At 63.2% G+C, this 55,603-nt stretch carries 54 protein-coding genes and 1 pseudogene (1 of these 55 running past the window's edge); 27 read left to right on the top strand and 28 right to left on the bottom strand.

Annotation, left to right across the window (positions count from 1 at the left end):
- The 4 genes from psrA to phnX form a co-directional block, all read left to right on the top strand.
- On the top strand, positions 1-942 hold the 3' portion of the coding sequence (psrA, locus tag L9B60_RS00520) for an iron-containing alcohol dehydrogenase PsrA (RefSeq protein WP_249675058.1). Its footprint begins 150 nt before the window's first position; 942 of the gene's 1,092 nt are visible here — the last part of the coding sequence; its start codon lies off the left edge, out of view; the stop codon is at positions 940-942.
- 104 nt (positions 943-1,046) lie between these two features.
- The gene (locus tag L9B60_RS00515; RefSeq protein ID WP_249675056.1) at positions 1,047-2,342 is read left to right on the top strand and encodes an MFS transporter; all 1,296 of its coding nucleotides are present in this window, start codon (positions 1,047-1,049) and stop codon (positions 2,340-2,342) included.
- Positions 2,343-2,383: 41 nt separating this feature from the next.
- Positions 2,384-3,259: a LysR substrate-binding domain-containing protein gene (locus L9B60_RS00510; RefSeq protein WP_249675054.1), complete on the top strand. Its 876-nt coding sequence runs from the start codon at positions 2,384-2,386 to the stop codon at positions 3,257-3,259.
- A 72-nt stretch (positions 3,260-3,331) separates the two neighbouring features.
- Positions 3,332-4,159: a phosphonoacetaldehyde hydrolase gene (phnX, locus tag L9B60_RS00505; RefSeq protein WP_249675053.1), complete on the top strand. Its 828-nt coding sequence runs from the start codon at positions 3,332-3,334 to the stop codon at positions 4,157-4,159.
- A gap of 12 nt (positions 4,160-4,171) precedes the next feature.
- On the opposite strand, the gene L9B60_RS00500 is transcribed toward phnX, so the two are convergent.
- On the bottom strand, positions 4,172-5,287 hold the full coding sequence (locus tag L9B60_RS00500) for an FAD-dependent monooxygenase (protein ID WP_249675052.1): 1,116 nt from the start codon (positions 5,285-5,287) through the stop codon (positions 4,172-4,174).
- Between the two features lie 296 nt (positions 5,288-5,583).
- Between L9B60_RS00500 and L9B60_RS00495 the strand changes: the two genes are divergently transcribed.
- The gene (locus L9B60_RS00495; protein ID WP_249675050.1) at positions 5,584-6,228 is read left to right on the top strand and encodes an HAD family hydrolase; all 645 of its coding nucleotides are present in this window, start codon (positions 5,584-5,586) and stop codon (positions 6,226-6,228) included.
- A 19-nt stretch (positions 6,229-6,247) separates the two neighbouring features.
- Here the strand turns inward: L9B60_RS00495 and L9B60_RS00490 are convergent.
- Positions 6,248-7,570: pseudogene (locus L9B60_RS00490) on the bottom strand (cation:proton antiporter); the annotation flags it as partial.
- A gap of 118 nt (positions 7,571-7,688) precedes the next feature.
- Here L9B60_RS00490 and L9B60_RS00485 point away from each other — a divergent pair.
- Entirely contained in the window at positions 7,689-8,006 is a 318-nt protein-coding gene (locus tag L9B60_RS00485) for an EthD family reductase (RefSeq protein WP_249675047.1), read from the top strand.
- Positions 8,007-8,022: 16 nt separating this feature from the next.
- Here the strand turns inward: L9B60_RS00485 and L9B60_RS00480 are convergent, their stop codons facing one another.
- The 3 genes from L9B60_RS00480 to L9B60_RS00470 all read right to left on the bottom strand — a co-directional run bounded on the left by L9B60_RS00480 (position 8,023) and on the right by L9B60_RS00470 (position 10,179).
- On the bottom strand, positions 8,023-8,439 hold the full coding sequence (locus L9B60_RS00480; protein ID WP_249675044.1) for a low affinity iron permease family protein: 417 nt from the start codon (positions 8,437-8,439) through the stop codon (positions 8,023-8,025).
- A gap of 84 nt (positions 8,440-8,523) precedes the next feature.
- A complete protein-coding gene (locus tag L9B60_RS00475; RefSeq protein WP_249675042.1) occupies positions 8,524-9,063 on the bottom strand; it encodes a RipA family octameric membrane protein in 540 nt (179 codons plus the stop codon).
- A 9-nt stretch (positions 9,064-9,072) separates the two neighbouring features.
- Positions 9,073-10,179: a Gfo/Idh/MocA family protein gene (locus L9B60_RS00470; protein WP_249675041.1), complete on the bottom strand. Its 1,107-nt coding sequence runs from the start codon at positions 10,177-10,179 to the stop codon at positions 9,073-9,075.
- Positions 10,180-10,364: 185 nt separating this feature from the next.
- Between L9B60_RS00470 and L9B60_RS00465 the strand changes: the two genes are divergently transcribed.
- Both L9B60_RS00465 and L9B60_RS00460 read left to right on the top strand, forming a co-directional pair.
- The gene (locus L9B60_RS00465; RefSeq protein ID WP_249675039.1) at positions 10,365-11,060 is read left to right on the top strand and encodes a fumarylacetoacetate hydrolase family protein; all 696 of its coding nucleotides are present in this window, start codon (positions 10,365-10,367) and stop codon (positions 11,058-11,060) included.
- Between the two features lie 75 nt (positions 11,061-11,135).
- Complete coding sequence (locus tag L9B60_RS00460) at positions 11,136-12,053, top strand: AraC family transcriptional regulator (protein ID WP_249675037.1); 918 nt, start codon at positions 11,136-11,138, stop codon at positions 12,051-12,053.
- Positions 12,054-12,075: 22 nt separating this feature from the next.
- Here the strand turns inward: L9B60_RS00460 and L9B60_RS00455 are convergent, their stop codons facing one another.
- Positions 12,076-12,939 carry an MBL fold metallo-hydrolase gene (locus tag L9B60_RS00455; protein ID WP_249675036.1) on the bottom strand — a complete coding sequence of 288 codons (864 nt, stop codon included), beginning with the start codon at positions 12,937-12,939 and terminating at the stop codon, positions 12,076-12,078.
- A gap of 81 nt (positions 12,940-13,020) precedes the next feature.
- On the opposite strand from L9B60_RS00455, the gene L9B60_RS00450 reads away from it, so the two are divergent.
- From L9B60_RS00450 to L9B60_RS00445, 3 genes are read left to right on the top strand one after another with little or no spacing between them, the layout of a single operon-like run.
- A complete protein-coding gene (locus L9B60_RS00450; RefSeq protein WP_249675035.1) occupies positions 13,021-13,356 on the top strand; it encodes an ArsR/SmtB family transcription factor in 336 nt (111 codons plus the stop codon).
- Positions 13,357-13,379: 23 nt separating this feature from the next.
- On the top strand, positions 13,380-13,508 hold the full coding sequence (locus L9B60_RS30440) for a hypothetical protein (RefSeq protein WP_283780547.1): 129 nt from the start codon (positions 13,380-13,382) through the stop codon (positions 13,506-13,508).
- Between the two features lie 12 nt (positions 13,509-13,520).
- Positions 13,521-14,324, top strand: a complete 804-nt coding sequence (locus tag L9B60_RS00445) for a sulfite exporter TauE/SafE family protein (protein WP_249675034.1) — start codon at positions 13,521-13,523, stop codon at positions 14,322-14,324.
- A gap of 55 nt (positions 14,325-14,379) precedes the next feature.
- Here the strand turns inward: L9B60_RS00445 and tspO are convergent, their stop codons facing one another.
- On the bottom strand, positions 14,380-14,820 hold the full coding sequence (gene tspO / locus L9B60_RS00440) for a tryptophan-rich sensory protein TspO (RefSeq protein WP_249675033.1): 441 nt from the start codon (positions 14,818-14,820) through the stop codon (positions 14,380-14,382).
- A gap of 339 nt (positions 14,821-15,159) precedes the next feature.
- On the opposite strand from tspO, the gene L9B60_RS00435 reads away from it, so the two are divergent.
- The 3 genes from L9B60_RS00435 to L9B60_RS00425 all read left to right on the top strand — a co-directional run bounded on the left by L9B60_RS00435 (position 15,160) and on the right by L9B60_RS00425 (position 17,861).
- Positions 15,160-15,504 carry a helix-turn-helix domain-containing protein gene (locus tag L9B60_RS00435; protein WP_249675032.1) on the top strand — a complete coding sequence of 115 codons (345 nt, stop codon included), beginning with the start codon at positions 15,160-15,162 and terminating at the stop codon, positions 15,502-15,504.
- Between the two features lie 295 nt (positions 15,505-15,799).
- Complete coding sequence (locus L9B60_RS00430; RefSeq protein ID WP_249675031.1) at positions 15,800-16,408, top strand: LysE family translocator; 609 nt, start codon at positions 15,800-15,802, stop codon at positions 16,406-16,408.
- Positions 16,409-16,490: 82 nt separating this feature from the next.
- The gene (locus L9B60_RS00425) at positions 16,491-17,861 is read left to right on the top strand and encodes a GntT/GntP/DsdX family permease (RefSeq protein ID WP_249675029.1); all 1,371 of its coding nucleotides are present in this window, start codon (positions 16,491-16,493) and stop codon (positions 17,859-17,861) included.
- A gap of 165 nt (positions 17,862-18,026) precedes the next feature.
- Here L9B60_RS00425 and L9B60_RS00420 read toward each other — a convergent pair whose 3' ends face one another.
- From L9B60_RS00420 to L9B60_RS00410, 3 genes are all read right to left on the bottom strand, one after another.
- Positions 18,027-20,525 (bottom strand): excinuclease ABC subunit UvrA, encoded by a 2,499-nt coding sequence (locus tag L9B60_RS00420; protein ID WP_249675027.1) that lies wholly within the window; start codon positions 20,523-20,525, stop codon positions 18,027-18,029.
- A gap of 204 nt (positions 20,526-20,729) precedes the next feature.
- Positions 20,730-21,392, bottom strand: coding sequence for a TIGR02466 family protein (locus tag L9B60_RS00415; protein WP_249675024.1), 663 nt, complete (start codon positions 21,390-21,392; stop codon positions 20,730-20,732).
- 81 nt (positions 21,393-21,473) lie between these two features.
- A complete protein-coding gene (locus tag L9B60_RS00410) occupies positions 21,474-22,502 on the bottom strand; it encodes a DNA topoisomerase IB (protein ID WP_249675022.1) in 1,029 nt (342 codons plus the stop codon).
- Positions 22,503-23,004: 502 nt separating this feature from the next.
- Here L9B60_RS00410 and L9B60_RS00405 point away from each other — a divergent pair.
- Together L9B60_RS00405 and L9B60_RS00400 are read left to right on the top strand one after the other, a co-directional pair.
- A complete protein-coding gene (locus L9B60_RS00405; RefSeq protein WP_249675020.1) occupies positions 23,005-23,631 on the top strand; it encodes a response regulator transcription factor in 627 nt (208 codons plus the stop codon).
- Positions 23,632-23,643: 12 nt separating this feature from the next.
- On the top strand, positions 23,644-27,273 hold the full coding sequence (locus tag L9B60_RS00400) for a transporter substrate-binding domain-containing protein (RefSeq protein WP_249675018.1): 3,630 nt from the start codon (positions 23,644-23,646) through the stop codon (positions 27,271-27,273).
- 22 nt (positions 27,274-27,295) lie between these two features.
- Here L9B60_RS00400 and modC read toward each other — a convergent pair whose 3' ends face one another.
- Genes modC through modA form a run of 3 tightly spaced genes read right to left on the bottom strand, consistent with a single transcriptional unit; the run spans position 27,296 to position 29,822 of the window.
- Entirely contained in the window at positions 27,296-28,384 is a 1,089-nt protein-coding gene (modC, locus tag L9B60_RS00395; RefSeq protein WP_249675016.1) for a molybdenum ABC transporter ATP-binding protein, read from the bottom strand.
- Positions 28,385-28,386: 2 nt separating this feature from the next.
- Positions 28,387-29,067: a molybdate ABC transporter permease subunit gene (modB, locus tag L9B60_RS00390; protein ID WP_249675013.1), complete on the bottom strand. Its 681-nt coding sequence runs from the start codon at positions 29,065-29,067 to the stop codon at positions 28,387-28,389.
- Positions 29,067-29,822, bottom strand: coding sequence for a molybdate ABC transporter substrate-binding protein (gene modA, locus L9B60_RS00385; RefSeq protein ID WP_249675010.1), 756 nt, complete (start codon positions 29,820-29,822; stop codon positions 29,067-29,069). The genes modB and modA overlap by 1 nt, the downstream gene beginning before the upstream one ends.
- Positions 29,823-29,994: 172 nt before the next feature.
- Between modA and acuR the strand changes: the two genes are divergently transcribed.
- On the top strand, positions 29,995-30,636 hold the full coding sequence (gene acuR / locus L9B60_RS00380) for an acrylate utilization transcriptional regulator AcuR (RefSeq protein WP_249675008.1): 642 nt from the start codon (positions 29,995-29,997) through the stop codon (positions 30,634-30,636).
- 57 nt (positions 30,637-30,693) lie between these two features.
- Complete coding sequence (acuI, locus tag L9B60_RS00375) at positions 30,694-31,677, top strand: acrylyl-CoA reductase (NADPH) (protein ID WP_249675007.1); 984 nt, start codon at positions 30,694-30,696, stop codon at positions 31,675-31,677.
- Between the two features lie 17 nt (positions 31,678-31,694).
- On the opposite strand, the gene alkB is transcribed toward acuI, so the two are convergent.
- From alkB to L9B60_RS00360, 3 genes are read right to left on the bottom strand one after another with little or no spacing between them, the layout of a single operon-like run.
- Positions 31,695-32,351 carry a DNA oxidative demethylase AlkB gene (alkB, locus tag L9B60_RS00370; RefSeq protein ID WP_249675006.1) on the bottom strand — a complete coding sequence of 219 codons (657 nt, stop codon included), beginning with the start codon at positions 32,349-32,351 and terminating at the stop codon, positions 31,695-31,697.
- A gap of 15 nt (positions 32,352-32,366) precedes the next feature.
- Entirely contained in the window at positions 32,367-32,531 is a 165-nt protein-coding gene (locus tag L9B60_RS00365) for a hypothetical protein (RefSeq protein ID WP_249675005.1), read from the bottom strand.
- A gap of 30 nt (positions 32,532-32,561) precedes the next feature.
- Positions 32,562-32,864 (bottom strand): DUF1883 domain-containing protein, encoded by a 303-nt coding sequence (locus L9B60_RS00360; protein WP_249675004.1) that lies wholly within the window; start codon positions 32,862-32,864, stop codon positions 32,562-32,564.
- 155 nt (positions 32,865-33,019) lie between these two features.
- Here L9B60_RS00360 and L9B60_RS00355 point away from each other — a divergent pair, with 155 nt between their 5' ends.
- Complete coding sequence (locus tag L9B60_RS00355) at positions 33,020-33,370, top strand: hypothetical protein (RefSeq protein ID WP_249675003.1); 351 nt, start codon at positions 33,020-33,022, stop codon at positions 33,368-33,370.
- A 1-nt stretch (position 33,371) separates the two neighbouring features.
- Here the strand turns inward: L9B60_RS00355 and L9B60_RS00350 are convergent, their stop codons facing one another.
- On the bottom strand, positions 33,372-33,653 hold the full coding sequence (locus L9B60_RS00350) for a hypothetical protein (RefSeq protein WP_249675002.1): 282 nt from the start codon (positions 33,651-33,653) through the stop codon (positions 33,372-33,374).
- Positions 33,654-33,863: 210 nt separating this feature from the next.
- Between L9B60_RS00350 and galU the strand changes: the two genes are divergently transcribed.
- The 8 genes from galU to ahpF all read left to right on the top strand — a co-directional run bounded on the left by galU (position 33,864) and on the right by ahpF (position 43,678).
- Positions 33,864-34,703, top strand: a complete 840-nt coding sequence (gene galU / locus L9B60_RS00345) for a UTP--glucose-1-phosphate uridylyltransferase GalU (RefSeq protein WP_249675000.1) — start codon at positions 33,864-33,866, stop codon at positions 34,701-34,703.
- 144 nt (positions 34,704-34,847) lie between these two features.
- Positions 34,848-36,206 carry a glutathione-disulfide reductase gene (gene gorA, locus L9B60_RS00340; RefSeq protein WP_249674998.1) on the top strand — a complete coding sequence of 453 codons (1,359 nt, stop codon included), beginning with the start codon at positions 34,848-34,850 and terminating at the stop codon, positions 36,204-36,206.
- A gap of 307 nt (positions 36,207-36,513) precedes the next feature.
- The gene (locus tag L9B60_RS00335; protein ID WP_249674996.1) at positions 36,514-37,002 is read left to right on the top strand and encodes a fimbrial protein; all 489 of its coding nucleotides are present in this window, start codon (positions 36,514-36,516) and stop codon (positions 37,000-37,002) included.
- 54 nt (positions 37,003-37,056) lie between these two features.
- A complete protein-coding gene (locus tag L9B60_RS00330) occupies positions 37,057-37,794 on the top strand; it encodes a fimbrial biogenesis chaperone (RefSeq protein ID WP_249674994.1) in 738 nt (245 codons plus the stop codon).
- Positions 37,791-40,244 (top strand): fimbria/pilus outer membrane usher protein, encoded by a 2,454-nt coding sequence (locus L9B60_RS00325; RefSeq protein ID WP_249674992.1) that lies wholly within the window; start codon positions 37,791-37,793, stop codon positions 40,242-40,244. The genes L9B60_RS00330 and L9B60_RS00325 overlap by 4 nt, the downstream gene beginning before the upstream one ends.
- A 15-nt stretch (positions 40,245-40,259) precedes the next feature.
- Positions 40,260-41,258 (top strand): fimbrial protein, encoded by a 999-nt coding sequence (locus tag L9B60_RS00320; protein ID WP_249674990.1) that lies wholly within the window; start codon positions 40,260-40,262, stop codon positions 41,256-41,258.
- A 138-nt stretch (positions 41,259-41,396) separates the two neighbouring features.
- Complete coding sequence (gene ahpC, locus L9B60_RS00315) at positions 41,397-41,960, top strand: alkyl hydroperoxide reductase subunit C (RefSeq protein ID WP_249674989.1); 564 nt, start codon at positions 41,397-41,399, stop codon at positions 41,958-41,960.
- Positions 41,961-42,115: 155 nt separating this feature from the next.
- Positions 42,116-43,678 carry an alkyl hydroperoxide reductase subunit F gene (gene ahpF / locus L9B60_RS00310; RefSeq protein ID WP_249674988.1) on the top strand — a complete coding sequence of 521 codons (1,563 nt, stop codon included), beginning with the start codon at positions 42,116-42,118 and terminating at the stop codon, positions 43,676-43,678.
- A gap of 55 nt (positions 43,679-43,733) precedes the next feature.
- Here ahpF and gloA read toward each other — a convergent pair whose 3' ends face one another.
- The 11 genes from gloA to L9B60_RS00255 all read right to left on the bottom strand — a co-directional run bounded on the left by gloA (position 43,734) and on the right by L9B60_RS00255 (position 55,561).
- Positions 43,734-44,255 (bottom strand): lactoylglutathione lyase, encoded by a 522-nt coding sequence (gloA, locus tag L9B60_RS00305; RefSeq protein WP_249674987.1) that lies wholly within the window; start codon positions 44,253-44,255, stop codon positions 43,734-43,736.
- Positions 44,256-44,526: 271 nt separating this feature from the next.
- Positions 44,527-44,904, bottom strand: coding sequence for a histone-like nucleoid-structuring protein, MvaT/MvaU family (locus tag L9B60_RS00300; protein ID WP_249674986.1), 378 nt, complete (start codon positions 44,902-44,904; stop codon positions 44,527-44,529).
- 415 nt (positions 44,905-45,319) lie between these two features.
- The gene (locus tag L9B60_RS00295) at positions 45,320-46,258 is read right to left on the bottom strand and encodes a carbohydrate kinase family protein (protein ID WP_249674985.1); all 939 of its coding nucleotides are present in this window, start codon (positions 46,256-46,258) and stop codon (positions 45,320-45,322) included.
- Between the two features lie 13 nt (positions 46,259-46,271).
- On the bottom strand, positions 46,272-47,732 hold the full coding sequence (xylB, locus tag L9B60_RS00290) for a xylulokinase (RefSeq protein WP_249674984.1): 1,461 nt from the start codon (positions 47,730-47,732) through the stop codon (positions 46,272-46,274).
- Positions 47,733-47,737: 5 nt separating this feature from the next.
- Positions 47,738-49,219, bottom strand: a complete 1,482-nt coding sequence (locus L9B60_RS00285) for a mannitol dehydrogenase family protein (RefSeq protein ID WP_249674983.1) — start codon at positions 49,217-49,219, stop codon at positions 47,738-47,740.
- Between the two features lie 15 nt (positions 49,220-49,234).
- On the bottom strand, positions 49,235-50,338 hold the full coding sequence (locus L9B60_RS00280) for an ABC transporter ATP-binding protein (RefSeq protein WP_249674982.1): 1,104 nt from the start codon (positions 50,336-50,338) through the stop codon (positions 49,235-49,237).
- Between the two features lie 28 nt (positions 50,339-50,366).
- Positions 50,367-51,197, bottom strand: coding sequence for a carbohydrate ABC transporter permease (locus L9B60_RS00275; protein WP_249674981.1), 831 nt, complete (start codon positions 51,195-51,197; stop codon positions 50,367-50,369).
- A gap of 10 nt (positions 51,198-51,207) precedes the next feature.
- Positions 51,208-52,134 carry a carbohydrate ABC transporter permease gene (locus L9B60_RS00270; protein ID WP_249674979.1) on the bottom strand — a complete coding sequence of 309 codons (927 nt, stop codon included), beginning with the start codon at positions 52,132-52,134 and terminating at the stop codon, positions 51,208-51,210.
- A 68-nt stretch (positions 52,135-52,202) separates the two neighbouring features.
- Positions 52,203-53,525: an ABC transporter substrate-binding protein gene (locus tag L9B60_RS00265; protein ID WP_249674978.1), complete on the bottom strand. Its 1,323-nt coding sequence runs from the start codon at positions 53,523-53,525 to the stop codon at positions 52,203-52,205.
- Between the two features lie 150 nt (positions 53,526-53,675).
- Entirely contained in the window at positions 53,676-54,566 is an 891-nt protein-coding gene (locus L9B60_RS00260) for an AraC family transcriptional regulator (RefSeq protein WP_249674977.1), read from the bottom strand.
- 92 nt (positions 54,567-54,658) lie between these two features.
- On the bottom strand, positions 54,659-55,561 hold the full coding sequence (locus tag L9B60_RS00255; protein WP_249674976.1) for a MurR/RpiR family transcriptional regulator: 903 nt from the start codon (positions 55,559-55,561) through the stop codon (positions 54,659-54,661).
- Positions 55,562-55,603 lie beyond the last annotated feature (42 nt).

Genomic DNA, 55,603 nt, shown 5'->3' with positions numbered 1-55,603 from the left:
TTGGGCGAGCGCCTCACGTACGTGGTCGAAGACGTGCAACCCAACCCCGACGTCGCCCAGTTGCGCGGCACCTACCAGCGGTTCTGGGCCGAGGCCGGCGAGTGCGACGTGGTGCTGGCCCTGGGCGGTGGCAGTGCCATCGATACCGCCAAGGCACTGATCGTGGGCACCGAGTCGGGCCAGTTCGATGAGCTGCTGGGGCTCTTGGCCTTGGGCAAACCCTTTGTGCCGGTGCGCAGCAAAACCCTGATCGCGGCGCCCACCACCGCCGGTACCGGCAGCGAAGTGACCCCTTGGGCAACGATCTGGGACACCGAGCAGCAGAAAAAATACTCCTTGCAGCTGGACTGCACCTGGCCGAAAGCGGCCATCGTCGACCCGGACCTGATGCTCACCGTGCCTGCCGGGGTCACCGTCTCGACGGGGCTGGATGCGCTGTCCCACGCCCTGGAAGCGATCTGGAACGTGAACGCCAACCCACTCTCCGACACCTTCGCCACCTCTGCCATCGAGGACATTTTGGACTGCCTGCCCAAACTTCGCCTGGACCTGGGCAACCGGGCACTGCGCGGGCGCATGGCGCTGGCGGCGCTGAAGGCGGGCATGGCGTTCTCCAACACCAAGACCGCGCTGGCGCACTCCATTTCCTACGAAATGACCTTGCGCCACGGCCTGCCCCACGGCATTGCCTGCTCGTTCACCTTGCCGTTGGTATTGGGCCTGGCCTGGGGGCGCGACAGCGCGCGCGACCAGGCGCTGCAGAAGGTCTTCGGCCCCGACCAGCAGCAAGCCCAGGCACGCCTGCGCGACTTTCTGCACAGCCTGGGGGTGAAGACCGAATTTGCCGACTACGGCGTCGCCGACGCTGAGGCCCAAGCCATGATCGCCTACGCTCTACAGGGTGCCCGTGGCAAAAACTTCATCGGCGCGCACGCCGCCTGAAGCCCTGCGGGCGACCCTACGGTCGTTCTGTTTCCTGTTGCACCGATAAAGAGTGCCGGCTCCCTGGCTGCGGCCAGAGGGCGCGTACAAAAAGGAAAAACGCCATGAATCATACCAATAGCCTGTCAGGTGTTGCCGTACCGATGTCTGCGTTTCGCGTGGCCCAGTGGCGCATGCTGCTGGCCGCCATGTTCTGCTACCTGTTTTTCTACACCGGCCGGCAAACCTTCGGGTTTGCCATCCCCGGCATCCAGGCTGAATTCGGCTTGACCAAGGAAACCCTGGGCTGGGCCTCCAGCGCCATGTTGTGGTCATACGCTGTCGGCCAGGCCATCAACGGCAACCTGGCCGACAAGTTTGGCGGGCGGCGCATCATGACCCTGGGCGCGGTGCTGTCGTGCGCGGCCAACTGGACCACCAGTTTTGCCGGTGGCTTTGGCAGCCTGATCCTGCCCTGGGGTATCAACGGCTATTTTCAGGCGCTGGGTTGGGCGCCGGGCAGCCGGTTGATTTCCAACTGGTGGAGTGCCGGCGAGCGCGGCCGGGTCTACGGCTTCTATGTGTTTGCCGCCGGCTGCGCCTCGGTGCTGTCCTACGTGACCTCGGTGGTGGTGCTGGAAGTGTTGCACCTGGAATGGCGCTGGATCTTCCGCCTGCCGGTGCTGCTGATGCTGGCAGGCGGCATCACCTTCTACCTGGTGGCCCGCGAGCGGCCGCAGGACCTGGGCTTCGAACCCCTGGCCGACACTGGCGTGGCCAATGCCGAAGACAAGGCCCACGAAGTTGCCCATGAGCAAGAAGAGACCTCGGCGCAGCGCTACAAGGCCGTGTTGAAAAACGTGCGGTTGCTGATTGCCGCCGTGTCGCTGGGCTTTCAGAACGCCGCGCGCTACGGCCTGATCGTGTGGGTGCCGGTGCACTTTCTCGGCGCCAACTGGCAGAAAGGCGAGAGCTGGGTCGACCCCAAGTGGATCACCGTGGCGCTGCCCGTGGGCATGGCGATCGGTGCCCTGAGCAATGGCTGGGTGTCGGACAAGCTGTTTGGCTCCAAACGCTACCTGGCAATCATGCTGTACATGTTCCTGGGTGCGCTGACCAGCCTGTGGATGTGGAGCCTGCCGGCTCACAGCCCGGTGGGGCTGATCGCGCTGTTTCTGTGCGGGTTCTTCGTCTATGGCCCGGCGTCCAGCTTTTGGGCCTTGTGCCCGGACCTGGTCGGCGCCAAACGTGCCGGTACCGCCACCGGGGTGATGAACTTTTCCTCGTACCTGTTCGCAGGCCTGGCCGAGCCCTTGATCGGGCGCATGCTTGACAGCACCGGCAATACTTCGCTGATCTTTATCGTGGTGACCTGCAGTTGCCTGTGCAGTGCCTTTGTCGCGTTGTTCGTCAGGCGTTGAGCCTGGGTCCACACTGATAAAAAAGCGTTCGGGAAGCCCTTATGTATCAGTACCACAAATGGTTGCGCTCGTTTCACGCGGTGGCCAAGACGGGCAGCTTCACCTTGGCCGCGCAGTACTTGTGCGTGGGCCAGCCCACGGTCAGCGAGCAGGTCAGCGCGCTGGAAAAGAAGTTCTCCGTGGAGCTGTTTCACCGCAATGGCCGGGTGATCCAGTTGAGCGCCGCGGGGCATAAGCTGTACGAGATCACCCAGGGCATCTTTGGCCAGGAAGATGAAGCGGTGCAGCTGTTGCAGCGCTTCAGCCAACGCAAGGAAGGTATGTTGCGCATTGGCGCGGTGTCGCCGCCCATTGCCATGAGCCTGACCTACGCCTTGATGCAACAGTACCCGGAGGTCGACTTGGAGCCCTCGTTCACTTCCGAGGCGCAAACCCTGGAGCGGTTGTACAACTTCGACATCGATATCGCGATCCTGGCCTTGTCCTCGTTTGATCATCGCTTGAGTGCAGGGCTGTATCGCACCTATCCGATCCTGGCCGTGGTGCGCGACGACCATCCCTGGGCCAGCCGCAGCGCGATCAGTATCCATGACATCGGCGGCCAACCGCTGGTGCTGCGCGAGCCGGCGTCGCGCACCCGCCAACTGGTGGAGGAGGGCTGCCTCAAGCACGGCGTGGCGCTGAACTGCGTGATGCAACTCAACAGCCGCGAAGCGATCGTGCACGCGGTGGTGCAGGGCATCGGCATCGGTTTTGTGGCCGCGGTGGAATACGCCGACCAGCCGGGCACCACGTCGGTGCCCTTCATCGAGCAGCCGTTTCACATCCGCTACTTCCTGTGCTGCCTGGCGGTGCGACGCAACCGTCCGATCATTGCGCAATTGCTGGACGCCTGCGGCCCGCCGCCAGACGCCTGAACCGTAGTTTTTTGCCCGTGCCTTGGGTGCAAGGGCGGGCCTCACTCATCCCTATGAAACTGGAGTAACGCTATGAATTACCAAACCCCTGATCGCCTGCAAGCGGTGGTATTGGACTGGGCCGGCACCGTGGTCGACTTCGGCTCGTTCGCGCCCACGCAGATCTTTGTCGAGGCCTTTGCCGAGTTTGGCGTGGCGGTGTCGCTGGAGGAGGCGCGGGGCCCCATGGGCATGGGCAAGTGGGACCACATCCGCACCCTGTGCAACCAGCCGCAGATCGCCGAGCGCTATCGCGCAGCGTTCGCTCGCCTGCCCAGTGACGATGATGTGACGGCGCTCTACAACCGCTTCATGCCCTTGCAGATCGAGAAAATTGCCGAGCATTCGGCGCTGATCCCCGGTGCCTTGCAGGCCATTGCCCAGTTGCGCGAGCAGGGGCTTAAAATCGGCTCTTGCTCCGGCTACCCGGCCGTGGTGATGGCCAAGGTGGTGGAGTTGGCGCGCAGCAACGGCTACGTCGCCGATCATGTGGTGGCCACCGATCAAGTGCCCAACGGCCGACCCTACCCGGCGCAAGCCCTGGCCAATGTGATCGCCCTGGGCGTGGACGACGTGGCCGCCTGCGTGAAGGTGGACGACACCTGGCCAGGCATCCTGGAGGGGCGCAAGGCAGGCATGTGGACCGTGGCACTGACCTGTTCGGGCAACGCGCTGGGGCTGACTTACGCGCAGTTCAAGGCCCTGCCGGCCGAGGCGTTGAGCCTGGAGCGCGAGCGCATCAGCCAGATGTTCGAAGGCTCGCGCCCGCACTACCTGATCGACACCATCGCCGACTTGCCGGCGGTGATCGACGAGATCAACGCCCGGCTGGCACGGGGCGAGATGCCGCAAGGTAGCTAAGGGGGCAGGCGTTTAGATCGCCACCGCCCAGGCGTCATAGCCATACACCCAATCGCCATTGCCACCGTCCTTGAGCCACTGGTTGCCGCGCGAGCCGATCTGGATGCGGCTCGCGCGGTCCAGGCGTGCGGCCTGGTAGCGCGCCAAGGCGCCGTCCAGGTCGGCGCCATCGGCCAGCGCTCGTGCCAACACCACACCATCCTCGATCGCTTGCCCCGCGCCCTGGGCCATGAACGGCATCATCGGGTGGCAGGCGTCACCCAGCAGGGCCAGGCCATTGGCCGCCCAGTGGGGCAGGGGGTCGCGTTCGTACAGGGCGGTCTTGAGCACCTCGTCGCAAGCGCTCAGCAGGGCGCGGGCATCGGGGTGAAAATCGGCATACTGCTCGCGCAGTTCATCCACACTGCCCGGCGTGGTCCAGCTTTCCAGGTGCCAGCTGGCTTGGGCGGTGGTGGCGAAAATAAAGATGTCTTCGCCACGGTTCAGCGGGAAGGTCACGATCTGGCTCTGTGGGTTGGGCCCCCACCATTTGGTAAAAGCCTGGATGTTCGGCACTTGGGCTACGCTTGCGGCCGGCACCACGGCGCGATAGGCCACCACCCCGGTGAAGCGCGGTTGCTCGGCACCAAACATCGCCGTGCGCACGGCCGAGTGAATGCCGTCGGCCCCCACCAGCAAGTCGAATTGGGCACGGCTGCCATCGGTGAACTGCACGCAACGCCCCTGGGCATCGATCACTTCGGCGCGTTTGCCGAACTGGATGCGCTGCAGTGGGAACGCGGCGGCCAGGGCGCTGAGCAAATCGGCGCGGTGGATGGTCAATTGCGGCGCGCCGTATTGGCGCTCGGCAGCGTCGGCCATTTCCAGGCGCGAAGTTTCTTCGCCACTGTCCCACAACCGGCTGATGCGGTGGGTGGGCCGCGCGGCGCGTTCACGGATCGCCGGGCCCACGCCCAGGCCGTCCAGGGCCTTGACCGCGTTGGGGGTCAGGTTGATGTCGGCACCCACGCGCATGAACGCCTTGGCCTGTTCGAACACCTGCACGTCGTGGCCGGCGCGCAGCAGGGCGATGGCCGCACACAGGCCGCCAATGCCCGCGCCGATGATGCCGATCTTGAGTGGGGTCATGGTCACAAACTCGCTTGCTTGAGGAAGGTAGCAAGTACCGTGCACATCGAATGCCATTAATTCCGTTTAACAGGAATTAATTTATTCGTTATAAAAATCAATTGGTTAGTGTGTTTCGTGGGCGGATCAACAGAGGGAATGATACAGGGCGTTACCCCCGGTAACTTTTTGCCTCGCGCCGGTGCACGGCTGCGGGTAAATGCCCCGTTGCAGGTTTGCGGTATCATCCCCCTCATGTAGCGCCCGCCCGACGTCGGCTTGGGGCAGGCAAGCGTATTGGATTGAAGGAGTGAGTCTTGAATATCAAAGGTGTGATTTTCGACAGCGACGGCACCCTGGTGGACAGCGAACGATTGGCCGCCGGCCTGTTGCGTGACCTGCTGGCCCAGCGTGACATCCACCTGGAACACGAGGAAGTGCTGCGGCGCTTTCGCGGCGTGCAGTTCGCGATTTTCGTCGGTGAGTTGTGCGAGCAGCATGCGCACCTGGAGGCCGAGCCGTTCATGCGCGACTTTCGCAGCCAAAGCCTGGAGCTGTTTGCCCAGGGCCTTGAAGCGATGCCCGGGGCGCTGGAGTTCGTGCGCGAACTGAGCCTGCCCAAGTGCGTGGCCTCCAACGGGCCACTGGCCAAGATCGAGACCTGCCTGAAGTCCGCCGGCTTGTGGGACGTGTTCGAGGGCCGCGTGGTCAGCGCCTACGAGGTCAATGCCTGGAAGCCCTCGCCAGAGCTCATTCTGGAAGCGGCGCGGGTGTTGGGCGTGCCGCCGGCCAACTGCCTGCTGGTGGAAGACAGCATTCCCGGAGCCCAGGCGGGGCTGGCGGCCGGCACCCAGGTGGCCGGCTACGGCGATACCGATTTCAGCGTGTTCCAGGGGAACCCGAACTTCCACCGGGTGGCTGATTACGCGGCGTTGAAGGTGTTGATCCAGTCGCAAGGGTAGTACTGCGGCGTTGGTGCCGGCGCTCGTAGTGGTCCAGCAATGGCTGGGTACTGATGCCATGCAACAGGATGCTCAACGCGACCACGGTCAGCGTCAGGCTCACGCAGGTCTGCTGGATCGACGCCGGCAGGCCGTGGGCCAGGGCAAAGCACAGGTAGTACAGCGAACCGATGCCGCGGATGCCAAACCAGCCCAGCAGAGCGCGCTGGTGCCGGTCGACGTGCTTGCCACCCAGTATCAGCCACACGCACAGCGGCCTGATCACGCAAAACAACGCCAACCCCAGGCCGATCCCGCGCCAGTCCCAGTACAGCGATAGTGCGGCGCCCAGCAGGGTGATCAGCAGCACCTCCATGGAGCGCTCCACCAGGTTGCCGAAGGCCAGGATGTCGCCCATCATCACCCCGGCGGCCAGTTGCCCGTCTTCCAGGTCATCGACCTTGGACACGGTGGCCTCGTTTGGCTTGGCCATCAGGTGCCCGGTGACCGGTTGCGCCAAGTGCTCGGCCGGGATCTCGGAGTTAGAGGTGCGCGCCTCGGCCTGGCGCAGGCCAAGACCTGCGGCGAACACCGACAGAAAACCGAACGCGCCCAGGCCATCGGCCACCACGTAGGCGATGGCGATCAGCGCCAGGGCCAGGAAATCGTTCGGCGAGTTGGTGCTGTCGGCATTGCGGATACGCAGGTAGATCATCAGTTGGCCCAACAGGCGGCCCAGCCCGTAGCCGATTGCCAGGCCCGCTGGCACGCCCCACAGCAGGTTCTTCAGCGCCCACGGGCCGACCCACTCGGGGCTGAGGTTGCCTTGGTCGATCAACAGCAGACTGAAAATCACGAAGGGGAAGGCCACGCCATCGTTGAGCCCGGCCTCGCCCGACAACCCATACCGCACCCGGTCGAAATCCTGCGCGCTGTTGACCTGCACCATCGCGGCCAGCACCGGGTCGGTGGGCGCCAGGATCGCGCCCAGCAAGGCCGATAGCCCCCAAGGTAATTGCAGCGCGTAGTGCGCCACCAGGCACACGCCCAGGATCGACGCCACCATCACCGGGCCGGCCAGCATGTACGCCGCACGCCAGGCCGAGCGGCGCCAGGCCAGGCGCAGCTTGATACCGGTGCTGAACAGCGAGAACAACACGGCCATTTCGGTCAGGCGCAACAACCAACCGGTGGCATCGCGAAAGTCCAACTGCACCAGGCCCAGCCCCAGCGGCCCCAGCCCCAGGCCAAACGCCAGGCACACTGCCGAGGTGGTCACCGGCAGCCAGCGCAGGTAAGAAGAGGTCAGCGCCAGCAACAACAGCAACACGCCCAGTACCGTGACCCACAAAATGAAACTCATCGAACCTCTCAGGCCATTCGGCCGCTGAATGGATAGCTGTCACACCTGTGACTTTGCTTGCGCGCGATAGTTGGGTTGGGGCTACTATTGGTCGCACTTAACTGCCAAGAGGTGAAACATGATCAAGGTCAGCGTGCTGTACCCCTACCAGGAAGGCGCCCGGTTCGATCACGACTACTACCGCGACAAGCACATGACGCTACTAAAAGCGCGCATGGGCGATGCGTGCCTCAAATACTCGGTAGACAAGGGCCTGGGCGGCGCGACCCCAGGTTCCAAGCCGTTGTACCTGGCCATGTGTCACTTCTATTGCGAGTCGGTGGAGGCCTTTCAAAACAGCTTCGGGCCGCATGCGGCCGAGATTAACGGGGACATTGTCAATTACACCGATTTGACGCCGGTGATCCAGATCAGCGAGGTGCAGGTAGAGGTCTGAAGCGGCGGGGTGACGCCTAGCGCTGGCCGCCGTCGGCCTTGGGGTCATCCTCAAGGGTGGTCGTCGACTCCGTCACCGCGATCGATTCATTAGCCCCCATGCTCTTGTACTCCTTGCGGATGGTGCGCAACTGCTTGGCGTCCAGGTCGTCCAGGTCCAGCGCACCGTTTTGTGCCTCCTTGGTCGCGCGCAGCAATTCATCGATCTTGATGTGCAAGATGTCGTTGTCACGGTTCTGGGTGTTCTGGATCAAAAACACCATCAAAAAGGTAATGATGGTGGTCGAGGTGTTGATGATCAGTTGCCAGGTGTCGTTGTAATGAAAAAACGGCCCGGTGGCGGCCCAGATCACGATCAGCACCACGGCCACCATGAACGTCTTGGCGTTACCGGAGGCTTTCGAAAGCTGTTGGCAGAATTGGGCAAATTTCATGACGGCGGTTTCCAAAGTGACAGGTAAACGGTGGACCACCTGCCGGCTTTGAAATTCTTTTTTACATTTGATTCTTCATAAATCTCAGGCCCGCGTGTGGCCAATCTGGATGTACAGGGCGAACACCCCCAGGCCAATCCAGAAAATCGAGAACAGCCACGGCGCCCGGATCGAGAACATCAACGACTTGCGGTAACCCTTGTGGCTGGATTCCATTTCGCTGAACAGCGGCTCGTCGTCATAGGCCATGCCCATCACCGGCAGGTCGCGCAACAGCCCGCTTTGCTTGAAGTGCCAGTGGTCGATGATGTCGTAGGCTGCGCGAATGCCCGGCCATGCGTTGAGCGAGCACAGCACCCCCAGCAGCGCCAGTATCGGCGGCACCACCAAGGTGAACAGCTTGCCCCACTCGGGGTTCACGTTGGCCATGGACGAGGCGTAGGCGATCACCAGAAAGGCTTGGGCCGAGAGGTAGGCGTTGGTGCGGTTGGAGAGGATCGCGGTTTCGTACTGGATCTCCCGGCGGTAAAAGTCCAGGCGGTCCTTGGGGCTGCCGAACATCTGCGCGGCGTGTTCGCTGGCTTCCTGTTCCAGGGCTTCTTGCTGGGTGATGATCTTGGGCATGGCAGGGGCTCAGTCGTTAGGCTCGGCGGTGTTGATGTAGGGTGGTACTTCGGCCAGCGGCAGGCTGCGCGCCTGGCTGGGCTGGATGCCCTTGCGCGCTGGCAGCGGCGCCAGGGTCTGGGCCTTTCCGGTATGCAGGGCGCGCTCGATGGCGGCCAACACCCGCACGTCACGCCAGCCTTCGTCACCGTCGGGTTCAGGGTGGGTATCGTTCAGGATGCATTCGGAGAAGTACTGGGTTTCGCCGCCAAAATGATCCACCACCGGGTGCTGGTGCTCGGTGGTCTTGCCATCCACGATCAAGTGGTAACCGATGGCCACGCCTTCGCCGAAGCCAAAGCAGGGCGAGGCTTGGATTTCGCCCTGGGTGCCCAGGAGCTGGAAGCGCTGGCTGCCAGGCAGGCTGTAGCTGACGGTGAACACGGCCAGGCGTTCTTCGGCAAAGCGCAGGGTCACGCACACGGTGTCGGGGGTATTGATTGGCCGCCCGGGGGTGTGGATGGCCACGGCGTTGACGTGCAGCGGCTCGCTACCAAACAGGTTGCGCACCGCGTTGAGCGGGTAGGGCCCCATGTCGGTGGCAGGGCCTGCCCAGTAGCCGCTTTTCATGCGGTGGTTGGCAGGGTCGGTGTGTTGGGTGAAGGTGGCCGTGAACAGTCGCGGCTCACCGATCGCGCCCTGGCGCACCTGCTGGACCATTTCCACGGTGCCCGGTTCGCAGTGCAAGCGGTAGGCAACCATCAGCTTGGCGCCGCTGCGCTCGGCGGCGGCGATCATCGCCTGGCAGTCGGCTTCGCTGGTGGCCATGGGTTTTTCCAGCAGTACATGGATGCCCGCTTCAAGGGCCGGCAGGGCAAATTCCAGGTGGCGAAAGTTCGGCGTGGCGATGTACACGGCGTCGATGGTGCCGCTGGCCAGCAACTGGGCGAACTGTTCGTAGCGATAGGGTTCAAGGTTGTAGAGGTCGGCCAGGTCCTGGGCCTTGATCGGGTCACCGGTCACCAGCGCGGTCATCACCGAGTTGTCGGTCTGGCCTACGCCGGGCATGAAGGCGCCTTGGGATATCCAGCCGCCAGCGACCACGGCGTAGCGGATTTTACCTTGTGCGTCAGGCATGTTCGGTTGCTCCTGCGAAATGGCCGGGCGTTGGCCGGGCTTGTGTAGAAGGGAGCCTGGCGGCGCGGGCAAAGTTCATAAAACCTGCGGGCAGCGTTGACCTGTCCAAGTGCTGGCCGGATCTGTCCAATCCTTGCGCCGCGCCCCGGTGCACACTGTTTGCATCAACTGCCCAGGAGACCCACATGACCGAATTCGTTATCGCCGCGCCCGCCACCCCCTCGGTGGCCATCGCCGGCAGCCAGCAGCGCTTTCCCATCCGCCGGGTGTTTTGCGTGGGCCGCAACTACTCCGAACACGCCCGCGAAATGGGCCACGACCCGGACCGCGAGCCGCCGTTCTTTTTCATGAAACCGGCCGACGCCGTGGTGCCTGCCCAGGGCACCATCGCTTACCCGCCACTGACCCAGGACCTGCACCATGAAGTGGAACTGGTGGTGGCCATTGGCAAGGGCGGCGTCGACATCGATCCGGTCACGGCCCTGGACCACGTGTGGGGCTACGGCGTGGGCCTGGACCTGACCCGCCGCGACCTGCAGGCCCAGGCAAAAAAACTCGGCCGGCCTTGGTCGTGGGCCAAAGGCTTCGACGAGTCGGCGCCGTGCAGCCCGTTGATCCCGGCAAGCCAACTGGGCCACCCGCAGGAGGGCACGGTATGGCTCAAGGTCAACGGCCAGGAGCGCCAGCGGGGGGATCTGGCCGACCAGATCTGGCCAGTGCAGGACGTGATCAGCTACCTCTCGCAATCAGGGGCGTTGAAGGCCGGCGACTTGATTTTCACCGGTACGCCTGCCGGTGTCGGGGCGTTGCAGCCGGGCGACAGCGTGAGCGCTGGCATCGAGGGTGTGGCGCAGCTTGAGCTGACCATCGGCCGGCGTTAAGCGCAACCCTTCACCTGGCGCGCGGGGCTGGCTTACACTGGCCGCCTATCGATCCAGGTGAAGGGGGCTGTTGCCATGTCGTCCGTTGACCGCGCGCTGACCTACGGCATGCTGACGCGCAGTGACCGTGCCGATTTCTATATCCGTGACAAGCAGGACCGCCCAGCCATCACCGCGCCGCACCGTCACGACTATTTCCAGATCCAGATCAACCTGGGTGGCGACACCGTGCAGCACATCGGCGGCGCGGTGCGGCCGTTCCCGCGCAACACCCTGACCTTTATCCTGCCCCACCGGCTGCACCTGATCCCGCACCCGGAGGAGGGCAGCTTCATGCTGATCAACTTTAGCCAGGGCTTTTTCGTGCCCCAGTTGCAGTGCGATCCGCTGGACCTGGAAGACATCGCCCTGGGCCAAGTGCCGGAGCTGGCGCCGTTCCAGTTTCAGGAGCACCTGGACTTCACCTTGAGCGACGGCGACTTTGCCCAGGTGCAGGTGTTGCTCGAGCGCATGCGCACGCTGGACCGCAGCCGCACGTTTGGCGTGAGCCCGATGTTGCGCGGTTGCCTGCTGCAATTGCTGGGCCTGGTGTGCAGCTTGTATGCCGAGCCGTTGCAGCAACTGGCCGTGGACAAGGCCGCCCGGCGCGGCCGCCGCGATGCCCTGGCACGGGTGTCGGGGTACATCCGCGAGCACCTGGCCGATGCGCGGATGAGCTTGACCGATGCCGCGGCGGCGGCGTTTCTGTCGCCCAATTACTTGACCCACCTGTTGCGCAAGGACACGGGCAAGACGTTTTCGGAGCTGGTACTGGAGCGGCGCATGCACTTGGCGCGCACCCACCTGATCAACGGCAGCCAACCGATCAGCCACATCGCCCAGTTATGCGGCTTCAGCGACGAGGCGTATTTTTCGCGGCGTTTTCGCAAGGCCCACGGCGTGCCGCCGGGGCAGTTTCGGCGTGAGCAGCAGGCGTTGATTGGCGCGGCCTAGGTTGTCCCCTCACCCCAACAGCTCAAAGCCGATCCAACGGAATTTTTAAATACCGCACCCCGTTATCTTCCGCCGGCGGCAACTCGCCGGCGCGGATGTTCACCTGTACCGCTGGCATCAACAAAACCGGCATCGGCAAGTCCGCATCGCGGGTGGAGCGCATCTCGACGAACTGCTCTTCACTTACCCCGTCGCGCACATGCAGGTTGCCGCGCCGCTGTTCGCCCACCGTGGTGTGGCACTGCTCGGTGCGGGTTTGGGGCGGGTAGTCGTGGCATACGTACAGGTGCGTATCGGCGGGGTAGCCCAGCAAGTGGCGGATGGAGCGGTACAACTGATGCGCGTCTCCACCGGGGAAATCGCAGCGTGCCGTGCCGACGTCGGGCATGAACAGCGTGTCGCCGACAAACACCCAGTGCTGTTCGAGCACGAACGCCATGTCGGCCGGGGTGTGCCCGGGCACGTGCACCGCGCATGCTTGCAGGTTACCAATGCTGAAGGTCTCGCCCGGCGCCAACAGGTGATCGAACTGCGAACCGTCCAGGCGGAACGTCGGCTCCAGGTTGAACACGCTCTTGAACACCTTCTGCACTTGGCGAATGCCTTCGCCGATGGCGATCTTGCCGCCCAGCAGGCTGCGCAGGTAGGGCGCGGCCGACAAGTGGTCGGCGTGGGCGTGGGTTTCCAGCAACCACTGCACCTGCAGGCCATGGCTCCTGACGAAGGCTGCGATTTCATCCGCCTGGGTGGTGCCGGTGCGCCCCGATTTGTGGTCGTAGTCCAGCACCGAATCGATGATCGCGCAGGGCGAGCCGTCAGCCTGGTACACCACGTAGCTGAAGGTGCAGGAGCCGCTGTCGAAAAAAGGTTGGATGCAGGGGGTCATGGCGTACCTGATTAATCTATTGTTTAACAATATATATTTAAACATAATGTTAAAACAGAATGTGAAACGAGAGCATTTTCCATGGACATCAGTCTTACCACCGACGACGTCGTTCGGCTACGGGCCAGTGCCTCCAAGGCCTGCGCCTTGCTCAAGGCCCTGGCCAACGAAGACCGCCTGCTGATCCTATGCCAGCTGACCCAGGGCGAGCGCAACGTTGGCGAACTCGAGGCGATGACCGGGGTGCGCCAGCCCACCTTGTCCCAGCAGTTGGGCGTGTTGCGCGACGAGGGCCTGGTGGCCACCCGCCGCGAAGGCAAATACATTTTCTACGGGCTGGCCAGCCACGAGGTGATTCAAGTGATGAAAACCTTGTCGGGCCTGTACTGCGGCACCGTCTTCACTTCGTTGTCCTGATTCCAGACAAAGGTTACCCCTGCATGGCACACAACAAGCAACAACTGGATGCGACCGTCACCCAAGCGGACATCGTGGTCATTGGCGGCGGCTGGTGCGAGGTCAACCCCGAAATCCTGCAACGGGTGCGCCGTGTGTCGCGCAGCGAATAAGGAGCGGCCCCTGTGACGCTCGCATTGACCTTTGGTTTATTGATTGGCGTGGTCCTGGGCCTGACCGGCGCCGGTGGCGGCATCCTCGCGGTACCGGCGCTGGTGCTGGGCCTGGGCTGGTCGATGACCCAGGCGGCGCCCGTGGCGCTGTTCGCGGTCGGCGCGGCCGCTGCGGTAGGGGCCATCGATGGCCTGCGCAAAGGCCTGGTACGCTGGCGCGCGGCGTTGCTGATGGCGCTGCTGGGCTCGCTGTTCACCCCCTTGGGCCTGTACTTCGCCCATCGCCTGCCCGAAGCCCTGCTGATGGTGCTGTTTTGCGCCGTGTTGGTAATCGTTGCCTGGCGCATGCTCAGCCAGGTGCGCGGCGACCACGGCACCGGCATCGACCATGGCTGGCAACAAAAAAACTGCATGCTCGACCCCAGCACCGGTCGCTTGAAATGGACCGTGCGTTGCTCGGCGACCTTGGCCGTGGTGGGCGCGTGTTGCGGGTTTTTGACCGGGTTGCTCGGGGTGGGTGGCGGCTTTTTGCTGGTGCCGGCGTTCCGCCAACTCAGTGACATCCGCCTGCATGGGATCATCGCCACCTCACTGATGGTGATTGCCCTGGTGTCGGGCATGGCGATCTTGGGCGCGCTGCATGCAGGGGTGCGTATCCCGGCCGAGGGGTTCGTGTTTATCGGTGCGAGCATCGCCGGGATGGTGGCCGGGCGGGCCGTGTCGGCCAAGGTCCCGGCCAAGGGCTTGCAGTGTGGGTTCGCGGGGTTGTGTGTGGCGGTGGCGGTTTATTTGCTGGTGCATTTGGCGGCGGGGTGAGGCGTGCAGCCCATGGGCATCCATGGCGCGCACGGTACCCCGCGCGCCGTCTCCATCAGCGGTTATGGCGCAAGATGGAAAAATTCAACGCCGCCGCCACGCTCAGCCACGCCACGTAGGGGAACAGGATCAACCCGGTGATCACGTCCAGTTGCAGGGCCATCACCACCATTGTCGCGGCCACCAGCCAAAGCAATGCCAGGATCACCATCGCGGCCAACACGTGGTGGGCGCCGAAGAACACCGGCGTCCACAACGTGTTCAAGGCAATCTGCGCCGCCCATAACGCCAGCACCACCTGGCTGCCGGGTATCAGTGTCAGCCGGTACCCGGCCCAGGCCAGCAACAGGTAAATGATTGACCAGGCCAGCGGAAACGCCCAGTTGGGAGGTGTGAAGCTGGGTTTGACCAGCGCCGCGTACCACGGCCCCGGCTTGAACAGCACGCCGGTGCTGGCCGCCGCTGCGCAGGCCAGTAGAAAGATAAAAAAGGTCATCGCCATTCCTTAGCTGAGATCAGCTGTTGGGGGGTGGAAGCCTTGCAGGCACTTAAAAAGACGCCTGGCCAAGCGAAAAGTTTTGTTTGCTGCTCATGGCCGGCCATTGTTCTACGGTGGGATGCCCTATTCATCGTTGCCTCGGTGGCGCTGTTGGAGGCGCTTGCCGATCGTCAGCCGCAGGGGCCTCAGGTAGCCGCTCATGCATTCATAAGGTTAATCCAGGTGTATCTTAGAGTGCATTTGGTTCACAAAATTGAGCTTTAAGAAAATCATGATCATACTTAATGCATGGTGTGGTTAGTCTTATATAGCTTAAAGCTCAATTTGGTGAACTTTATGGATAGCTTCTTCCCCGTCACCTGCGCTGATACCCTCAGCAAAATTGGGCTTCTGGTCAAGGCTAGGCGCCTGGCCCTCGGGCTGCGCCAAAAGGATCTGAAATCGGCCATTGGCACTTCCGCCCACACGCTTCGCAAAATCGAGAGCGGTTCGGAGTTGGTTGACCTTAGATCATTCATGTTGGTGCTGTGGCGCTTGGGCATCACCGATGTGGTTTTCGCCTCGATGGAAGGTATCGAACGCACATCGCAAATCACCCGGTATTGCGATGATCAGAATCCGCACGCCAGCATCGCATCGAAGCGGGTGCGGCTGGCGAAATCCAAGCCGGGGGACTTCTGATGTCGCGTGCCTACACATTTACATGGAACATCCCGACTCGGGAGAGCTTCTGACCCTCGGTTGGGGAGAGGAGTTGAAGGATTATTACGGCCAGTGACTAAAAGGTGACGATCTGCGCGTGGCGCCGTTAGTTCAGCGCGGATGCGTAACTAGCCGCCAGCCACAGGCTGCGATGCAGGGCGTGTTACGACGGTACAATCAGGTGTAACGCCCAAATAAAAACTAACTGTACCGTATCAGCTCAGCCTTCGTGGCTTATCGTCAGTAACACTTCCACTGCCCTGAGTATTTGTTCATGTTCTTCACCGCCAACCTGCTCGCGGCGTTCGCGCTGTTCGCCTTTGTCTCCTCCATCACCCCCGGCCCCAACAACACCATGTTGCTGGCCTCGGGCGTGAACTTTGGTTTCAAGCGCTCCATTCCCCACGCATTGGGTGTGAGCCTGGGCTTTATGGTGTTGGTGATCGCGGTGGGCCTGGGCTTGGGCGAGGTGTTCAAGGCGTTCCCGTGGGCGTACACCACGTTACGTTATGCCGGGGCGGCGTATTTGCTGTACCTGGCTTATAAAATCGCGACGTCGGGGCCCATGGCGGCCGAGCTGCACGCGTCGCGCAAACCCATGGGCTTCTTTGGCGCGGCGGCGTTTCAGTGGGTCAACCCCAAGGCGTGGATCATGGCCATTGGTGCGATCACCACCTACACGCCGTCCCAGGGTTACATCGTCAACGTGTTCATCATCGCGGCGGTGTTTGCGCTGGTTAACTTGCCCAGTGTTTGCGTGTGGGTAGGCTGTGGCAGTGCACTGCGCAACGTGCTGCAAAAGCCGCGGTGGTTGATGGCATTCAACCTGCTGATGGCAGGGTTGTTGGTGCTGTCATTGATTCCGATGCTCAGCGCCAGCTAAACCAGCACATCAGGTATCCTTGCAGGCGAATTGCAACAAATTGTTGCTGAAGTATTCGTCAACAAAAACAAGGGGACCTTGAGTGGATGTATCGACCGCTACGTGGATGGCCCACGACACGCGCCTGATCCTGTGCTGCGTGCTGGCCATTGCCACCATCATCGTGCTGATCAGCGCGACCAAATTGCCGCCTTTCCTGTCGATCCTGGTGGGCACCTTTATCGCGGGCGTGGGCGCAGGGTTGGGCCCGGAGGAGGTCGCCAAGGCGTTCAGCAAGGGCGCGGGCGGCATCCTCGGTGAGGCCGGCATTATCATCGCGTTGGGCGCGATGCTGGGTGCGCTGATGGCCGAATCGGGGGCTGCCGACCGCATTGCCAGCACCTTGCTGGGGTTGGGCAAGGGCCGTGGGTTGCCGTGGGTGATGGCACTGGTGGCGATGGTGATTGGCCTGCCGCTGTTTTTTGAAGTGGGGCTGGTGATGATGGTGCCGATCATCTTCGTGATGGCCCGGCGCTCGGACCAACCGCTGCTGAAAATCGCCATCCCGGCGCTGGCCGGCATGACTACTTTGCACGCCTTGATGCCGCCGCACCCAGGCCCGCTGATCGCGGTGAGCGCCCTGCACGCAGACCTTGGCTTGACCATGTTGCTGGGCTTTAGTATCGCGGTGCCGGCAGTGATCATTGCCGGCCCCTTGTATGGCAACTGGCTGTCCAAGCGCATGCACGTGCAGGAGCCTGCCGAGTTGGGCGCTTTGTTCAGCAAGCCGCCGAGCGCCACGCACCAGCCGAGCTTCGGCGTCTCGTTATTGATCATTTTGTTGCCGGTGCTGTTGATGCTGGGCAGCACCCTGGCCAAAGTCGCCATGGCGCCGGAAAGCAGCGTAGCCGTGACCCTGAAGTTTTTGGGTGAGCCGCTGATTGCCCTGGGCATCGCCGTGCTGGCCGCCGTGGTGTGCCTGGGGTGGGCCAACGGCATGCCCCGCGACCAGGTGGGTGGCACCTTGCGCAAAAGCCTGGCGCCGATCGCCGTGCTGCTGCTGACCATCGGTGCCGGTGGCGGCTTGAAGCAAACCCTGCTGGATGCCGGCGTCAGCCAAACCATCAGCAAGGCCGCCGAAGGTGCGCACATGCCGTACATCATCCTGGCCTGGTTGATCGCCGTGGCGTTGCGCCAGGCCACCGGTTCCGCCACCGTGGCCACGACCACCACGGCCGGGATCCTGGCGCCCTTGATGGCTGGCCTTGCCGCCACGCAAAGCTCGCTGGTGGCGTTGGCCATTGGTGCCGGCTCGGTGTTTTTCTGCCACGTGAACGATGCCGGGTTCTGGATGGTGCGCGAGTATTTTGGCTTGCAGCTCAAGCAGACGATCTGGGTGTGGTCGGTGCTGCAAACCATCGTTTCGCTGGTGGGGTTGGTGGGCACGTTGCTGTGGTGGCATTTCCTCGCTTGAGAGCGGGGTGGGGCTTTGGCGGATAACACGTTGCGCTGTGCCTGATGTTTTGCGGCATGTTTTTCGCGGATAAATTCGCTCCCGTAGGAGCGGATTTATCCGCGAAGCAAACGACCTTGGCAGGGTTGTGGGGTAGCTTTTCACAGGCCATAGCCCGGTCCGCGCCTACAACACCCCTCGCAAATACTTAGCCGTACGGCTGCCCTTCACGCGGCTGACCTTCTCTGGCGTACCACTGGCCACGATCTGCCCGCCTTGGTCGCCAGCCCCCGGCCCGATGTCGATCACCCAGTCACTTTGCGCCACCACCCGCATGTCGTGCTCCACCACGATCACCGTGTTGCCAGCGTCGACCAGGGTGTTGAGTTGCAGCAACAGCCGGTCCACATCGCATGGGTGCAAACCGGTGGTGGGCTCATCCAGCACGTACAGCGTGGCGCCGCGCTGGCTGCGTTGCAGTTCGGTGGCCAGTTTGATGCGCTGGGCTTCGCCGCCCGATAGCTCGGTGGCCGGCTGGCCCAGGCGCAGGTAGCCCAGGCCGATGTCGCGCAGCACCACCAACGCCCGCAGCACGCCGGGTTGTTCGGCGAACACGCCGCACGCCTGGTCCACGGTCAATTGCAGCACTTGGGCGATGTTCAAATCATTCCAGGTGACCTGCAGGGTGTCGGTGTGGTAGCGCGCGCCGTGGCAGGTGGGGCAGGGCGCGAAGATGCTGGGCATGAACAACAGCTCCACGCTGACAAAGCCTTCACCCTCGCACGCCGGGCAGCGGCCCTTGGCCACGTTGAACGAGAACTGCCCGGCGTCGAACCCGCGCTGGCGGGCTTGTTCGGTACTGGCGAACAATTTGCGCACCTGGTCGAACAGGCCGGTGTAGGTGGCCAGGTTGGAGCGTGGCGTGCGGCCGATGGGTTTCTGGTCCACTTGCACCAGGCGTTTGATGCCGTCAAGGCCTGCGGCGATGCGCCCGGATTCGGTCAAGGGCAGGGCGTCTTCCAGTGACGGCGCTTCGTTGTCGAGCACGGCGGCGCTGTGCCCCAGTTGTTCGCCCACCAGTTCCAGCAGCACCTGGCTGACCAGGCTGGACTTGCCCGAGCCAGACACACCGGTGACCGCGGTAAAGCAGTGCAGCGGGAAACCCACCGCCAAGCCGTCCAGGTTATTGCGGCGGATGTCTTCCAGTTGCAGCCAGGCCTTGGGCGCGCGGCGTGGGTGGGGCGGCGGGGTGACTTCATTGAACAAATGCCGACGGGTTTGCGAGGCCTGGACCTTGGCAAGCCCTGCCGGTGGCCCGCTGTACAGCACGGTGCCGCCGTGCTCGCCGGCGGCCGGGCCCACGTCCACCAGCCAGTCGGCGCGGCGCATGGTGTCCAGGTCGTGTTCCACCACAAAGAGCGAATTGCCTGCGGCCTTCAAATGCTGCAGCGCCTCGAACAGCGCCTCGCCGTCGGCCGGGTGCAGGCCAGCGCTGGGTTCGTCCAGCACGTAGATCACCCCGAACAACTGCGAGGCCAGTTGCGTGGCCAGGCGCAGGCGCTGCAACTCGCCGCTGGACAGCGTCGGCGTGCTGCGCTCCAGTGCCAGGTAGCCCAGGCCCAGGTCGGTGAGGGTGGTGATGCGCTGCAACAGGTCGTCGGCGATGCGCTGGGCGGCCAGGTGCTTTTCTTCGCTGAGGTCGGACTTGGCGTGGTGGTCGGCCACAGGTTTTAAAACGTCCACCAAGCGCGACAACGGCATCTGCGACAGCTCGCCAATGTCCAGCCCGGCGAACGTCACCTGCAGCGCCGCCTGCTTCAAGCGCTTGCCGTTGCACAGGGCGCAGGGCGCGCCGATCATGTATTGGCTGACGCGCTTTTTCATCAGCGCGCTTTGCGAGTGGGTGAAGGTATGCAGCACATAGCGCCGTGCGCCGCTGAAGGTGCCCTGGTAGCTGGGCGCAAGTTTGCGCTTGAGCGCCTGGCGGGTTTGGGCCGGGGTCAAACCAGCGTATACCGGCACCGTGGGGGTTTGTTCGGTGAACAGAATCCACTCGCGCTGGGCCTTGGGCAGGTCGCGCCAGGGGATGTCGACGTCGTAGCCCAAGGTCACCAGGATGTCGCGCAGGTTCTGGCCCTGCCAGGCCATGGGCCAGGCCGCCACGGCGCGCTGGCGAATGGTCAGCGAATCGTCGGGCACCATGGTTTTTTCGGTCACCTCGTACACCCGGCCCAGCCCATGGCACTGCGGGCAGGCGCCCTGCGGGGTGTTCGGTGAAAAGTCCTCGGCATACAGCATCGGTTGCCCCGGCGGGTAGCTGCCGGCGCGCGAATACAGCATGCGCACCAGGCTGCCCAGGGTGGTCACGCTGCCCACCGATGAACGCGTGCTGGGCGTGCCGCGCTGTTGCTGCAAGGCCACGGCCGGTGGCAGGCCGTCGATGGCGTCGACGTCCGGCACGCCCACCTGGTCGATCAGCCGCCGGGCATACGGCGCCACCGACTCGAAGTAACGCCGCTGCGCCTCGGCGTACAAGGTGCCGAAGGCCAGCGACGACTTGCCCGACCCCGACACCCCGGTAAACACCACCAGCGCATCGCGGGGGATGTCCACGTCAACGTTCTTGAGGTTGTGCTCGCGGGCGCCGCGAACGCGCACATAGCCGGTGGGGGCGTTGGAGGTCATGGAAGGGCCTTGGTCGGTTAAAGACGTGGTGTCTTATAACCGACCTGGGGGCGGGGGCAAAGTTTGAACCTATCGAGAGCGGTAGATGAGCCGCAAGGAAATTCAGGCGATCTTCGATATCAGGGGCAAGGCGGATGGAGGTTGCCAGGGTGGGCGCCCATTGAATACAGGTATTCGCCGTATAGGAAGATTCCTGGCTTGCACTTAAATCGAAAAATTAAACGCCACCGAAATCCTCGGCCGGTCCCCCTCATACCGCCGTACCGCGTGCATCAACCACGACGGAAACATCAGCAACGTGCCGCTGCGCGGCGTCACCGTCTCAAGATACCCAGCGCCCAGGCAGCCCTCGATGCGCATGCGCAGGGCCGGGTTGAGCAACGTGGGGGCGATGCCGCGCGGGTCGAGGAACTCAAGGTCGCCGCCCACGCTGACATCGTCTTCGCGACCGCCGTCGTCCACCCAGTACACCGCCGACCAGTACGAGCCTGGGTGGCCATGCAGGGTGTTGGAGTGGCCCTTGTGGTTGATATTGGCCCAGGCGCTGTAGTTCCAGGTCAGGCGCGCCTCGATCAGCCCGTGCTCTGGGGAGTTCACCGCCGACACTTGGTTGGCCAGTTCCTGGGCGAAGGCCAGCAGTTGCCGGCCCGGCTCGCCGGCCCACTCAGGGAAGTTGTCCTGGGACTGCCAACCGCCGTCGTTGCTGTGCCGGGTACCGGGGTGCTCAACGCTGTGCTGCAGGATGACCTGGCGCAGGGCGGCGTTGAGCTGCACGTGGTCGGGGTGCACGATGCTCGCCAACGGCGTTGGGAACAGGCGGGTGATCTTGATCTGGTCGGGGTCGACCGAGTGGGCGAAATCGGGCATGGAGGGGTGACTCTGGGCGGCATAAAGCTGCTGTATACCGAGTGCCGGGGCACAGGGTCAACCTTTATAGGTGAGTAGCCTTCACACCGCCTCCACCAGGCGTTCCAGAAACGTCGCCAGCGCCACCTCTTCCAGGCGCAGGCCCTTGCGTTGGCGTGGCTTGGGCAGTTTGGCCAGTTCGCCCAGCACAAAGCGCTCCAGCACCGCCGGGTGGATGTAGCACTTGCGGCATACCGCCGGGGTGTTACCCAGCTCGCGAGCCACCGCCTTGACCATGTTGACGATGTGCTGCTTGGCGTCCGGCTCAGGTTCCCAGTGCAGTTCGCGCAGCATTGACAGGGCCAGGGCGCTGCCGGCCCAGGTGCGGTAATCCTTGGCGGTGAAATCGCTGCCGGTGAGTTCGTGCAGGTAGGCGTTCACGTCCGAGGAGCTGACGCTGTGCCGCTGGCCATCTTCGTCCAGGTACTGGAACAGGTTTTGCCCGGGCAGCTCCATGCAGCGCTTGATGATGCGCGCCAGGCGCCGGTCCTTCACGGTGACCGAGTGCTCCACGCCACTCTTGCCGCGAAACTGAAAGGCGATGGCGCTGCCTTTCACGTCCACATGGCGGTTGCGCAGCGTGGTCAGGCCGTAGGAGCGGTTGTCACGGGCGTACTGGGTGTTGCCCACGCGGATCAACGTGGTGTCCAGCAGTGAAATCACCGTGGCCATCACCTTGTTGCGGTCCAGCCCCGGCAGCGCCAAATGGTCTTGCACCTGTTTGCGTACCTTGGGCAGCAATTTGCCGAATGCCACCAGGCGCGCGTACTTGTTTTCGTCGCGCAGTTCGCGCCAGCGCGGGTGGTAGCGGTACTGCTTGCGCCCGCGGGCATCGCGGCCGGTGGCTTGCAGGTGGCCCATGGGGTCGGCGCAAATCCACACGTCCTTGTAGGCCGGCGGGATCACCAGGGCGTTGATGCGCTTGATTTCGGCCGCATCACGGATGCGCTCGCCCTGGGCGTCGAAATAAGCGAAATGCCCGCGCAGCACCTTGCGGCGAAGGCCCGGCTGGGTGTCGTCGACGTAATGCAGGTCGCGGGGCAGCTCGGGGTGGTCCAGGGCATCAGGCATGGCAGCTTATCCAGGGGGGGCATGAGCTATGGACCGCCGAGCGCGGCGGGGGTGCCGAGCTTTTTTACCGAACGCTGAAGGATGCAGGTGAGAAGCGCCTGGGAATTTTCTGATTAACGTTCGGAAGTGTCTGACTGGCAACGCACGGCAGGGGGCGAATAATCACCGACCGGCAACAGGGCCGGGTGCACGGTGGCGGGGCGAGCGTGCTCAGACGCTTGGGAAGCGGACTTCACCTTTCGCGGAAACGGCCTACAGAGTGACCAGTAAATATCTCTAATACTGGTCAGACAAGTCAGCGTCATCCGCGCGCAATCGCCGCCTTCGCCTAAAGACAGTTCAAGGTTCTAAAAATGGAAAAGCTGACGGCTACCGTCTTTTTGCTGCAAAGGTTCAGCGCCCTCGCCAGCAGCGCCGCGGCATTCACTTTACAAGCGACTCAAAACTCGACCGTGCGCCACAAGTGCCCGGTCACTCATGGATAGGTTGGAGCACTAGCAAGATGAACAAAGCCATGATCGTGGATGACCACCCCTTCATCCGTGCCAGCGTGAAAGTCGTATTGGAACAGGACCGGTTTCAGGTCGTTGCGCAAACCGACAATGGCGTGGAAGCCATTGCGCTTGCCAGTGAGCATGTGCCGGACCTGGCGGTGGTGGATATTTCCATGCCCATGCTCGACGGCTTGGAAGTGATCGCGCGAATCAAGGCGCTGGGCCTGGACACGCGGGTGTTGGTGCTGACCTCGTTGCCGGCGGATTTTTATTCGCTGCGCTGCATGAAGGCCGGCGCGGCGGGCTTCGTGTGCAAGGCCGACGACCTGAACGAGTTGCGCAAGGCGGTGAGCGCGGTGATGTCCGGCTACCACTATTTTCCCGACGTGTCGTTGAGTTCGGTGCGCCGCAGCGACGCTTTGAACAGCGAAGCGCAGTGCATTGCCAGCCTGACCGACCGCGAACTGCTGGTGTTGCAGCAACTGGCCCGTGGCTACAGCAACAAGGCCATCGGCGATGCGATGTTGCTGAGCAACAAGACCATCAGCACCTACAAGGGCCGGCTGATCCAGAAGTTGCGGGTGCGCTCGCTGGTGGATCTGGCAGACGTGGCCAAACGTAATTCGTTGATCTGAAGGAGTGTGGAGATGGCGATCACAAGGATACGATCACTGCTGCTGGGCCTGTGCCTGTGCTTGACCAGCACGCCGACCCTGGCCGAGGACAACCCGCCGGAGCTCTACGGCCGCTCGCGCGCCACCCCGGCGTTGCTGGAGCGCGTGGAGCTGACCGACGAGGACCGGCGCTGGCTGTGGGAGCGCCGCGTGCTGCGCCTGGGCGTGACCCAGCCCGACTACCCGCCGTTCGACATTCTGGGCACTGGGCACCAGTACGAGGGCATGAGCGCCGATTACGCCAGCTTGATCGGCGAGTTGTTGAACCTCAAGGTCGAGGTGCGCCGCTACGGGTCCCGGCAAGCGGCCATTGAAGGGTTGTGGCGCGGTGAAGTGGACCTGCTGCCCACCTCCAATGGCTTCGAGGCCGCCGAGTCCAACCTGATCCTGTCGATGCCCTACGTACAGGACCAACCCATCCTGGCCAGCCGCGTGGACGACCCCGGGGCTTTGGAGCCGCTACGCACCGATACCCGCCTGGCCATGCTCGAGCACTACCAGCCGGCCGAGGTGGTGGCGCAACTCTACCCCCATGCGCGACCGGTGAACTACCCCTCTACCCTCAGCGCGCTGGCCGCGGTGTCGTTCGGCCAGGCCGACCTGTTCCTGGGCAATGCCTTGGCTGCGGCCAACCAGATCAGCCGCAGCCAGTTCAGCAACTTGCAACTGGTGTATGCGCCCATCAGCCAGAGCAACACGTTCGCCTTTGCCTCCAATATTCACAACAACCGCCTGATGACGCTGGTGAACGTGGCATTGATGGCGGTGCAGGCCCGCGAGCGCACCGAAATCCTGCACCGCTGGAGCAGCGGTTCTGGCGTGATCAACCCGCGCCCGGCGCTGGACCTTACCGACAGCGAGCAACGCTGGCTACAGCAGCACCCGCGCATTCGGGTGGTAATGAACAAGCACTTCATGCCGTTTTCCTTTCGCGACGAACAGGGCAACTTCCGGGGCTTGAGCGCTGATGTGCTGGGCAAGATAAGCCAGCGCATCGGCGTGCGTTTCGAGGTGATCGACGTGGACTCCATCGCCGGCATGATCCAGAAAGTGCTGGGCGGTGAAGCCGACCTGCTGGCCGCGCTGCCGCCCAGCCGCGGGCGCGAGGAGCACTTGAGCTTTACCCGCTCTTATTTGACCAGCAGCATGGTGATGGTGGCGCCAGACAGCGACAATGCCCCGGTGAGCCTGGATGAAATGAGTGGCAAGCCCCTGGCCATCGCCAAGGGCAGCGAACAGATTGCCTACCTGCGCACCCATTATCCGCAAGTGCCGCTGGTGGAAGCCAAAGGGGCCGACGATGTGCTGCGCCAGGTCGCCCAGGGCAATGCCAAGGCCGGGGTAATGGCCTTGATCACCTCGCGTTACCTGATTGCTCGCCACCACCGTGGCGAGCTGCGGGTCACCGCCGCGGTGCCGCTGGAGTCACCCAATTACGCCTTCGCCACGGCGCGCGGCTCGCAGGAGTTGCAATCGATCCTGAACAAGGCGCTGCTCAGCCTGACCCCTCAGGAGCTGGACGAGTTGACCCATCGCTGGCGCAGTGAAGTCATCGTGGCCGACAGCTCGTGGCGCCGCTATGCCGGCTGGGTGGCGGGGGCCGGTGCGGTGCTGGTGCTGCTGTGGGTACTGGCGCTGGCCTGGATCCGCTCCTTGCGGCGCCAGGTACGCCGGCGCCGCCAGGCCGAAAAAGAACTGCTGGACCAATGGGCATTCATGCAGGCGATGATTTCGGGCACCCCATACCCTATCTATGTGCGCGACCGCGAGGGGCGCCTGACCATGTGCAACGATGCCTACCTCAAGGCACTGGACATCACCCGCGAGGCCACCCTGGGCCTGCTGATTACCGCGACTCATGTAGTTCCGCCCCACGAAGCGCAACGTTACCAGGAGGGTTACCTGGCCTTGATGGAGGACGGCGGTGCGGTGTTCGAAGACCGGGAGGTGGTGCTGGAGGCGGGCCGGGCCATGACCATTTCCCATTGGATGCTGCCTTACCGCGGCGGTGACGGCGAGATAGTCGGGATGATCGCCGGTTGGACGGATATCACCGATCGGATACGCCTGTGCACCGCCTACCAGGCCGCCAAGGAAGAGGCCGAGGCGGCCAGTGAGGCCAAGACCACGTTCCTGGCCACCATGAGCCACGAGATCCGCACGCCCATGAATGCGGTGCTGGGTATGTTGGAACTGGCCACGCGCAAGGCCGACGCCGGGGTGCTCGACAAGCTGGCCCTGGACGTTGCCTCGGGCGCGGCGCGTAGCCTGTTGGAGCTGATCGGCGACATCCTCGACATCACCCGTATCGAGTCCGGCCACCTGCAACTGGCGCCGCAACGCTGTGAGGTGGGCCAGCAGGTAGAAGCCGTGGTGCGCCTGTTCGATGGCCCGGCGCGGGCCAAGAACCTGCCCCTGCGCTTGCAACTGGAAGGTGACGCACGGGTTGAAGTGCAAATGGACCCCATGCGCTTTCGCCAGATTGTCTCCAACCTGGTCAGCAACGCGATCAAGTTCACCGAGCGCGGCCAGGTGAACGTGCAGGTGCGCTGCGAGCGCGACGGCGACTGCCTGCAAGTGCAGGTGCAGGTGCAGGACACCGGCGTGGGCATACCCGAGGCCGACCAGGCGGTGTTGGGGGCCGCCTTTCACCAGGCCAGCAATAACCCCGACGCTGCACGCCAGGGCACCGGCCTTGGCTTGAGCATCAGCCACCGGCTGTGCGAACTGATGGGCGCCCAGTTGAGCCTGCACAGCACCTTGGGCCAAGGCACCTGCGCGGTGCTGTCGCTGACGTTGCCGTGCTTGAACGCGGTGGTGGGGGCGCCATTGCCACTGATGGGCGAGCGTTCGGACGGGCATAGCGCCCTGAGTATCCTGGTGGTGGACGACTACCCGGCCAACCGCGTGCTGCTGGACCAACAGTTGGGTTACCTGGGGCATCGGGTGATCCTGGCCAGTGATGGCGAGCAGGGGCTGGCGCGCTGGCACGAAGAGGTGTTCGACGTGGTCATCACCGACTGCAACATGCCGGGCCTGGATGGCTACCGCCTGGCGCGGGCGATTCGTGCCCAGGAGGCGCTGGCGCAGCGCTTGCCCTGCCGGCTGCTGGGCTTTACCGCCAACGCCCAGGCCGAGGAGCGCGAACGTTGCCTGGCGGCGGGCATGGACGATTGCCTGTTCAAGCCGCTGGGCCTGCAGGACCTGGCCCATCACCTGTCGACGGTGACCGCGCAGGGCGCGCGACCCTTGGCGGCGCAACTGATGGATCTCAGTGCATTGGAGCAGTTGACCGGGGGCGACGTGGTGTCGGTGCGCGAACTGTTGAGCAACTTGTTGAGGTGCAGCCGTGACGACCTGCAACGCTTGGTGTCGCAGCGCGAGCAACCGGACCTGATTGCCTTGAGCCAGTTGGTGCACCGCATCAAGGGCGGCGCGCGGCTGATCAAGGCGCAGCCACTGCTGGCCGCTTGCGAGACACTGGAGCGGCTGTGCGCCGGCCAAGGCGCCGCTCAAGACCTGGCCCTGGCCATCGCCGCGCTGGAGAGCAGCCTGGCGCCCCTGATGGAGGGGTTGCGGGCCTATTGCGGTGAGTCAGTTTGAAAGGGGCGCGGGCACGCGGGGTTCAGGCCAGCACGGCCACCGACTTGATCTGCGCCCACAGTCGCTGGCCCGCTGCAATCTGCAGTTGGTCGGCGGAAAACCGCGTGATGCGGGCCAGCAACGGGGTGCCGTCGGCGTCCAGGCTGATCAGCACATGGGCGCTGTTATCGGCCAGGCGCTGCGCGAGCACCGTCACCGGCAGGCGGTTGAGGATGCTGCTGGCGCTTTCGGCGCCGGTGCTCAAGCTGACATCGCGCGCCTGCACCTTGACGCGCAGGCGGCTGCCCTGGGCGACTGGCGCATGGGCAAGGCGCATGTACAGGTTGCTTTCGGGCAACTTGAGGCTGAGCAACTGGTAGCTGGGGTCGTAGCCGCAGACCCGGCCCTCGATGACCACGCCCGCGTCATCGTCCATGGCCAGGGGCAGGTCCAGGCGCCCCAGGGTTTCGCCGATCGGGCCGCTGGCCTGTACCCGCCCGCCGTCCAGCAACACCAGGTGATCGGCCAGCCGGGCCACTTCGTCCTGGGCGTGGCTGACATACACCACCGGGATCTCCAGTTCGTCATGCAGGCGCTCGAGGTAGGGCAGGATTTCGCGCTTGCGCTGGGCATCGAGGGCGGCCAGTGGTTCGTCCATCAACAGCAATTGCGGGCTGGTCAACAGCGCCCGGGCAATGCCGGCGCGCTGGCGTTCGCCACCCGACAGGTGCTTGGGGCGCCGGTCCAGCAGGTGGCCGATGCCCAGCAGTTCGCACGCCTGTTGCAGTTGCACCTTGCGCTGGGTGCGCGGGATACGCCGCCAGCCGAATTCCAGGTTGCGGCGCACCGATAGGTGGGCGAACAGGCTGGCTTCCTGGAACACGTAGCCGATGGGCCGCTGGTGGGGCGGCACGAACACCCCCCGTGCGCTGTCTTGCCAGACCTGGCCGCCCACTTCGATGTAGCCTGTGGCGGCGGTTTCAAGGCCTGCCAGGCAACGCAGGCAGGTGGTTTTGCCCGAGCCCGACTGGCCAAACAGCGCGCTGACGCCACGCCCGGGCAGCTGTAGGTCGACGTCCAGGCTGAACTCGCCAAAGTCGCGCGCAAGGCGTGCATGAATCGGTGATGCCACAGTCAGCTCCAACCGGCCTTGCGCGGCTGGGTGGTGTACAGCGCCAGCAGCACGATAAAGGAAAACACCAGCATGGCCGCAGCCAACCAGTGGGCATTGAGGTACTCCATGGCTTCGACATGATCATAGATCTGCACCGACACCACGCGGGTCTTGTCGGGGATATTGCCACCGATCATCAGCACCACGCCGAACTCGCCCACGGTATGGGCAAAGCCCAGGATGCAGGCGGTGATAAAACCGGGGCGGGCCAGCGGCACCACCACGTTGAAGAAGGTGTCCCAGGGGCCGGCGCGCAAGGTCGCCGCCACCTCCAGCGGGCGTTGGCCCACGGCGGTGAAGGCGCCTTGCAGCGGTTGCACCACGAAGGGCATCGAATAGATCACTGAACCGATCACTAGCCCCGTGAAGCTGAACGTCAGAGTGCCCAGGCCAAGGGCCTGCGTGGCCTGGCCGATAAAGCCGTGGGGGCCCAGCGCCAGCAGCAGGTAAAAACCGATTACCGTGGGCGGCAGCACCAGTGGCAGGGCGACGATGGCCCCCACCGGCCCGCGCAGGCGCGAGCGGGTGCGGGCCAACCACCAGGCAATGGGCGTGCCGACGATCAGCAGGATCAGGACGGTGAGGCTGGCCAGTTTCAGCGTCAGCCAGATGGCCGACGCATCACTTGCATTGAGTGGCATCAGAGCTCGTAGCCGTACGACTTGATCACGGCCGCAGCCTTAGGGCCCTTCAGGTAGGCCACCAGCGCCTTGGCCGCTGCGCTGTCCTTGCCTTTGCTGAGGATCACCGCGTCCTGCTTGATCGGGTCATGCAGGTTGGCCGGTACGATCCAGGCCGAGCCGCTGGTGACCTTGCCGTCCTTGTAGATCTGCGACAGAGCGACAAAGCCCAACTCGGCATTGCCGGTGGAGACGAACTGGTAGGCCTGGGTGATGTTCTGGCCTTCGACGATCTTGGCTTTGGTGGCCTCGGTCAACTTGAGTTTGTCCAGTACCTGGGTGGCCGCCAGGCCATAGGGCGCCGCTTTCGGGTTGGCGATGGACAGGTGCTGGTATTCGTTGGCCTTGAGCACGGCGCCCTTGTCGTCGACGTAACCTTGCTTGGCCGACCACAACGCCAGGGTGCCCACCGCGTAGGTGAAGCGCGAGCCCTTGACCGTGTCGCCTTCGCTTTCAAGCTTGGCCGGGGTGGTGTCGTCGGCAGCCAGGAACACCTCGAACGGCGCGCCGTTCTTGATCTGGGTGTAGAACTGCCCGGTGGCGCCGTAGGAGGCGACCAATTTATGCCCGGTGTCTTTCTCAAAGTCGGCGGCGATCGCCTGGATGGGCGCGGTGAAGTTGGCGGCCACGGCCACCTGCACTTCATCGGCCTGGGCGTTGAAGGCCATGGCAGCGAACAGGCCGAGCAGGGCGAGGCGGGGGGTAGTAAAGGTCATGAACAGCGGCTCCTTGAGATGTTTTCGTTATGAAGCCAAATATATAGCGAGCCGATACAGGTTGAACAGTAGCGCTTTGCAGATCATGCCGTGGCGCCGGCGAATTGATCCGCGAAAAGCCCACCGACGAAAGCCATTGACAGCCAAACCGATCAGTCTAATATCTACCCCCATGACCACCCAGACCCCCACCCCCCGCAAACCCGGCCGCCCACCCAAAGTCCCGCGCGAGCAATACGACACGCGCGAACTGTTGGTGCGTTGCGGCACCGAGATCCTCACCGAGCAAGGCTTCAGTGCCACTGGCATCGACATGATCCTCAAGCGGGTCGGGGTGCCGAAGGGCTCGTTCTATCACTATTTTGCCAGCAAGGACGCCTACGGGCGGGCCCTGCTCGATAACTACGCCGACTACTTCGCCCGCAAGCTGGACCGCTGGCTGCTCGATGAAAGCATGTCGCCGTTGGAGCGCGTGCTGGCGTTCTCCGAGGACGCCCAGGTGGGCATGGCCAAGTACGAGTTCAAGCGCGGCTGCCTGGTGGGCAACCTGGGCCAGGAAATCACCGTGTTGCCCGAGGGCTATCGCGAGGCCATCGAGGCGGTGTTCCTCAGTTGGCAGCAACGCCTGAGCACGTGCCTGAAAGCGGCGCAAACGGCCGGCGACATTCCCAAGGGCGCCAACTGCGACGAGCTGGCGGCGTTCTTCTGGATCGGCTGGGAAGGCGCGGTGCTGCGGGCGCGGCTGCTGCGCAACGCGCAACCGATGCGCACTTTTGTCAGCGGTTTTTTGAAAACGGCATTCTTCAGCTGCTGAAAGGCAGCTTTTTTTTACCCATTTATAGACGATCGGTCTAAATAGAGAGAGGTCTTTATGTTCAACGGCATTCTTATCGAAAAAGACGACAACGGTTACCACGCGGCCCTCAAGGCCATCGACGACGCGCAACTGCCAAGCGGCGACGTGACCGTGCGGGTGGCCTACAGCACCCTGAACTTCAAGGACGGTTTGGCGATCACCGGCAGTGGGCCGGTGGTACGCCAGTTCCCGATGGTGGCTGGCATTGACCTGGCGGGCACGGTGGAGCACAGCACCCACCCCGACTACCGCATCGGCGATGCGGTGATCCTCAACGGTTGGGGGCTGGGCGAGGGCCACTGGGGTGGGCTTGCGCAGCGGGCGCGGGTCGATGGCAACTGGCTGATCCCCCAGCCTGAAGGCTTTACCCCTGCCCAGGCCATGGCCATCGGCACGGCCGGCTATACGGCCATGCTCTGCATCATGGCCCTTGAGCGCCAGGGGGTGCGACCGGAGCACGGCGAGGTACTGGTGACCGGGGCCAATGGCGGCGTGGGCAGCTTTGCCATCGCGCTGCTGGCACGCCTGGGTTACCGGGTGGTGGCCTCGACCGGGCGGGTGGCCGAGCACGACTACCTCAAGCGCCTGGGTGCCAGCGAGGTGATCGACCGCGCCAGCTTGTCTGAGCCTGGCAAGCCGCTGGCCAAGGAGCGCTGGGCCGGCGCTGTGGACTCGGTGGGCAGCCACACGTTGGTCAACGTGCTGGCCAGCACCCGCTACCTGGGCGCCGTCGCCGCCTGTGGCCTGGCCCAGGGCATGGACTTGCCGGGCAGCGTGGCGCCGTTCATTTTGCGCGGGGTAGCGTTGCTGGGCATCGACAGCGTCAAGCGGCCCAAGGCGGACCGCGTAGAGGCGTGGCAACGCTTGAGCCAGGACCTGGACCGCGACGTGTTGGCGTTGATTACCCGCGAGATTGGTCTGGGCGAAGTGGTACAGGCCGCCGGGCACTTGATGGCCGGGCAGGTGCGCGGCAGGGTGGTGGTGGATGTGAATCGGTAGGCGCGCAGGTGCGCAGCTCAACCGGCCTTGCGCAAGGTGAAGTTGATCCGCTGCGCGCCCATCACCGCATGCGTGCCCTGGGCAAGTGGCAACACCCCATGGTAACGCAAGCGGTCCACGCCGCCCCACACCACCACGTCGCCGTGCAGCAGCGGCACCCGCAGTGGTCGGTCGCCGCGGGCGTGGCCGCCGAATTGGAACACAGCCGGCAACCCCAGCGAGACCGACACCACCGGTGCCTCAAGGTCGCGCTCGTTCTTGTCCTGGTGCAGCGACATCTTTGCCCCAGGCAGGTAACGGTTGATCAGGCAGGCATCGGGGTCGAAATCGGCAAAGCCGGCGGCGCTGGCCGCGGCAATGCCCAGTTCGCGAATCACAATAGGCAGGCCTGGCCAGGGCAGGCCGGTGCGCGGGTCCAACGGGCTGTAGCGGTAACCGTGGGTGTCGGTGGTCCAGCCCAAGGCGCCGCAGTTGCTCAGCGCCACCGACATGGTAAAGCCACCGGGGGTGACCATACGCCGAAACGGCGCGGCCTTGAGCACCTCGCGCAGCGGTGCCAACACGCCTTCGACCCAGGGCAGGGCGAAACCACGTAGCACCCAGGCCTGGGTACCGAGGGCCTCGATGCGCGGGGGTTGGGCGGTATCGGTGTCGCTGAACAGGTCCGGGGTCATGGCGGCAGGCGCAGGTTACAGCGCCTTGCTGACGGTGATGTCGGTGATGCTGGCGGCATCATCGCCATGGATTTTTTCAAGCGCGGCGCGGGCTTCTTCCAGCGTGCCTTCGGTCAATTGCGCGAAATCCCAACGGCGTTCGCCGTCGATCTTGTATTTGATGACATACTTGGTGGTCACGGGGGCGTACCTGTCAAAAATGCCGAGCCTTCAGGAGAACTTGGAAGACGAGCGGCGGACGATCTTGATCGTGTGGGTAAAGGCCGGCTTGCGCACGGCAGGCTGTGGCTTGGTGCCTGCGGTGTCGATGGTAATGTTCCAGAAACCGGTGCTGGGTGCGGTGATCTTTGCCGGGAAGGTGTCGAACGCGCCGCCGTGATAGGAGTGCCGACCGCCGTTCTTGAAGCTGCGGAAGTTGGCGTCGCTCATCAGGCGAATGTTGCAGCGCTGGGAACACACGATGACGACCAGGTCGTCTTCGTTGAGGTGTTCGCGCTGGTGTACGAATTTCATGTCTTTCTCCGGGAAGCATCACTGGCAAATCAAAACGATAGCACGATGGCACGGGCGGTTGCCGCGTTTCCTGCGCGGCGACACGATAAATCTGCCATCACTGAGGAGCAAAGCGTATTTTACGTTGTCAGAGCTTTTTTCGATCGGAGGTGTCTATGAAGTGGCCGCTGTTGGCGATGGCTGTGTTGTTGAGCGGGTGTGCGAGCGTGGCCGAGATAGAGAAAAGCCCCGAAACCATGAGCGTGATGTCTGGCAAAGACCCCAAGGATTACGCCGACTGCCTGGTCGGGGCCCTGGCGGCCAGCCGCAAGCCGTCGACCGTTGAACCGTTGCACGATGGTTACCGGGTGATCGTGCCGCAAAAGCTGAGCTCGGACCCTGCCGCGGTGATTTACATCGAGAAGCGTTCCAGTGGCAGCACGATCAAGGTCCACGAGCGCATTTCCAACATGCCGCTGCGCCCCCATGACGTTCAACGTGCCGCCACCAAGTGCATTTCCGGCTGAGTTACTTGCACATCACCGTGACGCTGCGGCTTTTGTAGTTGCCGATGTCGGCCCCCAGGGTCTTGTCGCTGGGTTTGGGCTGGGGCGTGCCGTCGGTGCCGATGATGTCGTAGTCACCGCCGTCGCACGAGGCCTGGGCCTTCTGGTAGCAACTGTCCCAGGACATGGCCTGGCCTGAACAGTCGATGTCCAGGCCCTGTTTGCCGTTTTTCAGCACTGTGGGTGAGGCCGTCGCGCAGCCGCCAAGGGCCAGGACAGCGAGCACTGCTAGGGTTTTATGCATGGTTGCATCTTCGAAAAAAGGGAGAGGAAATAACGCCTGAGCACTGGCGCTTGGCGCAATGTAACTTAATATTCAATACGCAGTGGAACTATCCAGCGCAGGAATTTTCTATTCTGCATTCGATCGGCCGGGCGCGGGGCATTGTAAGGTGGCCGCCGCCTGATTAGACTGCGCCGAATCTCGTAAGCACAGCCCTTTGTAAGGACTCATATGATCAAGAAATGCTTGTTCCCAGCAGCCGGTTACGGCACTCGCTTTCTGCCAGCGACCAAAGCCATGCCCAAGGAAATGCTGCCGGTGGTCAACAAGCCACTGATCCAATACGGCGTCGAAGAGGCACTGGAAGCCGGTCTGAGCCAAATCTCCATCGTCACCGGCCGCGGCAAGCGTGCCCTGGAAGACCACTTCGACATCAGCTACGAGTTGGAAAACCAGATCAAGGGCACCGACAAGGAAAAATACCTGGTCGGCATCCGCAAACTGCTCGATGAGTGCTCGTTCTCCTACACCCGTCAAACCGAGATGAAAGGCCTGGGCCACGCGATCCTGACCGGCCGCCCGTTGATCGGCGACGAACCCTTCGCCGTGGTGCTGGCAGACGACCTGTGCGTCAACCTGGAAGGTGACGGCGTACTGGCGCAGATGGTCAAGCTGTACAACCAGTTCCGCTGCTCGATCGTCGCCATCCAGGAAGTCGACCCCTCGGAGACCAACAAGTACGGCGTGATCGCCGGCGAGATGATCCGCGACGACATCTACCGCGTGAACAGCATGGTTGAAAAACCAGCCCCCGAAGACGCACCGTCGAACCTGGCCATCATCGGCCGCTACATCCTGACCCCGGACATCTTCGACCTGATCGAACAAACCGAGCCAGGCAAGGGTGGCGAGATCCAGATCACCGACGCCCTGATGAAACAGGCGCAGAACGGTTGCGTGCTGGCCTACAAGTTCAAGGGCCAGCGTTTTGACTGCGGCGGCGCCGAAGGTTACATCGACGCCACCAACTTCTGCTTCGAGAACTTCTACAAGACTGGCAAGGCTTACTGATAAGTCTGCTGTCCTTGGGGTACTGAACGCCGCTACTCTTCGGAGAGCGGCGTTTTTGTTTGTATGACTTGAGGGCCTCCTCGCGTAGGAATCATGTCTTGTAGGAGCGGATTCATCCGCGAAAAGGCCAGTGGAGATCTTTGAATGAACTACGATTTCGACCTTTTTGTCATCGGCGCCGGTTCCGGCGGCGTGCGCGCGGCGCGTTTTGCCGCAGGTTTCGGCGCCAAGGTGGCGGTGGCTGAAAGCCGCTACCTGGGCGGCACGTGCGTGAACGTTGGCTGCGTGCCGAAAAAGCTGCTGGTGTACGGCGCGCATTTCGCCGAAGACTTCGAGCAAGCGCACGGCTTTGGCTGGACCTTGGGCGAGGCCCAGTTCGACTGGCCCACCCTGATCGCCAACAAGAACCGCGAGATCGAGCGCCTCAATGGCATCTATCGCAACTTGTTGGTCAGCAGTGGCGTCAAGCTGCTGGAAGGGCACGCACGCTTCGTCGATGCCCATCACGTGGAAGTCGATGGCCAGCGCTACAGCGCCGAGCGCGTGTTGATCGCCACTGGTGGCTGGCCGCAGATCCCCGACATTCCGGGCCGCGAGCACGCCATCACCTCCAACGAGGCATTCTTCCTTGAGCAACTGCCCAAGCGTGTGCTGGTGGTGGGGGGCGGGTACATCGCCGTCGAATTTGCCGGCATCTTCCACGGCCTGGGCGCACAGACCACCTTGCTGTACCGCCGCGAGCTGTTCTTGCGCGGCTTCGACGGCTCGGTGCGCAAGCACCTGGCCGAAGAGCTGACCAAGCGCGGCCTGGACCTGCAGTTCAATGCCGACATCGCACGCATCGACAAGCAAGCCGACGGCAGCCTGCTGGCCACCCTCAAGGATGGTCGCACGCTCAGCGCCGACTGCATCTTCTACGCCACCGGCCGGCGCCCGATGCTGGACAACCTGGGCCTGGAAAACACCGGCGTGGCGTTGAACAAGGACGGCTTCATCCAGGTGGACGAGCAGTTCCAGACCAGCGACCCGTCGATCCTGGCGTTGGGCGACGTGATCGGCCGCGTGCAATTGACGCCGGTGGCCCTGGCCGAAGGCATGGCCGTGGCGCGCCGCTTGTTCAAGCCCGAGCAGTACCGCCCGGTGGACTACCAGCACATCCCGACGGCGGTGTTCAGCCTACCCAACATTGGCACCGTGGGCTTGAGCGAAGAACAGGCCCGTGAGCAAGGCCACGACGTGCAGGTGTTCGAAAGCCGCTTCCGGCCGATGAAACTGACCCTGACCGAGTGTCAGGAACGCACGCTCATGAAGTTGGTGGTGGACGCCAAGACCGACAAGGTACTGGGTTGCCACATGGTCGGCCCGGACGCCGGCGAGATCGTCCAAGGCTTGGCCGTGGCCCTGAAGGCCGGCGCCACCAAGCAACTGTTCGATGAGACCATCGGTGTGCACCCCACTGCCGCGGAAGAATTCGTGACCATGCGGACGCCCGTCGACCGCTAATCAATTCAAGGGTCACGGTTGGATCCCCTTTAACAACTTGTAAGGCCCGTACTAGACGCTTTGCATGGGGTTGGCGGGGATTTTTTTTCGGCTTCGGAAATGGCTTATTTCCCCCAATTAAACGTTTCTGTACTACGCCAGCCTACAACTTTTCCGACATTATTTTCCCTGCCTCTACCCCCATACTGCGCCGGCGCTGAACCTCAGTGCCCGGTCGAGGCATCGTCTCGCCGGTTATTGTTTTGCCTTGCAAAGGATTCTAGAAATGAAACGGATCGTACTTTCTGCCGCGTTGGCTGTGTCATTTATGACAGTATTTACAGGTGCGAACGCGGCCGACGGTCAAATCGATTTCGATGGCCACATTAAAGCCAACACCTGCAAGATCAACGACGACAAGCCGAACTTCACCGTGGACCTGCCCCACGTCTCGATGAATGCGTTCTCGCAGGCCAGCCCAACAACCGGGCGCACGCCGTTCCAACTGAACCTGACCGAATGCACCCCGGAAACCGGGAGCGTGTACACCTATTTCGAGCCAGGCCCTACCGTCAATCCGCTTACTGGCCGCTTGATCGTGGACGCCGGCGGCGCCCAGAACGTGGAAGTGGGCCTGCTTAACGACCGGCATGGCCCGATCGATGCCAGCAAGGCGGCCGGCAGCCAGAATTCGCAGTTGGTGGCCGTGTCGGGCGGCAATGCCACGCTCGATTACTTTGCCGAATACGCCGCCACCGGCGCCGTGACGCCGGGCCTGGTGAAAACCCGCGTGCAATACACGCTGATCTTCCCATAAGCCCCAGGGGCAGCCGCGCCGCGGCCAGGCTGCCCACCGCTCCAGGACATTCCCATGAAGTCTTTCTTGCTGCGCTCTTTAGGGGCGCTTCTGGCGTGCCTGTGGCTGGGCACCGCCCAGGCCAGCGTGATCATTTCGGCGACGCGGGTGATTTATCCGGCGCAAGAGCGCGAAGTCACCGTGCAACTGAGCAACCAGGGGCGCACGCCGGCCCTGGTGCAGGCCTGGTTGGATACCGGTGACGCCAGCGCCGAACCCCATGCCACCCAGGTGCCGTTCAGTATCAGCCCGGCGATGTTTCGCCTGGACCCCGACAAAGGCCAGGCCCTGCGCCTGATTCATTCGCGCGAACCGTTGCCCAACGATCGCGAAAGCCTGTTCTGGCTCAACGTGCTGGAGATTCCGCCGCGCCTGGGCGCCGAGGAGGCCGGCGGCAACCATTTGCAGATGGCCATCCGGCAACGCATCAAGGTGATGTTCCGCCCCGCAGGCCTGCCCGGTAGCGCGGTGCAAGCTTTGCAGGGCGTGCAGTGGACCCTGCTGCGTGAAGGTCGCGGCTGGCAACTGCAGGCCGACAACCGCTCGCCGTTCTACGTCAATCTGGGCGAGGTAAACCTGGTGCTGGGTGCACGTAGCTACGCCGCCGGGGCGGGGTTTGTAGCGCCTTTCGGGCAGCAGCGTTTTGCCGTGGAGGGCGCCGAGGGGCTGCAGCCGGACCAGGCGCAGGTGAGCGTCATCGCCATCAATGACCACGGCGCCGGCGTGCCGTTGCGCCAGGCGCTGTCGCGGTGACAGAGCGTTTTGTGCCGGCGGCGATGATGTGCTGTGGCGTGTTGGCGATGCCCTTCGCGGGCGCTGAGCCGGTGGAGTTCGAGTCCGGGTTTTTGCCCGGTGAGGTCGACCTCAGCGCGTACGAACGTGGTCAAACCCTGTTGCCGGGCCAGTACCGCCTGGACCTGTACGTCAATGCTGAGCCCCGCGGCCGGTTGGACGTGCGCATTGCCCGGGATCCCGATGGCGGGCCTGCCCAGGTCTGCATCACGCACGCGTTGCTGCAGGCTGCGCAAGTGGACCTGGACCACGTGGCGCCGGCGATTGTGCAACGCCTCAACGTGCCGGATGGGTGCGTGGGCGTGACCGCGATCAACCCGCACGCCAGGGCGCGGGCAGACCTGGCGACCCTGCGCCTGGACCTGGACATTGCCCAGTCGATCCTGCTGCGCCTGGCTCGGGGCTCGGTAGACCCCAGCCGGTGGGATTCGGGCGTAAACGCAGGGTTTGCCGATTACAACCTCAACCTGTTCAGTTTCGATGCTGCAGGCCAGGCGCGTCAGGTGCAAGGGTATGCCGGCGTGTCGATGGGCTTTAATCACGGTGATTGGCACTGGCGCCATCAGGGCGCCTGGAGCGGCAGCGACCAGGACGGCGGGCGCTATCAGCACCAGGCCACCTACGTGCAACGCGAATTGGGTGAATGGGCGGCGCAGGCATTGCTGGGGCGAACCCGCAGCCAGGGCGAATTGCTCGATTCGGTCGGCTTCAGCGGCCTGCAACTGAACAGTGACGACCGTATGTTGCCGGCCTCCCAGCGTGGTTTCGCGCCGGTGGTGCGCGGCATGGCCACCAGCAACGCCAAGGTGTCGATACGCCAGAACGGCGTGCTGCTGCAGGAACTGCTGGTAGCCCCCGGGGAATTTGTGATCGATGACCTGTACGCCAGCGGTTTTGGCGGCGACCTGGAGGTTAGCGTGCTGGAGGCCGACGGCAGCGTGCGCCGCTTCAGCGTGCCGTATTCGGTCACGCCCCTGGCCTTGCGCGAAGGCGCCCGGCGCTACAGCGCGGTGCTGGGCCGGGTCGACGAAGCCGAACTCGACGATGGGCCGCTGTTTGCCCAAGGCACCTGGCAGCACGGCGTGAGCAATACATGGACCGCCTACACCGGCAGCACCTTGAGCCAAGGCTACTACGCCGGGCTCTTGGGCACCGCGCTGAACAGTTCGGTTGGTGCCTTTGGCCTTGACCTGACCCAAGCCCGCAGCGAGCTTGCGCGTGGGGTACAAGGCCAGCGTTGGCGGCTGAACTACGCCTGGCAATTGCCGGGCACGGCGGCCCGGTTGTCGGCCTCAAGCTATTGGCATTCCAGCGCCGGTTACCACGACTTTCGCACCGCCTTGCTGGAGCGCCAATCAGCCGGGCGTGGTGCGGCCTGGCAGCCACGCAGCGGTACTCAACTGGGCCTGGGCCAGCACCTGGGGGACGATTACGGCCACCTGCAAGTGTCGGCGGTCAGTACCCGCTACTGGCAGCGCGCCGGCCAATCGTTGAACTATACGCTGAGCTATAGCAACCGCTACCAGCACCTGGGTTACGGGCTGGCCCTGAGCCGCGAGCGCGATGACCAAGGCCGGGCCGACAGCCGCCTGCAATTGACCTTGAGCCTACCGCTGGGTGGTAACCGAGGCAGCTTGAGCAGCAGCCTTGTGCGTGACAACCAGGGGCGCAGCCAGTGGCAAGCGGGGTACAGCGTGGGTGACGAGCAGCGCAGCCTGGGCTTGAACACCAGCGCCCAACGTGACCCGCAGGGCGCCAGCCGCAGTGTCAGTGGCCATGGCACCTGGCGCGCCGCGCAAGGCCAATGGAGCGCCGGGCTGGGCGGCGGCGACGGTGCCAGTCAGGCATCTGTGGGGCTGCGCGGCGCGCTGGTGGCCCATGGCGGTGGGGTAACGTTCGCCCAGCCGCTCTCGGAAACGTTCGCGATCGTCCACGCCCCCCACGCGGCGGGCGCCCGTATCGTCAATGGCAACGGCGCGCGCCTCGACGCGCGCGGCTACGGGGTGATGCCAAGCCTGATGCCCTACGGCCTGAACCGCGTGGAACTTGACCCCAAGGGCTTGCCCCAAGACGTCGAACTGCAAGTGAGCAGCCAGCACGTGGTGCCGCGCGCCGGTGCCGTGGCGCTGCTCAGCTACCCCACCTTGACTGGCCGGGCGGCGATGCTCGACGTACGGCGCAAGGACGGCACTGCGCTGCCCTTTGGCGCCAACGTACGCTCGGCCGATGGCCAACCCCTGGGCCTGGTGGGCCAGGGTAGCCGAGTGTTCGCCCGCGGCTTGGCCCCAACCGGCCAACTTACCGTGCAGTGGGGCGAGAGCGCCGCGCAGCAATGCCAGTTTGCCTACCAGTTGCCCGACCTGATTGCCGACAACGATTACCCGCTGTTGCAGGCCACGTGTGACACCTGACCCGAGACTTTGTGCATGCCCCTGTTTTTTCGCTGTATCGCCACTGCCTGCCTGCTGCCATTGGCCAGCCCTATCGCCCAGGCAGCGTGCGCCTTCTACCCCGAATACGGCCCGCAGGAGGTGGTGATGCACTTGCCTGGCGAAATCATCGTCGACAATGCAGGCCCGGTGGGCAGCGTGCTGCATACCCAGCAGGTCAATGGCTTGCCCACGTCGCTGCACTGCGAGGGCGGTGAAGTCCTGAGCGTGGGGTGGTTGACGCCGATGACAGCGGGGGGCGGCGAGGGGGTGTACGCCAGCAATCTGCCGGGCGTGGGCCTGCAATTGACCCAGTTGCCGGGCCCTGAAGAGCGGGTTACCTGGCCACCGACCACGCGCACCGTGGCCGGGGAAACCAGCGTGAGCCCGGGTTCAGGCTATTGGCTGAAGTTGATCAAGACCGGCCCCCTGTACGACGGCACGTTGGAACTCGCCGGGCTGGGTGCGCAGCGCCAGTACGGCACGCTTGCCAGCCACCGCTTGCGTTTTGCCGCAGGCCCGGTGCGCATCGTTGCGCAAAAGCCCACCTGTGAGGTGCACCCTGCCTCGCGACAGGTGCGGGTGAGCATGGGCGGGCAGGCGTTGCGCGAGTTCAAGGGCATCGGCTCCTTGGGCCCCAAGCGCGATTTCGAGCTGCGCCTGGCCTGCCGCGGCGGGGCGGGCGGGCGCCTGGGGGTGCATGTCAGCTTGACCGACGTCAATGACCCCGGCAACCGCAGCGCGGTATTGTCACTGGGCGCCGAGGCGTCTGCGGGTGGGGTGGGCCTGCAGTTGCAGCGCGCCGATGGCGGCTTGGTGCACTACGGCGCCGACAGCGCGCAACTGGGCAACCCGGGCCAGTGGCGCACCGGCTTGGTGGCCTCGGGCGAGTCCAGCCACAGCATCGCCTTGAGCGCGCGCTACATCCAGACCCAGGCGCAGGTCACGCCCGGCACGGCGCCGGCGCGGGCGACGTTTACCCTGGCCTATGACTGATAGAAGGATTTCGTCTATTTATAACCTCCCTTCATAGCCAAAACCAATCGTGTGCATCAGGTTTGCCAATGAGCATTTGTCATCCTGGTTGGCTAGGATTGCCCCATCACTTTTAAACACCCCTCAGGAGATTCACCGATGCCTATCATCAACAGCCAAGTCAAACCGTTCAAAGCTCAGGCCTACCACAACGGCAAGTTCGTTGAAGTGACCGAAGCGGCCCTGAAAGGCAAGTGGTCTGTCGTGTTCTTCTACCCAGCCGACTTCACTTTCGTGTGCCCGACCGAACTGGGCGACCTGGCAGACAACTACGCTCAATTCAAAGACCTGGGCGTTGAGATCTACGGCGTGTCCACCGACACCCACTTCACCCACAAAGCCTGGCACGACACCTCGGACACCATCGGCAAGATCCAATACCCACTGATCGGTGACCCGACCCACCTGATCTCGCGCAACTTCGACGTGCTGATCGAAGAAGCCGGTATGGCTGACCGTGGCACGTTCGTGATCAACCCCGAAGGCCAGATCAAAATCGTTGAACTGAACGACGGCGGTGTTGGCCGTGACGCCTCCGAGCTGCTGCGCAAGGTCAAGGCTGCCCAATACGTGGCCGCACACCCGGGTGAAGTCTGCCCAGCCAAGTGGAAAGAAGGCGAAGCCACCCTGGCCCCTTCGCTGGACCTGGTCGGCAAGATCTAAGCATCTGCCTGCCAGCGGCTCCTGCCTGACGCGGGAGCCGGGTTGCGGCGAAGGCCCGGCCCGCTCCTGATCACGCACCAGTCGCCCCCAACAATGCCCGGGCGAATTCGCTCGGGCATTGTTTTTTATACGAACCAAAAAAGGAAATCGCCCGCATGTTGGACGCCAATCTAAAAGCCCAGTTGAAATCGTACCTGGAACGGGTTACCCAACCGATCGAGATCGTTGCCTCCCTCGATGACGGCGCGAAATCCCAAGAATTGCTTGGCATGCTGCGTGAAATCGACGGCCTGTCGGACAAGATCACGCTGCATGACAACGGTAACGATGCGCGCAAGCCGTCGTTCTCGGTCAATCGCCCGGGTGCGGATATCAGCCTGCGTTTCGCCGGTATCCCCATGGGCCACGAATTCACCTCCCTGGTGCTGGCCCTGCTGCAAGTGGGCGGCCACCCTTCCAAGGCGAGCGCCGAGGTGATCGAACAGATCGCCGGGCTCAAGGGTCAATTCAACTTTGAAACCTACTTCTCGCTGTCCTGCCAGAACTGCCCGGACGTGGTGCAGGCGCTGAACCTGATGGCTGTGCTCAACCCCAACGTGCGCCACGTGGCCATCGACGGCGCGTTGTTCCAGGCCGAAGTGGACGCGCGCCAAGTGATGGCAGTGCCCAGCGTTTACCTCAATGGCGAAGTGTTTGGCCAGGGCCGCATGGGCCTGGAAGAGATCCTTGCAAAGATCGACACCAGTGCCGGTGATCGCCAGGCCGACAAGCTGAACGCCAAACAGGCTTTCGACGTGCTGGTGGTGGGGGGTGGCCCGGCGGGCTCCGCTGCAGCCATCTACGCGGCCCGCAAAGGTATCCGCACCGGCGTCGCTGCCGAGCGCTTCGGCGGCCAGGTGCTGGACACCATGGCCATCGAGAACTTTATCTCGGTGCAGCACACCGAAGGGCCGAAACTGGCCACGGCACTTGAAGAGCACGTCAAGGAATACGACGTCGACATCATGAACCTGCAACGCGCCGAAGCGTTGATCCCGGGCAAGGACGGCGGCCTGCACGAAGTACGCTTTGCCAGCGGCGCGAGCCTGAAGGCCAAAACCGTGATCCTGGCCACCGGTGCCCGCTGGCGCGAAATGAACGTGCCGGGCGAAAAGGAGTACCGCAACCGTGGCGTGGCCTACTGCCCGCACTGCGATGGCCCGTTGTTCAAGGGCAAGCGCGTGGCGGTGATCGGTGGTGGCAACTCGGGCGTGGAGGCGGCTATCGACCTGGCCGGTATCGTTGCCCACGTGACCTTGCTGGAGTTCGACGGCCAGTTGCGCGCCGATGCGGTGCTGCAGCGCAAACTGCACAGCTTGCCGAACGTCAAGGTGATCACCAATGCCCTGACCACCGAAGTGACCGGCGATGGGCAAAAGGTCAACGGCCTGCGCTACAAGGATCGCCAGAGCAGCGAAGAGCACACCGTGGAGCTGGAAGGGATTTTCGTACAGATCGGCCTGCTGCCCAACACCGATTGGCTCAAGGGCACCATCGAGTTGTCCCAGCGTGGCGAGATCATGGTCGATGCCCGTGGCGAAACCAGCTTGCCCGGTATCTTCGGCGCCGGTGACGTGACCACCGTGCCGTACAAGCAGATCGTCATCGCCTTGGGCGAGGGCGCGAAGGCTTCGCTGGCCGCCTTCGATCACCTGATCCGTAGTTCCGCGCCGGCCTGATCACCAGGTCGCCCACATCGTGGGGGCTGTGGGAGCAGAGCTCCCACGGTGCGTTTTAGAACTCGGTTGGCTGGATAATCTCTACCCAGTACTCATCCGGGTCCTTGATGAAAGCCAGGTGCTTCATGCGGCCATCGCTCAGGCGCTTCTGGAAATTCACGCCCAAGGCTTCGAAACGCTCGCAGGCGGCGCGGATGTCCGGCACGGCCAGGCAGATGTGACCAAAACCGCGCGGGTCGGTGTTGCCATTGTGATAAGCGAAGGCCGGGTCGTTTTCGGTGCCGTGGTTGTGAGTCAGCTCCAGCACGCCGGGGATCGACTTCATCCACTGGTTGCGCGCGGCGTCATCGGCCGGGATATCGGCCTTGTCCACCAGGGCCAGGAAGTACAGGCTGAACTCGGCTTCCGGGAAATCGCGCTTTTCTACCAGGCTGAAACCCAGGATGCGAGTGTAGAAGTCCAGGGACTTCTCGATGTCCTTCACGCGCAGCATGGTGTGGTTGAACACGAACTGCGCGGTGGCGGTATCGGGGGAGGCGGTGACGCCGGGAACGGCGTTAAGGGCTTGCAGGCTCATGAGAACTCCTGAGGCGGTAAAAAAGACAGCCTCCCATGATACCCGCCACACCCCTTGATAGGAACGTCTGCGCTGCGTTGATGTGCCGCAGTCAAACGCCAGGCAATAAGAAGCCCGCCGAAGCGGGCATTGGGGCGCTGATCCTTCAGCAGCCTTTATCCTGTAAGAATGGACGTGAAAAAGTTGTGAAAAAAAACCGACAGGGTGTTTTTCAGACCAGTTGTTTCGGCATAAAAAAACCGGCCCTGTGCCGGTTTCTTCATGAGTGGGTTTAGCCGCGCAGCCATCCGTTGACCGTGGCCACGCCGTATTTTTCTTTCCAGGCCTTGAGGCCCCGGTGGTTGCCGCCCTTGGTCTCGACACGCTCGCCGGTGTGGGGGTTGTCGTAGATTTTCAGCACCCGTGGCCGGCGCGTCTGCTTGGGCTTGGCCGAAGCGTTAGGCAAGCGCAGGCTCAAGCGGGCGGCTGCCGGGTCGAGAATGGCTACCACGTCGCGCAGGCTCTTGCCGTAGCTGTTCATCAGGCTCTGGAGTTTTGTTTCGAACTCGATTTCCTTTTTCAGGCCGGCGTCGTTCTTCAAGGACTCCAACTGGGCCAGTTGTTCTTGAAGTGCCTTTTCGGCGGCGCGGAATTCAGCGAGTCTGGACATGGGGAGCTCCTTTTAGAGTGAAACGTGGCCCGTCAACGGCGAGCGATAAACGCTGATATTTGAGCGGGTGTTATCCAAACTATAGTGTCGTCTGAATTGAGAGTAAACAATTTACCGAATAAAAGTCGGAAAAAATAAAATGACGACGGCGCAAAGGTTTAGTGTGTTGTGCGCACTTGCAGGAATCTTCTGACAGAACTTTCCGATAGATTCGTAAGATCTTTCAAAAGTATTAGTTAGTTGGTGGGGGAATTTGACGCGGTATAAAAGGTGTTCAAATGGCGCTGCAGGGGGGCGTGGATATTCAAATGATCGATGTTCTATGAGTGTGCGAGTTCATACTGAGTCGTTACAGTTGGTTAGTGCCAGGCTAGGCCCTGGCACTAGGTTCTTACAGAGCCTAAAGGTGTTGGCCTCAAGCCAGTTGATGCCTATAAGGCAAGTCCGGCCCCACCTTGCTGCACGTCAATGCCGCTGCACGCACCGCAAAGTTGAGCATCGCGTCCAGTTGCGCGGCTGTCAGTTGCCCAAGGCCTTCTGTAGAGTCCAGGCCCTGTTCGGTCAGCCAGGTGATCAGCGCCGCCTGGAAGGTATCGCCAGCGCCCACCGTGTCGGCGGTGGCCACCTCACGCGCCGGTACGCTCCAACTGCCGTGCTGGCGGCTGAACACTTGCGCACCTTCCCGGCCGCGGGTGATGAACACCAACTGGCATTGCTGGCTCAGCCAGCCTTGGGCAATCGCCGCGCTGTCCTGGCCGGGGTACAGCAGGTGCAGGTCTTCATCACTGACCTTGATCAGGTGCGCGTGGCCTGCGAACTCGGCGATGCGCCGGCGCCACAGGTCAATGTCGGGTGCCGGGTTGAGCCGCACGTTGGGGTCCAGGCTGATCAGCCGTCGGCCGCTTTCGCGGCGCACCAGCTCCAGCAACGTGCTGGCGATGGGTTCCACCACTAATGAAAACGAGCCGACGTGCAGCCCGCGTACCTGTTCGCCCAAGGTGGGCAACTGGCTGGGCAGCAGTTGCCGGTCGGCGCAGCCTTCGCCGCGAAAACTGTATTGCGGCGAGCCATCGGCGCCCACGGCCACCATGGCCAAGGTGGTGGGCGCCTCCACGTGCTGCACGAAATCACTGCGCACGCCTTCCTCGTCCAGCATGTGCGCCAGGCGTTGGCCCAGGTAATCGGTCGACAAGCCGGCCAACAATGCCGATTCCACCCCTAGGCGCGACAGGCCGATGGCCACGTTGAACGGCGAGCCGCCCGCGACCGCCTGGTACCCCAGGCGCGAGGTTTGGCTGAACCGGTCTGGCTCGCAAAAAAAGTCGAACAAGGCTTCACCACAAACAAGAAACATAAAGGCTCCAAAATTAAAGCTTGGCAATGTGCTGGCGATAGTCGCGATAGACCGCTTCATAGCGTGCCACGTTCGCCGCCACGGGGCTTGCATGATGGTCGGGGGCCAACTGCACGCAGCGCTGGCACAGGCTGGCAAGTGAGACCGGCTCCATGCACCAGGCCGCTTGCACGGCGGCGCCCAGCGCGGCGGCCTCTGGCTGGCGCGGGCAGACCACCTGGGTGTTCATGATATCGGCGACCATCTGCCGCCAGACAGCACTGTTGGCGCCGCCGCCGATCAGCCGGATGCTGGTGCTGCGCACGCCGCTGGCACGCAGCAAGTCCAGCCCGTAACGCAGGCCGAAGGTGGTGCCCTCCACGGCGGCGCGGCACAGGTTGGCCGGGCTCAGGTTGGTGCTGGTCAGGCCCTGGAAACTGCCGTTGGCATGGGGCAGGGCGGGTACCCGTTCGCCATTGAGAAAGGGCAGCATCAGCACCCCGTCGCAGCCGATGGGCGCTGCCTGGACTTGCTGGTTGAAGGCATTGATGTCCAAGGCAAACAGTTCGCGCACCGCGCTGGTGGCATTGGTCAGGTTTTGCGTGCAGATCAGCGGCAACCAGCCGCCGCTGGACGAACAGAAGGTCGCCACCTCGGGCTCCGGGCTCACCTGTGCGCTGTCGGCGTAGGCGTACACGGTGCCGGATGAGCCCAGGCTCATGGTCAGGATGCCGGGTGCGATGTTGCCGGTGCCGATGGCGCCCATCATGTTGTCGCCGCCGCCGCTGGCCACCACGGCCTGGGGGCTGATGCCCAGCAGGTTGGCAATGCCGGGCAGCACGGTGCCGACCGCTTGGCGTGACTCGATCAGCTCGGGCAGGGCGCCGGCCAGGCGCGGGTCGATGGAGGCCAGCAGGTCCAGGTCCCATTGGCGCGTGCGCACGTCGAAGTAGCCGGTGCCGGACGCGTCGCCATATTCGCTGCAGCAACGCCCCGTCAGCCAATAGTTGAGGTATTCATGGGGCAGCAGGATGTGGGCGATGCGGGCGAACACCTCGGGGTGTTGCTCGCGGGTCCAGAGCAGCTTGGACACCGTGTAGCCCGGCGCAATGGCCAGGCCCAGGCGCTTGAGCGAGCCCTGCACACCGCCCAACTGCGCCAGCAGGCGGTCATTCTCGGCGCTGGACTCGGTGTCGCACCACAGCTTGGCAGGGCGCAGTACCTGGCCCTGCTCGCACAGCAGCACCAGGCCGTGCTGCTGCCCGGAGACGCCCACGCCACGCACCTGGGCGCCGTTGATACCGGCGGCGTCCAGGGCCTGGCGGGTGGCCGTCACACAGGCATCCAACCATTGTCGCGGGTCTTGTTCGCGGCGCCCATTGGCGCCGCTGACCATTGTGTGGGGCGCTGCACCCTGGCCCAGCACCTGGCCGCTGTCGGCATCCAGGATCAACGCCTTGGTGCCTTGGGTGCCGCAGTCGATTCCCAGGTACATGGCGGTTATTCCTTCGCGCTGAGCAGGTGCTCCAGCGTCCACTGAACGCCATTGAGGCGCAAGTGCTTGAGCTGGATTTCAAAGGCCGCGACAAATTCCGCCGACTGCGCCATTGCCGTGCCGAAGATCTCGTCCACGCCCAGCAGGCGTTGGGTCACCAGCCCATCATCGGCCACCAGCGCCTGGCAGAAGGCGGCGCGCGGGTCGGGGATGCGGTAGTGGCTGCCTTTCTCGTCCACGCCCTTGAGGTACAGGGCCCAGGCGGCCACCACTAGGGCTGCGCGGTTGAGGTCACCGCCACTTTCGATCAGGCGGTTGATGGTGGGCACGGTGAATTTGGGGAACTTGGAGGAGCCGTCCGAGCACACCCGCTCCAGTTGGTCGGCGATGGCCTGGTTGGAGAAGCGCTCGATCAGGGTGTCCTTGTAGCCCTCAAGGTCGATGCCCGGTACCGAGGCCAGTTGCGGGGTCACGTCCTGGTCCATGTAGGCGCGGATGTAGCGCACGAACAACGGATCGTTCATGGTTTCGTGGACAAAGCGGTAGCCGTGCACAAAGCCCAGGTAGGTCAGGGCCAGGTGGCTGCCGTTGAGCAGTTTGATTTTCATCTCTTCGTAGGGCGTGACGTCGTCGGTGAATTGCACGCCGACCTTTTCCCAGGCCGGGCGGCCGTCGCCGAACTTGTCCTCCAGCACCCATTGCACGAACGGCTCGCACACCACCGGCCAGGCATCGTCGATGCCATGGCGGTCATGCAGTTGCTGTTTGTGGGCGTTGCTGGTCATGGGGGTGATGCGGTCGACCATGGCGTTGGGAAAGCTCACGTGTTCGGCGATCCAGTCGTGCAGGTCGCCGCCTTGCAGAGCCGCGAACGCCAGCAACGCCTTGCGCGCCACGCCGCCGTTGTGCGGCAGGTTATCGCAGGACATCACCGTGAACGGCTTCACCGAGGCGGCGCGGCGCTGGGCCAGGGCGGCGCAGAGAAAGCCGAACACGGTTTTTGGCGCCTGGGGGTGGCTCACGTCGTGCTGCACCAACGGCAAGTGGGCCATGAACTCGCCGCTGCTGTCGTCGATGCAGTAACCGCCTTCGGTGATGGTCAGCGAAACGATGCGGATAGCCGGCTCGCTGAGTTTATCGATCAGCGCCTGTGGGCTGTCTTCGGCCAACAGCATGTCGCTGATCGTGCCAATCACCCGCACTTGGGTGTCGGGCGTGTCGCCCAGTTCGACCAGCGTGTACAGGTAGTCCTGGCCGGCCAGGGCATCCTGCACGGCGCGGTCTTCGGCCCGCAGGCCCGCGCCGCAGATGGCCCAATCCAGGCCTTCGCCCAGGTTCATCAGGGCGTCGGTGTAATAGGCCTGATGCGCGCGATGGAAACCGCCCACGCCAATGTGCACGATGCCTTGGGTGGTGGCGGCGCGGTCATAAGCCGGGCGCTTGATGTCATCGGGCAGCTGCTGCAGGGTTGCTTGGGTGAGTTTCATGGCATGTACTCGGGTTCAGGCGGCGGCGAGCAGCGGTTTGGCCACGGCGATGCCATCGGCATCGAACAGGTGGCAGTGTTCGGCGTTCAGGTAAAGGCTCAGGCGTTCGCCATATTGGCTGGCCAGGTCGCCGCGAATACGCAGGGTAAGGGGTTCGCCCGAATCAGTGATCACGTGGCAGAAGGTGTCGCTGCCCAGCCGCTCGCCCACGTCGGCGGTCACCGCCAGTTGGGTTTGGCCGGGGCTGGCCAGCTCCAAATGCTCGGGGCGTATGCCTAGCGTGACCTCGCTGCCCACGCTCAGGTTGCCGTTGACCCGTGGCAGTGTGATGCGCGTGCCAGCGGCCAGGTCCACCTCACAGCCCTGGTCGTGAAGGCGGCTGACCTTGCCCTTGAGAAAGCCCATCTTCGGCGTGCCCAGAAAGCCTGCTACGAACAGGTTGGCCGGCGCGTGGTACAGCTCCAGCGGCGAGCCCACTTGCTCCACGCGGCCGGCATTGAGCACCACCACCTTGTCGGCCAGGGTCATGGCTTCGACCTGGTCGTGGGTGACGTAAATCATGGTGGCCTGCAACTCCTTATGCAGCCGCGACAGTTCCAGGCGCATTTGCACGCGCAGGGCGGCGTCGAGGTTGGACAGCGGCTCGTCGAACAAAAAGATCTTGGGGTTGCGCACGATGGCCCGGCCAATGGCCACGCGCTGGCGCTGGCCGCCCGACAGCTGCTTGGGCTTGCGCTCCAGCAAAGGCGCCAGTTCCAGGATGCGCGCGGCCTCGTCCACCTTGCGTTGTACGTCGGCCTTGGGCGCGCCGGCCAGGTCCAGGGCAAAGCTCATGTTCTTGCGCACGGTCATGTGTGGGTACAGGGCGTAGGTCTGGAACACCATGGCCAAATCGCGCTTGGCCGGGCTGACCTGGGTGATGTCGCGCCCGTCCAGTTCAATTGTGCCGCTGCTGACCTCTTCAAGGCCTGCGATCAGGCGCAGCAGGGTCGATTTACCGCAGCCGGAGGGGCCGACGAATACCACGAATTCCTTGTCGTTGACCTGCAGGTCGATGCCCTTGATGATCGAGAGCCCTTCGAAGCCTTTTTTCAGGTTTTTTATTTTCAGGGTGGCCATTGGCATTACCTCGGAATATTCAGTGGGATCATTTCACGGCACCAAACGACAAGCCGCGCACCAGTTGTTTCTGGCTGATCCAGCCAAAAATAAGGATGGGCGCGCAGGCCAAGGTCGACACGGCCGACAGCTTGGCCCAGAACAAGCCTTCGGGGCTGGAGTAGGAGGCGATCAGGGCGGTCAGGGGCGCGGCGTTGGAGCTGGTCAGGTTCAGCGACCAGAAGGCTTCGTTCCAGCACAGGATCAGCGACAGCAACAGGGTCGACGCCAGTCCGCCTTTGGCGATGGGCAGCAGCACGCGCACCATTTCCTGCAGCAGCGTGGCGCCGTCCAGGCGGGCGGCTTCGAGGATGTCGCGGGGGATGTCCTTGAAGTAGGTGTACACCATCCACACCACGATCGGCAGGTTGATCAGGGTGTAGATAATGATCAGCGCCAGGCGTGAGTCCAACAGGCCCATGCCCTTGCACAACAGGTAGATGGGCATCAGCACGCCTACCGGCGGCAGCATCTTGGTGGACAGCATCCACAGCAGGGTCTGCTTGGTGCGCTGGGTTTCATAAAAAGCCATGGAGTACGCTGCCGGCACTGCGATCAGCATGCACAGCAAGGTGGCGGTGAACGAGATGAACACCGAGTTCCAGGCAAAGTGAAAGTAATCGCTGCGCTCTTGAATATGCAGGTAGTTTTCCAGCGTCGGCGTGAAGAAAAACTGCGGCGGCGTGGCGAACGCGTCGATCTCGCTCTTGAAGCTGGTGAGGATCATCCAGAAAATCGGGAAAAACAGCACCAGCGCGATGATCCAGGCCAGGCTGCCCAGGCAGAGGCTTTGCAGCCTGCGGGTTTGTTGAAGTGTCATGGCGCGGCCCTCAAGGCTGGTCGGTGAGGTTTTTGCCGATCATCCGCACCAGGATGATCGCAGCGATGTTGGCGATGACCACGGCGATCAAGCCGCCGGCCGAGGCCATGCCCACGTCGAACTGCACCAGCGCCTGGTTGTAGATCAGGTACGCAAGGTTGGTGGACTCAAACCCGGGGCCACCGTTGGTGGTGGTGAAAATCTCGGCAAACACCGAGAGCAAAAAGATCGTCTCGATCATCACCACAACGGCGATGGGGCGCGCCAGGTGCGGCAGGGTCAGGTGCCAGAAAATTGCCAGGGCACCGGCACCGTCCAGGCGCGCGGCTTCTTTCTGTTCCTGGTCCAGGGACTGCATGGCGGTCATCAGCAGCAAGATGGCGAACGGCAGCCATTGCCACGACACGATGATGATGATCGACAGCAACGGGTAGTGCGCCAACCAGTCGATGGGCTGGGCGCCGAACAGCTTCCACAGGGCGGCGAGGATGCCCGACACGGGGTGGAAGATCAGGTTCTTGAAGATTAGCGCGCCCACCGTGGGCATGATGAAAAACGGCGAGATCAACAGCACCCGCACGATGCCGCGGCCGAAGAACTCGCTGGCCTCCAGCAGCGCCGAGATCAGCACGCCGAACACCACGCTGATCAGCAGCACGCTGCCCACCAGCAACAAGGTATTGGCCGCGCCCGGCAAGAAGCCCGAGTCGGTGACGAAGTAGGTGAAGTTCTCCAGCCCCACGAACTGATTTTCGCCGGGGTTGAGCAGGTTGTAGCGGATCAGCGAGAAGTAGACGGTCATGCCCAGCGGCACGATCATCCACAACAGCAACAGCAGGACCGACGGGCTGACCAGAAACCAGCCGGGGTTGCGCAGGCGGCTTTTTCCGGGCTCGCTGGGAAGCTCCAGATGCGCCTTGGCGGTATGGGTGTTCATGGGTGCGTACCTGAATGATCGCAGGGGCCGCCCGGCGAAATGCGCGGGCGGCGGGGCTGGCTATGCGATTACTTGGGGTAGCCGGCGCGTTTCATCTCGCGCTCGGTGGTCTGTTGCGCATCGGCCAGGGCCTTTTCCACCGTGCTGCCACCGGTCAGTGCCGAGGCGAACAGTTTGCCCACCGAGGTGCCGATGGACTGGAACTCGGGGATGGTCACCAACTGGATGCCGATGTAGGGCACAGGCTTGGCGCTTGGGTGTGCCGGGTCCACCGACTTGAGCGACTCCAGGGTAATTTTGGCGAACGGCGCAGCTTTCATGTAAGCATCGTTATAGGTCGAGGCGCGGGTGCCCGGTGGTACGTTGGCCACGCCGTCTTTGTCGGCCACCAGCGCTGCGTACTGCTTGGACGTGGCCCAGGCGGCAAAGGCCTTGGCGGCGGGTTTGGTCTTGGAACTGGTGGGGATCGCCAGTGCCCAGGAGTACAACCAGGCCGAGCCCTTGTCGGTCACCTCGTGAGGCGCGTAGGTGAAGCCCACGTGGTCGGCGACCTTGCTCTGGGTTTTGTCGGTGACGAAGGAGCCTGCCACGCTGGCGTCGACCCACATCGCGCACTTGCCGCTGTTGAACAGCGCCAGGTTTTCGTTGAAACCATTGCTGGACGCGCCCGGCGGGCCGTACTTTTTCATGGTGTCGACGTAATAGGTCAACGCCTTGGTCCATTCGGGGCCGGTGAATTCCGGTTGCCATTTTTCATCGAACCAGCGCGCGCCGAAGCTGTTGGCCACGGTGGTAATCAGCGCCATGTTCTCGCCCCAGCCGGCCTTGCCGCGCAGGCAAATGCCGTATTGCTCCTGGTCAGGCTTGTTGAGCTTGGCGGCGAACTCGGCCATCTGTGTCCAGGTGGGGCGTTCGGGCATCTCGATGCCGGCGGCCTTGAACAGGTCGGTACGGTAGTAGGTCATCGAGCTTTCGGCGTAGAAGGGCAGGGCGTACAGGGTGCCTTTCACCGACAGGCCTTCGCGCACCGAGGGGAACACATCGTCCAGGGCATAATCGGCCGGCAGGTCTTTCATCGGCTCAAGCCAGCCCTTGGCGCCCCACAGGGCGGCTTCGTACATGCCAATGGTCAGCACGTCGAACTGCCCGCCCTGGGTCGCGATGTCGGTGGTCAGGCGCTGGCGCAGTACGTTTTCCTCCAGCACCACCCAATTGAGCTTGATGTCCGGGTGTTCGCTTTCAAAGGTCTTGGAAAGGCGCTGCATACGGATCATGTCGCTGTTGTTGACCGTGGCGATGGTCAAAGTATCAGCGGCGAGGGCCAAGGTACTGAACGTGGTGCAGGCCAACAGGCCTGAGGCGGCAAGCAGGATTTTTGCTGGGGTCGACATCGCGCACTCCTCTTCGGCGCCCTTGAGCGGCCGAAGCCTGGTTATTGTTTTTGTTTGCTGTGCTGATTACAGACCTGAACGCGCGCCGGTACAAATCCTGTTTGATAGAAAAACTGATACTTTCTTGCACTCAAGCCGGTTACGTCGAATTTACCCCGGCCGCTGCTCCACCAGCCGCCGATAATGCGAAGGGGTCATGCCTTTCAACTGCTGAAAGCGCCGGTTGAAGTTGGAGATATTATTGAATCCCGATTCAAAGCAGACATCGGTGACCGGTTTGTGCCCGTCGGCCAAGAGTTCGCACGATTTACTAATGCGCAGGCGGTTGACGAACTCGACGAAACTGCGCCCGGTAGCGTGTTTGAACACCCGGGAGAAGTAAGTGGGTTTCATGCCCAGGTGTTCGGCCACTTCTTCCAGGGTCAAGTCGCGGCCATAGTGGGCAAAGATGTAATCCACGGCGCGGTTGGTGCGGTCGATGTTGTGTTCCTCACCCAAGTGTTGCGCGGTGGTGCCCGACAGCAGTTGGTAATCCTCGCAGCCGGCCAGCAGTTCCATCAGGATCAAAAAGTAGCCCAGGCGGGCAATGCCCTGGTGGTCGGCGATGCGCTGCATCAACGGCATGGCTTGGGCAATGGTGTGCCGGCAACGGAACTCGATGCCGTGGCGGGCACGCTCCAGCAAGGGCGTCAGGCGTTTGAGTTCGGCGAATACCTGGTGGCCGCTTTCAAACAACTGGTCGGTGAAGTTCACCAGCATGTCGCGCTTGGGCACCACTTCGTCCGGCGCCACCTGGCTGATCCAGTTGTGTGGCAGGTTGGGCCCGGTCAGGAACAGGCTGCCCGGGGTGAAGTTGCCGATGTAGTCACCGATGAACACTTTGCCGGCGCTGGCGATGATCAGGTGCAGCTCGTATTCCTTATGGAAATGCCAGCGCACCAGGGGGCAGGGAAACCCGTGCTGGCGATAGATGATGGACAACCCCGCGTGGTCGTCCATCAGTTCATAGGAGGGGTCGCTCAGCTTGCTGTGTCGCGTCATGACGCTGCCACTTATTGTTATTGGCCAGGTTCCTTGAGCTTAATGAAAAGCCAGGGCGCGGCGCAATCTGCAGTGCAGTGCTTGCACGTTGCTTAGTGGGCGGCCCTCGCACCGGTGTTCAACTGGCTAAGCACTTGGCTGGCACGTTCAGCAACGTCATTGACCGGCGCCTGGTGACGCATGCGCAGGGCGGCACCCAGCCCTTCGATCACGCTCAGCACGGCGACGCGTGACTGGGCCAGCACCGGGTGCAAGGTGGATGCGAACAGGCAGTGGGTGGCGATGTCGACCAGTTTGGAGGCGGGCGAATCACTGATCGCCAGCACGGTCGCGCCTTGTTCGCGTGCAAACGTTGCCAAGGCCTGGGTTTCATTGAAGTAGGGCGGCAGGTCGATGACCAGCAATACGTCGCTGCGGCCAATGGATGCCAGGCGATAAGCGGTCTGCTCGGCGTCGGCTTGCGGGTTGATGACTTGCACATCGCGACAATGCGCCAGCAACAGGTCCGAGGCCATGAGCGCCAAGTGGTGGCTGGTGCTGCAGCCCAGCACGAACGCGCGCTGGCACTGGCTGAGTTGCTCGCCCATGGCGCTGAACGTCTGGTCATCGTTGTTGTTGAGCACCGCGTCCAGGTTACCTTTGCTCAGGCGCACCTGCTGCTCCAGGCAAAAACCTTTTTCCGGGTTGTGCAGCAGCTCGGCGTGGACCTTATCGACCGGCGACAACAGTTCCAGCAGGTTTTCCACCAGCGCCTTGCGCAAGCCCGTGAAGCCCTTGGTTTCCAGGCCCAGTGCATTGGACAGGCGGTTGACGGCGGCCGTGGATGTTTGGGTTTCCTTGGCAATTTCTTCGATGTTAAGGGTCGCGGAACGCAGCGGGTTGCGCAGGATAAACTCGGCGTTGGCCCGCAAGGCGGGTTTAAGCTTAGGCGCCAACTCGCGAAGCTTGAGCATCAGTTGTGTGTCGTAGACCGTGTTTCCGGAGGATTTCAACATGGAATGAAGGCCTTTAGGGAGGAACGGAGGGTCAGATTACAC

This window comes from Pseudomonas abieticivorans, assembly GCF_023509015.1.
In the GTDB taxonomy this organism is placed as follows: domain Bacteria; phylum Pseudomonadota; class Gammaproteobacteria; order Pseudomonadales; family Pseudomonadaceae; genus Aquipseudomonas; species Aquipseudomonas abieticivorans.
Note: the sequence above shows the minus strand (reverse complement) of the source record. Positions and strands in the feature narration are given on the sequence as shown.

Coding starts and splice junctions, on each gene's coding strand:
- L9B60_RS00515 (WP_249675056.1), top strand. CDS start 1,047: ATGAATCATACCAATAGCCTGTCAGGTGTTGCCGTACCGATGTCTGCG.
- L9B60_RS00510 (WP_249675054.1), top strand. CDS start 2,384: ATGTATCAGTACCACAAATGGTTGCGCTCGTTTCACGCGGTGGCCAAG.
- phnX (WP_249675053.1), top strand. CDS start 3,332: ATGAATTACCAAACCCCTGATCGCCTGCAAGCGGTGGTATTGGACTGG.
- L9B60_RS00500 (WP_249675052.1), bottom strand. CDS start 5,287: ATGACCCCACTCAAGATCGGCATCATCGGCGCGGGCATTGGCGGCCTG.
- L9B60_RS00485 (WP_249675047.1), top strand. CDS start 7,689: ATGATCAAGGTCAGCGTGCTGTACCCCTACCAGGAAGGCGCCCGGTTC.
- L9B60_RS00480 (WP_249675044.1), bottom strand. CDS start 8,439: ATGAAATTTGCCCAATTCTGCCAACAGCTTTCGAAAGCCTCCGGTAAC.
- L9B60_RS00475 (WP_249675042.1), bottom strand. CDS start 9,063: ATGCCCAAGATCATCACCCAGCAAGAAGCCCTGGAACAGGAAGCCAGC.
- L9B60_RS00470 (WP_249675041.1), bottom strand. CDS start 10,179: ATGCCTGACGCACAAGGTAAAATCCGCTACGCCGTGGTCGCTGGCGGC.
- L9B60_RS00465 (WP_249675039.1), top strand. CDS start 10,365: ATGACCGAATTCGTTATCGCCGCGCCCGCCACCCCCTCGGTGGCCATC.
- L9B60_RS00460 (WP_249675037.1), top strand. CDS start 11,136: ATGTCGTCCGTTGACCGCGCGCTGACCTACGGCATGCTGACGCGCAGT.
- L9B60_RS00455 (WP_249675036.1), bottom strand. CDS start 12,939: ATGACCCCCTGCATCCAACCTTTTTTCGACAGCGGCTCCTGCACCTTC.
- L9B60_RS00450 (WP_249675035.1), top strand. CDS start 13,021: ATGGACATCAGTCTTACCACCGACGACGTCGTTCGGCTACGGGCCAGT.
- L9B60_RS30440 (WP_283780547.1), top strand. CDS start 13,380: ATGGCACACAACAAGCAACAACTGGATGCGACCGTCACCCAAGCGGAC.
- tspO (WP_249675033.1), bottom strand. CDS start 14,820: ATGACCTTTTTTATCTTTCTACTGGCCTGCGCAGCGGCGGCCAGCACC.
- L9B60_RS00435 (WP_249675032.1), top strand. CDS start 15,160: ATGGATAGCTTCTTCCCCGTCACCTGCGCTGATACCCTCAGCAAAATT.
- L9B60_RS00430 (WP_249675031.1), top strand. CDS start 15,800: ATGTTCTTCACCGCCAACCTGCTCGCGGCGTTCGCGCTGTTCGCCTTT.
- L9B60_RS00420 (WP_249675027.1), bottom strand. CDS start 20,525: ATGACCTCCAACGCCCCCACCGGCTATGTGCGCGTTCGCGGCGCCCGC.
- L9B60_RS00415 (WP_249675024.1), bottom strand. CDS start 21,392: ATGCCCGATTTCGCCCACTCGGTCGACCCCGACCAGATCAAGATCACC.
- L9B60_RS00410 (WP_249675022.1), bottom strand. CDS start 22,502: ATGCCTGATGCCCTGGACCACCCCGAGCTGCCCCGCGACCTGCATTAC.
- L9B60_RS00405 (WP_249675020.1), top strand. CDS start 23,005: ATGAACAAAGCCATGATCGTGGATGACCACCCCTTCATCCGTGCCAGC.
- L9B60_RS00400 (WP_249675018.1), top strand. CDS start 23,644: ATGGCGATCACAAGGATACGATCACTGCTGCTGGGCCTGTGCCTGTGC.
- modB (WP_249675013.1), bottom strand. CDS start 29,067: ATGCCACTCAATGCAAGTGATGCGTCGGCCATCTGGCTGACGCTGAAA.
- modA (WP_249675010.1), bottom strand. CDS start 29,822: ATGACCTTTACTACCCCCCGCCTCGCCCTGCTCGGCCTGTTCGCTGCC.
- acuR (WP_249675008.1), top strand. CDS start 29,995: ATGACCACCCAGACCCCCACCCCCCGCAAACCCGGCCGCCCACCCAAA.
- acuI (WP_249675007.1), top strand. CDS start 30,694: ATGTTCAACGGCATTCTTATCGAAAAAGACGACAACGGTTACCACGCG.
- alkB (WP_249675006.1), bottom strand. CDS start 32,351: ATGACCCCGGACCTGTTCAGCGACACCGATACCGCCCAACCCCCGCGC.
- L9B60_RS00360 (WP_249675004.1), bottom strand. CDS start 32,864: ATGAAATTCGTACACCAGCGCGAACACCTCAACGAAGACGACCTGGTC.
- L9B60_RS00355 (WP_249675003.1), top strand. CDS start 33,020: ATGAAGTGGCCGCTGTTGGCGATGGCTGTGTTGTTGAGCGGGTGTGCG.
- L9B60_RS00350 (WP_249675002.1), bottom strand. CDS start 33,653: ATGCATAAAACCCTAGCAGTGCTCGCTGTCCTGGCCCTTGGCGGCTGC.
- galU (WP_249675000.1), top strand. CDS start 33,864: ATGATCAAGAAATGCTTGTTCCCAGCAGCCGGTTACGGCACTCGCTTT.
- gorA (WP_249674998.1), top strand. CDS start 34,848: ATGAACTACGATTTCGACCTTTTTGTCATCGGCGCCGGTTCCGGCGGC.
- L9B60_RS00335 (WP_249674996.1), top strand. CDS start 36,514: ATGACAGTATTTACAGGTGCGAACGCGGCCGACGGTCAAATCGATTTC.
- L9B60_RS00330 (WP_249674994.1), top strand. CDS start 37,057: ATGAAGTCTTTCTTGCTGCGCTCTTTAGGGGCGCTTCTGGCGTGCCTG.
- L9B60_RS00320 (WP_249674990.1), top strand. CDS start 40,260: ATGCCCCTGTTTTTTCGCTGTATCGCCACTGCCTGCCTGCTGCCATTG.
- ahpC (WP_249674989.1), top strand. CDS start 41,397: ATGCCTATCATCAACAGCCAAGTCAAACCGTTCAAAGCTCAGGCCTAC.
- ahpF (WP_249674988.1), top strand. CDS start 42,116: ATGTTGGACGCCAATCTAAAAGCCCAGTTGAAATCGTACCTGGAACGG.
- gloA (WP_249674987.1), bottom strand. CDS start 44,255: ATGAGCCTGCAAGCCCTTAACGCCGTTCCCGGCGTCACCGCCTCCCCC.
- L9B60_RS00300 (WP_249674986.1), bottom strand. CDS start 44,904: ATGTCCAGACTCGCTGAATTCCGCGCCGCCGAAAAGGCACTTCAAGAA.
- L9B60_RS00295 (WP_249674985.1), bottom strand. CDS start 46,258: ATGTTTCTTGTTTGTGGTGAAGCCTTGTTCGACTTTTTTTGCGAGCCA.
- xylB (WP_249674984.1), bottom strand. CDS start 47,732: ATGTACCTGGGAATCGACTGCGGCACCCAAGGCACCAAGGCGTTGATC.
- L9B60_RS00285 (WP_249674983.1), bottom strand. CDS start 49,219: ATGAAACTCACCCAAGCAACCCTGCAGCAGCTGCCCGATGACATCAAG.
- L9B60_RS00280 (WP_249674982.1), bottom strand. CDS start 50,338: ATGGCCACCCTGAAAATAAAAAACCTGAAAAAAGGCTTCGAAGGGCTC.
- L9B60_RS00275 (WP_249674981.1), bottom strand. CDS start 51,197: ATGACACTTCAACAAACCCGCAGGCTGCAAAGCCTCTGCCTGGGCAGC.
- L9B60_RS00270 (WP_249674979.1), bottom strand. CDS start 52,134: ATGAACACCCATACCGCCAAGGCGCATCTGGAGCTTCCCAGCGAGCCC.
- L9B60_RS00265 (WP_249674978.1), bottom strand. CDS start 53,525: ATGTCGACCCCAGCAAAAATCCTGCTTGCCGCCTCAGGCCTGTTGGCC.
- L9B60_RS00260 (WP_249674977.1), bottom strand. CDS start 54,566: ATGACGCGACACAGCAAGCTGAGCGACCCCTCCTATGAACTGATGGAC.
- L9B60_RS00255 (WP_249674976.1), bottom strand. CDS start 55,561: ATGTTGAAATCCTCCGGAAACACGGTCTACGACACACAACTGATGCTC.